Origin of the sequence: Aequorivita capsosiphonis DSM 23843, assembly GCF_000429125.1 — a bacterium.
Taxonomy (GTDB): domain Bacteria; phylum Bacteroidota; class Bacteroidia; order Flavobacteriales; family Flavobacteriaceae; genus Aequorivita; species Aequorivita capsosiphonis.
The window spans coordinates 115,187-172,857 of the sequence record NZ_AUBG01000001.1 but is presented as its reverse complement, the minus strand read 5'-3'; the positions used below and the strand labels follow the sequence as shown (position 1 = coordinate 172,857).

At 35.5% G+C, this 57,671-nt stretch carries 52 protein-coding genes, 2 pseudogenes and 2 riboswitches (2 of these 56 running past the window's edge); of the genes and pseudogenes, 12 read left to right on the top strand and 42 right to left on the bottom strand.

The features are described 5' to 3' along the window. Both G440_RS0100965 and G440_RS0100960 read right to left on the bottom strand, forming a co-directional pair. Positions 1-122, bottom strand: the beginning of a protein-coding gene (locus tag G440_RS0100965) for a hypothetical protein (protein ID WP_026449580.1). The gene continues 163 nt to the left of window position 1, outside the view; the window shows 122 of its 285 coding nt (coding positions 1-122); the start codon lies at positions 120-122; its stop codon lies off the left edge, out of view. 426 nt (positions 123-548) lie between these two features. Further along, positions 549-646, bottom strand: a riboswitch (SAM-I-IV-variant riboswitch). Positions 647-1,114: 468 nt separating this feature from the next. Beyond that, entirely contained in the window at positions 1,115-1,741 is a 627-nt protein-coding gene (locus G440_RS0100960) for a DUF4403 family protein (protein ID WP_026449579.1), read from the bottom strand. 269 nt (positions 1,742-2,010) lie between these two features. Next, positions 2,011-2,106, top strand: a riboswitch (SAM-I-IV-variant riboswitch). A 47-nt stretch (positions 2,107-2,153) separates the two neighbouring features. Between G440_RS0100960 and G440_RS0100955 the strand changes: the two genes are divergently transcribed. Further along, positions 2,154-2,777, top strand: coding sequence for a hypothetical protein (locus G440_RS0100955; RefSeq protein WP_026449578.1), 624 nt, complete (start codon positions 2,154-2,156; stop codon positions 2,775-2,777). 731 nt (positions 2,778-3,508) lie between these two features. Further along, positions 3,509-3,685 carry a histone H1 gene (locus G440_RS0100950; protein WP_026449577.1) on the top strand — a complete coding sequence of 59 codons (177 nt, stop codon included), beginning with the start codon at positions 3,509-3,511 and terminating at the stop codon, positions 3,683-3,685. A gap of 688 nt (positions 3,686-4,373) precedes the next feature. Here the strand turns inward: G440_RS0100950 and G440_RS0100940 are convergent. From G440_RS0100940 to G440_RS19200, 9 genes and pseudogenes are all read right to left on the bottom strand, one after another. Continuing rightward, positions 4,374-4,850, bottom strand: a complete 477-nt coding sequence (locus G440_RS0100940) for a DIP1984 family protein (RefSeq protein WP_026449575.1) — start codon at positions 4,848-4,850, stop codon at positions 4,374-4,376. 256 nt (positions 4,851-5,106) lie between these two features. Then, positions 5,107-6,351 carry a threonine ammonia-lyase IlvA gene (ilvA, locus tag G440_RS0100935; RefSeq protein ID WP_026449574.1) on the bottom strand — a complete coding sequence of 415 codons (1,245 nt, stop codon included), beginning with the start codon at positions 6,349-6,351 and terminating at the stop codon, positions 5,107-5,109. Then, positions 6,351-7,394 carry a ketol-acid reductoisomerase gene (gene ilvC, locus G440_RS0100930; protein ID WP_026449573.1) on the bottom strand — a complete coding sequence of 348 codons (1,044 nt, stop codon included), beginning with the start codon at positions 7,392-7,394 and terminating at the stop codon, positions 6,351-6,353. The genes ilvA and ilvC overlap by 1 nt, the downstream gene beginning before the upstream one ends. 89 nt (positions 7,395-7,483) lie before the next feature. Continuing rightward, on the bottom strand, positions 7,484-8,011 hold the full coding sequence (ilvN, locus tag G440_RS0100925) for an acetolactate synthase small subunit (RefSeq protein ID WP_034258730.1): 528 nt from the start codon (positions 8,009-8,011) through the stop codon (positions 7,484-7,486). Between the two features lie 6 nt (positions 8,012-8,017). After that, complete coding sequence (gene ilvB, locus G440_RS0100920) at positions 8,018-9,712, bottom strand: biosynthetic-type acetolactate synthase large subunit (RefSeq protein ID WP_026449571.1); 1,695 nt, start codon at positions 9,710-9,712, stop codon at positions 8,018-8,020. A gap of 16 nt (positions 9,713-9,728) precedes the next feature. Beyond that, on the bottom strand, positions 9,729-11,405 hold the full coding sequence (gene ilvD / locus G440_RS0100915; protein ID WP_026449570.1) for a dihydroxy-acid dehydratase: 1,677 nt from the start codon (positions 11,403-11,405) through the stop codon (positions 9,729-9,731). Further along, on the bottom strand, positions 11,405-12,295 hold the full coding sequence (locus tag G440_RS0100910; protein WP_026449569.1) for a branched-chain amino acid transaminase: 891 nt from the start codon (positions 12,293-12,295) through the stop codon (positions 11,405-11,407). Before G440_RS0100910 ends, ilvD begins: the two co-directional genes overlap by 1 nt. A gap of 809 nt (positions 12,296-13,104) precedes the next feature. After that, positions 13,105-13,827: a pirin family protein gene (locus G440_RS0100900; RefSeq protein ID WP_026449568.1), complete on the bottom strand. Its 723-nt coding sequence runs from the start codon at positions 13,825-13,827 to the stop codon at positions 13,105-13,107. Positions 13,828-13,916: 89 nt separating this feature from the next. Beyond that, positions 13,917-14,411 (bottom strand): annotated as a pseudogene (locus G440_RS19200) (YceI family protein); the annotation flags it as partial. A 721-nt stretch (positions 14,412-15,132) separates the two neighbouring features. Here G440_RS19200 and G440_RS0100890 point away from each other — a divergent pair. The 3 genes from G440_RS0100890 to G440_RS20505 all read left to right on the top strand — a co-directional run bounded on the left by G440_RS0100890 (position 15,133) and on the right by G440_RS20505 (position 19,415). After that, entirely contained in the window at positions 15,133-16,629 is a 1,497-nt protein-coding gene (locus tag G440_RS0100890) for an acyl-CoA dehydrogenase family protein (RefSeq protein WP_034258728.1), read from the top strand. A gap of 1,071 nt (positions 16,630-17,700) precedes the next feature. After that, positions 17,701-18,426, top strand: a complete 726-nt coding sequence (gene ric / locus G440_RS0100875; RefSeq protein WP_026449565.1) for an iron-sulfur cluster repair di-iron protein — start codon at positions 17,701-17,703, stop codon at positions 18,424-18,426. A gap of 677 nt (positions 18,427-19,103) precedes the next feature. Further along, a complete protein-coding gene (locus G440_RS20505; RefSeq protein ID WP_051285055.1) occupies positions 19,104-19,415 on the top strand; it encodes a ferredoxin reductase domain-containing protein in 312 nt (103 codons plus the stop codon). Positions 19,416-20,187: 772 nt separating this feature from the next. On the opposite strand, the gene G440_RS0100860 is transcribed toward G440_RS20505, so the two are convergent. The 3 genes from G440_RS0100860 to G440_RS0100850 are packed head-to-tail and all read right to left on the bottom strand — an operon-like array spanning position 20,188 to position 24,537. Further along, the gene (locus G440_RS0100860; RefSeq protein WP_026449564.1) at positions 20,188-21,540 is read right to left on the bottom strand and encodes a DUF5458 family protein; all 1,353 of its coding nucleotides are present in this window, start codon (positions 21,538-21,540) and stop codon (positions 20,188-20,190) included. A 2-nt stretch (positions 21,541-21,542) separates the two neighbouring features. Further along, positions 21,543-21,992, bottom strand: a complete 450-nt coding sequence (locus tag G440_RS0100855; protein ID WP_026449563.1) for a type VI secretion system contractile sheath small subunit — start codon at positions 21,990-21,992, stop codon at positions 21,543-21,545. Positions 21,993-22,047: 55 nt separating this feature from the next. Further along, positions 22,048-24,537 (bottom strand): ATP-dependent Clp protease ATP-binding subunit, encoded by a 2,490-nt coding sequence (locus tag G440_RS0100850; RefSeq protein WP_026449562.1) that lies wholly within the window; start codon positions 24,535-24,537, stop codon positions 22,048-22,050. Positions 24,538-24,813: 276 nt separating this feature from the next. On the opposite strand from G440_RS0100850, the gene G440_RS0100845 reads away from it, so the two are divergent. From G440_RS0100845 to G440_RS0100835, 3 genes are all read left to right on the top strand, one after another. Then, positions 24,814-25,116 (top strand): hypothetical protein, encoded by a 303-nt coding sequence (locus G440_RS0100845; protein WP_157417799.1) that lies wholly within the window; start codon positions 24,814-24,816, stop codon positions 25,114-25,116. 76 nt (positions 25,117-25,192) lie between these two features. Next, positions 25,193-26,311, top strand: a complete 1,119-nt coding sequence (locus tag G440_RS0100840) for a toxin-antitoxin system YwqK family antitoxin (RefSeq protein WP_026449560.1) — start codon at positions 25,193-25,195, stop codon at positions 26,309-26,311. Positions 26,312-26,338: 27 nt separating this feature from the next. Next, complete coding sequence (locus G440_RS0100835; RefSeq protein ID WP_026449559.1) at positions 26,339-26,857, top strand: hypothetical protein; 519 nt, start codon at positions 26,339-26,341, stop codon at positions 26,855-26,857. A gap of 288 nt (positions 26,858-27,145) precedes the next feature. Here the strand turns inward: G440_RS0100835 and G440_RS0100830 are convergent, their stop codons facing one another. Next, positions 27,146-28,543 carry a hypothetical protein gene (locus tag G440_RS0100830; protein ID WP_157417797.1) on the bottom strand — a complete coding sequence of 466 codons (1,398 nt, stop codon included), beginning with the start codon at positions 28,541-28,543 and terminating at the stop codon, positions 27,146-27,148. Positions 28,544-28,929: 386 nt separating this feature from the next. Between G440_RS0100830 and G440_RS0100825 the strand changes: the two genes are divergently transcribed. Continuing rightward, positions 28,930-29,973, top strand: a complete 1,044-nt coding sequence (locus G440_RS0100825) for a hypothetical protein (RefSeq protein WP_157417795.1) — start codon at positions 28,930-28,932, stop codon at positions 29,971-29,973. Between the two features lie 292 nt (positions 29,974-30,265). Further along, positions 30,266-30,631 (top strand): hypothetical protein, encoded by a 366-nt coding sequence (locus G440_RS0100820; RefSeq protein ID WP_026449556.1) that lies wholly within the window; start codon positions 30,266-30,268, stop codon positions 30,629-30,631. 180 nt (positions 30,632-30,811) lie between these two features. Here G440_RS0100820 and G440_RS0100810 read toward each other — a convergent pair whose 3' ends face one another. The 22 genes and pseudogenes from G440_RS0100810 to tssD (G440_RS0100700) all read right to left on the bottom strand — a co-directional run bounded on the left by G440_RS0100810 (position 30,812) and on the right by tssD (G440_RS0100700) (position 50,893). Further along, entirely contained in the window at positions 30,812-31,225 is a 414-nt protein-coding gene (locus G440_RS0100810; RefSeq protein ID WP_157417793.1) for a hypothetical protein, read from the bottom strand. A gap of 199 nt (positions 31,226-31,424) precedes the next feature. Continuing rightward, the gene (locus G440_RS0100805) at positions 31,425-31,667 is read right to left on the bottom strand and encodes a hypothetical protein (RefSeq protein ID WP_026449554.1); all 243 of its coding nucleotides are present in this window, start codon (positions 31,665-31,667) and stop codon (positions 31,425-31,427) included. A 239-nt stretch (positions 31,668-31,906) separates the two neighbouring features. Then, positions 31,907-32,458, bottom strand: a complete 552-nt coding sequence (locus G440_RS0100795) for a hypothetical protein (RefSeq protein ID WP_157417791.1) — start codon at positions 32,456-32,458, stop codon at positions 31,907-31,909. A gap of 9 nt (positions 32,459-32,467) precedes the next feature. Further along, entirely contained in the window at positions 32,468-33,892 is a 1,425-nt protein-coding gene (locus G440_RS19190; RefSeq protein ID WP_051285053.1) for a hypothetical protein, read from the bottom strand. A 3-nt stretch (positions 33,893-33,895) separates the two neighbouring features. Next, positions 33,896-34,552, bottom strand: a pseudogene (locus G440_RS20500) (PAAR-like protein); the annotation flags it as partial. A gap of 19 nt (positions 34,553-34,571) precedes the next feature. Further along, entirely contained in the window at positions 34,572-35,459 is an 888-nt protein-coding gene (locus G440_RS0100780) for a hypothetical protein (protein ID WP_026449552.1), read from the bottom strand. Between the two features lie 11 nt (positions 35,460-35,470). Then, on the bottom strand, positions 35,471-36,592 hold the full coding sequence (locus G440_RS0100775; protein ID WP_157417789.1) for a hypothetical protein: 1,122 nt from the start codon (positions 36,590-36,592) through the stop codon (positions 35,471-35,473). Between the two features lies 1 nt (position 36,593). After that, on the bottom strand, positions 36,594-37,634 hold the full coding sequence (locus G440_RS0100770) for a DUF2931 family protein (protein WP_026449550.1): 1,041 nt from the start codon (positions 37,632-37,634) through the stop codon (positions 36,594-36,596). Next, a complete protein-coding gene (locus G440_RS19180; protein WP_483756928.1) occupies positions 37,631-38,770 on the bottom strand; it encodes a T6SS phospholipase effector Tle1-like catalytic domain-containing protein in 1,140 nt (379 codons plus the stop codon). Before G440_RS19180 ends, G440_RS0100770 begins: the two co-directional genes overlap by 4 nt. 254 nt (positions 38,771-39,024) lie before the next feature. Next, the gene (locus G440_RS0100760) at positions 39,025-39,291 is read right to left on the bottom strand and encodes a hypothetical protein (RefSeq protein ID WP_026449548.1); all 267 of its coding nucleotides are present in this window, start codon (positions 39,289-39,291) and stop codon (positions 39,025-39,027) included. A gap of 76 nt (positions 39,292-39,367) precedes the next feature. Further along, complete coding sequence (locus tag G440_RS0100755; RefSeq protein ID WP_026449547.1) at positions 39,368-40,390, bottom strand: hypothetical protein; 1,023 nt, start codon at positions 40,388-40,390, stop codon at positions 39,368-39,370. 61 nt (positions 40,391-40,451) lie between these two features. Further along, entirely contained in the window at positions 40,452-41,054 is a 603-nt protein-coding gene (locus tag G440_RS0100750; protein WP_026449546.1) for a hypothetical protein, read from the bottom strand. A gap of 64 nt (positions 41,055-41,118) precedes the next feature. After that, on the bottom strand, positions 41,119-42,183 hold the full coding sequence (locus G440_RS0100745) for a hypothetical protein (protein ID WP_157417787.1): 1,065 nt from the start codon (positions 42,181-42,183) through the stop codon (positions 41,119-41,121). A gap of 4 nt (positions 42,184-42,187) precedes the next feature. After that, positions 42,188-42,853 (bottom strand): hypothetical protein, encoded by a 666-nt coding sequence (locus G440_RS0100740; RefSeq protein ID WP_026449544.1) that lies wholly within the window; start codon positions 42,851-42,853, stop codon positions 42,188-42,190. Between the two features lie 4 nt (positions 42,854-42,857). Further along, positions 42,858-43,058 carry a hypothetical protein gene (locus G440_RS0100735; RefSeq protein WP_026449543.1) on the bottom strand — a complete coding sequence of 67 codons (201 nt, stop codon included), beginning with the start codon at positions 43,056-43,058 and terminating at the stop codon, positions 42,858-42,860. 33 nt (positions 43,059-43,091) lie between these two features. After that, entirely contained in the window at positions 43,092-43,958 is an 867-nt protein-coding gene (locus tag G440_RS0100730) for a hypothetical protein (RefSeq protein ID WP_169718933.1), read from the bottom strand. A 4-nt stretch (positions 43,959-43,962) separates the two neighbouring features. Then, positions 43,963-44,565 (bottom strand): hypothetical protein, encoded by a 603-nt coding sequence (locus tag G440_RS0100725; RefSeq protein ID WP_026449541.1) that lies wholly within the window; start codon positions 44,563-44,565, stop codon positions 43,963-43,965. A gap of 64 nt (positions 44,566-44,629) precedes the next feature. Beyond that, the gene (locus G440_RS0100720) at positions 44,630-45,637 is read right to left on the bottom strand and encodes a hypothetical protein (RefSeq protein ID WP_026449540.1); all 1,008 of its coding nucleotides are present in this window, start codon (positions 45,635-45,637) and stop codon (positions 44,630-44,632) included. 57 nt (positions 45,638-45,694) lie between these two features. Beyond that, a complete protein-coding gene (locus tag G440_RS20495; protein ID WP_051285049.1) occupies positions 45,695-48,091 on the bottom strand; it encodes a DUF4280 domain-containing protein in 2,397 nt (798 codons plus the stop codon). Positions 48,092-48,102: 11 nt separating this feature from the next. Next, positions 48,103-49,890: a type VI secretion system Vgr family protein gene (locus G440_RS0100710; protein WP_026449539.1), complete on the bottom strand. Its 1,788-nt coding sequence runs from the start codon at positions 49,888-49,890 to the stop codon at positions 48,103-48,105. A 92-nt stretch (positions 49,891-49,982) separates the two neighbouring features. After that, complete coding sequence (gene tssD / locus G440_RS0100705) at positions 49,983-50,378, bottom strand: type VI secretion system tube protein TssD (RefSeq protein ID WP_026449538.1); 396 nt, start codon at positions 50,376-50,378, stop codon at positions 49,983-49,985. Between the two features lie 125 nt (positions 50,379-50,503). Beyond that, complete coding sequence (tssD, locus tag G440_RS0100700) at positions 50,504-50,893, bottom strand: type VI secretion system tube protein TssD (RefSeq protein ID WP_026449537.1); 390 nt, start codon at positions 50,891-50,893, stop codon at positions 50,504-50,506. A 468-nt stretch (positions 50,894-51,361) separates the two neighbouring features. Here tssD (G440_RS0100700) and G440_RS19170 point away from each other — a divergent pair, with 468 nt between their 5' ends. Both G440_RS19170 and G440_RS19165 read left to right on the top strand, forming a co-directional pair. Next, complete coding sequence (locus G440_RS19170; protein WP_051285047.1) at positions 51,362-51,763, top strand: M48 family metalloprotease; 402 nt, start codon at positions 51,362-51,364, stop codon at positions 51,761-51,763. Positions 51,764-52,024: 261 nt separating this feature from the next. Continuing rightward, positions 52,025-52,591 (top strand): carboxypeptidase-like regulatory domain-containing protein, encoded by a 567-nt coding sequence (locus tag G440_RS19165; protein WP_034258716.1) that lies wholly within the window; start codon positions 52,025-52,027, stop codon positions 52,589-52,591. Between the two features lie 14 nt (positions 52,592-52,605). On the opposite strand, the gene G440_RS0100685 is transcribed toward G440_RS19165, so the two are convergent. The 5 genes from G440_RS0100685 to G440_RS0100665 form a co-directional block, all read right to left on the bottom strand. Next, complete coding sequence (locus G440_RS0100685) at positions 52,606-52,917, bottom strand: hypothetical protein (protein ID WP_026449536.1); 312 nt, start codon at positions 52,915-52,917, stop codon at positions 52,606-52,608. After that, complete coding sequence (locus tag G440_RS0100680) at positions 52,880-53,644, bottom strand: hypothetical protein (protein WP_026449535.1); 765 nt, start codon at positions 53,642-53,644, stop codon at positions 52,880-52,882. The genes G440_RS0100685 and G440_RS0100680 overlap by 38 nt, the downstream gene beginning before the upstream one ends. An 86-nt stretch (positions 53,645-53,730) precedes the next feature. Beyond that, positions 53,731-55,032 (bottom strand): RHS repeat domain-containing protein, encoded by a 1,302-nt coding sequence (locus tag G440_RS0100675; protein ID WP_026449534.1) that lies wholly within the window; start codon positions 55,030-55,032, stop codon positions 53,731-53,733. Positions 55,033-55,139: 107 nt separating this feature from the next. After that, positions 55,140-56,066, bottom strand: coding sequence for a hypothetical protein (locus G440_RS0100670; RefSeq protein WP_026449533.1), 927 nt, complete (start codon positions 56,064-56,066; stop codon positions 55,140-55,142). After that, positions 56,063-57,671 carry the 3' portion of a hypothetical protein gene (locus G440_RS0100665; protein WP_026449532.1) on the bottom strand. The gene runs 1,421 nt beyond the window's last position, so only the last 1,609 of its 3,030 coding nucleotides appear in the window; its start codon lies beyond the right edge, outside the window — the gene reads right to left on this strand; the stop codon is at positions 56,063-56,065. The genes G440_RS0100670 and G440_RS0100665 overlap by 4 nt, the downstream gene beginning before the upstream one ends.

Here is a 57,671-nt window from a genome sequence, read left to right as displayed (position 1 = left end):
GCATAAATGCCATCCCAGTTCCACTTTTGATAGATTACATCATAGGTGTCAATCTTGACCTCAAGGCTTGCGATAATTTGCGTGTCATCTTCTACCGGTACATTTTTAAATTTTTCGTTCATAATTTTAGTTTAAGGTTTATAGTTAATTTTTAATTTATTTCTCAGATAGCGTTAAAACGATACCTCGATTTTCCGAATCACTTGCGGCTTACAATTTTGCCGCAAATACCACGAATCCTACTGTTCTCCTACGGGTAAACTGGGCGTGCAGATTTACACGAATTCTTCAGTTTATGAAAATACAGGAGCCGTCAGCATTATTTTGATTCTTACGAATGCAACAGACTTTTAGTATTTTGTAAAAACCGAAGGCTCCAGATATCAATCAGGATTAGCCGATTCTAGTTTCGTTGGTTTTCACGAAAACAAGCTTTTGAGCTACGTGTTTTTTCGCGTTCCTTTTCAAGAATCGCGGAATTTGGGCAATCGATTGCAGCGTTTTTAGTTTTAAAAACACATCGTCGTTTCAATATTTTAATAAAAAGGAATGAGACATATTTTTCCTAAAAGTAGGCTCATTGTTTTAGCACCTTCGCCTGTTTAGGCAGGTTGCTATCACCTAGTAGTGATTCGTAATGATATTTCAAATATAGGACTAATTTTTAAATTTTCCTTTAAGAATATTTAAATATTTTGGATTTTAGTAACATATTCTTCATTTTTAAGGTTTTACCTTGCTTAGGCAAATGAAGGTTTTCAGAAAGTTAGTATTGCCATCCTCTTGACTTTAAGTACCATGCGAAGTTGATTTAGTAGGAACTATATTTCGCGCCCAAATAATAAGGTTCTGGCAGATTTTTTTGGAATTTTAAAACGAAGATTTCAGAGCTATTAATAAGTGAAATGGTTATATTCTGGGCTTCTATAACACTACTAAAAAAGTTGAGTTAAGCGATAAAACAAGTTTTATAGAGCTATCCATAGTAAAAAACCCTGCCTTTCTTAACCAGTTGTTTAGCATAAAGCACTAGCGCTGGTGAAGATAAAAATGAAGATGAAGAGGAAATTTGAAATGAACACTACCCCACCAACTATTCCACAACCAAAATAACTTAAAACTCCAAATCCTCAATAGCAATAACACACCATCCTTCCGTATGGACTAGCACCCAGACCTCATCTTTTTTGATCTTAAAATGCTTAAGGGTAAAATCTTCTACATTCCCCATAATTGAAATGTTTTTAGTGGCTTCCATTTTTGAAGTGAGCTTGGCGTTAACAAGATCTAACTTTTCCTTTATTATCGGCATTAAATCGAGGTGAAGGCTTTTGATGAATTTTTTATAAATAAAGGTGTTAAGTACCGAGTTTAGGATGGTATTTGCAAACCAACTTTCTCCGCTACTGTTAATTTTATAGGCTTCAACATATAGTTTTTGAGCCTCTACGTCCAACCTTAAATCCGCTTGAACCATCACTTCTATCACTTTCTTGTTGAATATGCGCGTAAGGGTTTCTAGCTGGAGCCTAAGTTCCACATTATAGGTTTCGACATCGCTTTCGGCAAGATTTAGATCCAGTATCTTAAAATAGTTGGATGCCTTACCCTTAGCGTCGGTTTTACTGATTGTGGTGCCATTAAATTTTTTCTTCAGAAAAGGTTCAATGGTTCCTAGGCCTATTCGCACGGGCAGTGTTAAAGAAATATCTTGATCAGGTTTTGATGGATTGGAGTTCATATAAAGTGAGTTGTAAGCATACTCGTAATTTAAGATAAATTTCAAAAGAAAAACACCTTATTGCGGCTTTTTAATTGGTGCTAAAAAAACTAGGCAGCCATTATTCGGCATTTCAAGGAAAAAGTAGTATTACGGGAAAAGCGATTTGATAAAGAAGTCTTGAGCACAAATTCAAAAGTTTAGTGAAGTAGGAAATAGGTGGACCAAGCAGCCTAAATTTGAAAGGTTTAAATCCCATTAGGGGATTCCTTAGATTAATACTATCTTTGCACCAGTATCAGGAACGCAATACATGCGTACCAACCGAGCACAAAAGCCACGGTGGTTTAGAATACGGGCAGGTCTGTCAAAATTAATGAACCTCCATTTTTTCTATTATTATCCTGATGCATAAACTTTAAAACTATGCATTATGAAGACTATTTATTCGAAGCAAGAAGGTGTCAAAATGAACTCCGATCTGGATTTCGGGGGCACCAAAGATATCCAAAATCAATTTCAATATCTGATGGATACGCTCGAAACCCCACTTAATGAAGAATTCAAATACTTTTATAGAGTTACGGATGATAATTTCATCCAGTTAGCATATTCCTATAATGAAAGTGAATTGACAATTATTGCCCAATATAGATTACGATTCCAAAATCTTAAAGAAAACATCAATTTTATTGTAAATAATAACATTGAAGCAAAATGTCCTTATAATGGATATCCCACATTTGAAAATAGCAGCGTTTTTACGAAGCAGGAATTTGAGGCTATTATTACGACGCTTAAAAATTCAAACAAAGCTATTACCGATAAAGCATTCGAGCATACAACCCCATTTATCAACTTCTTAAAAGAAAATAACCTCCATCCATTTCCATCCGGAGATTTCTATACCAATTGGAATGCGCGATGTCCTTCAGGAAGAAGTCATTTTATAACGATTAGCACTGAGAAGGATGAGTGGGGTTGTGGATATTGCCGACGAGAAGGAAAACAGGCAGAACTGGAAAAATGGCTGCTCGAAATAAAAGAGGCTTCCTAATAAGTAAATACATTGAAAGTGGTGTCTTAGATCTTAAAGGTTAATCGTTACAACGAATAAGCCACATTTGCATTCCAATTTCTGCCTATCGTTTGAGGTATTCTTTATTTATAAAATTTACTTAGTCTCAGAAATCAATAGCAACATTGCTATTTCTCAATGTATTCGATTTCTCTTTCAATTAAATACTTTGGAATTCCGTTCAAGCTGTTTAAGATATTAATTTTCGTCTTTAAAATAGAATAACTCCGGATTTTAAACTTTTAAACAGCCTCGTTCGAGTCAAGTTGGTATATTAGATCATGTGTTGTGCTATATCCGCTTTTTTAGACGAAATTACGTTGTGAAAGTAATGTTGCACAAATGGCTCGATGACAGTTTTTGCCGTTTGTGACATAGAATTTTCTAAGGGAAATTGAGTCCGCTTTATTTTCGCTCTTGAAGTATCTTGGGCATGAGACGTTTCAGGATATCCTTGATATAATACACTAATTCTCAAAATTTATGTTAACAAGATAAGTTTTGCTTCATTTGTTCTCTGAGCGGTGGAGCTATAAGATTCCCGTTGGTAAGCGCTTGATAAATAGGGGATGCCTGTTTACAAAGGAGAAGTAAGAAGGAAGAAAACCTTGCTGTAGGGGCTTGACGTCGTAATTTTCCGGAACAATGGCAGGTATTTAGATAGAATAACTATATTTTCGCCTTTATTAATAAAATAAAATACAAATCTTATGAAAGAACTTATTGAGAACATGCAAAACACTTTCGAATCATTTGAAAGTGACGCTAAAGTACAATTAGAAAACGGAAATAAATCAGCAGGAACAAGAGCGAGAAAATCATCTTTGGCCTTAGAAAAATTATTGAAAGAATTCCGTAAGGTTTCGATTGCTGAGTCGAAAAAATAAATTTAAAGAACCCTCTAGAAATAGGGGGTTTTTTGTTTTCTCTTTGTTGTGTCTGACAAAGACGTAATGTTTTCACTTCACTAGATCTTGCCTAAAGTACTGCCACGAATGACACGAATTTTCTGATTTATTGAAAACAGCTGCACATTCACCGAGGCTTTGAATTTCACGAATCTGACTGTCCTCCTCCGGGAGTTGTAACAGACTTCCCAGTCTGTTCTGAATTCTTTGTTGCATTAATACAGAATGGTTTAGTTCTATCTTTATCTGATCTTAAGATTTCTGTAAGAGCAGTTAAATGTTGGGCTTGCCTGACATCACGAGCTTGATCTAACTTAGGTAATCTAAGCTTCACTTTATTAAAACACCTTTTTTATTTACGCCCTTTGCGTCTCGCTGCGGTGAGTTTTTACCTCTTCCAGATGGATCCCGAGCCCACCTCAGTCTGGATTCTTGATCGGAAAACTATGACTTTCAATTTATAAGCCTGATTAAAAAAATGATCGGTCAGTACCTGGTAGTAATTTTTACACTATACAATTGTAACAGGTAAGCAGTAATGGGTCCTAAACATTAAATTTTTGCCACAACCCAAGCGGCTCCATGTTGGTAGCGTTTTCAATTTGCCCCGAAAACCAATACCGTGAAAAAGGGGCTGGCACTCGCCCCGACCATTCCGCCTTTCGGCTTAATCTTTTAATTCAGTGAGCCAATTGATTTCTTGGATCTTACTGTCAAGCTCTCGAAAAGCCCTTCCTGTTTGATCCATTTCAATTTGCAGCTTTTTGATATTAATCGTTGTTTTAAGATTGGTATCGCCACTATTATTTACTTGGGCTGCATACCTTATATTTCTTAATTTTTCAGAAAGCATTTTTAATGAATCCCTTTTAGCAAGAGCTTCCATAAGAGATCCTTCCCCTTCAACCAGGGTTTCATTATTTGTTTTGTTTATTCTTATAATTACCGTTTCTAAATCCTGTATCGTTTGCCGCAGCTGAGCGAGCAATTTGTCTGGGTCTTCTTGTGGAAGTTTATCATCAGACACGATTAATACGGGTCTGATTCTATTTTGAAGATGTTCTATTTTCTTCATAAGATCTGCTCTTAACAATAGCCCTTCAGCAAGTTTAGTCTTTCTAGTGTTTAATGGTTGTTCTGTCATTTTATAATTCTTCTAAATACCAGGTTTTAATTCAAGCATTGGAATAGGCGAGTGGTACTCTAGTTCCCAGCCTATGCTTTTGAAATTATTCTCCTGAAAAAAAATGCGTTTTGCAAATATTAATAAAAATTGCTGTCACAGTTATCGAAACAATCCTTGATTCTCAAAAGTAAGTTCAAATTTAATGAGACTTTTGGCAGGCACCTTTTAAAAGCATTGCTGACAATTTTCGGTAAGTTAAGAGTTTTAATTTAAGTTATGAAATAAGGTGCGTAAACAAATCTTTATTCCCATTTAGGTATTGATAGGTGAATTTTTTGGCGTTTAGTTTTTCTTCAATCTGAAATAAATCATCCTTGTTTTGCAATTCTATTCCTACAACCACTGGCCCAGTTTCTCTGTTGTTTTTCTTTGAATATTGGAAATAGGCAATATCATCCCGCGGACCTAAAATATCGTTCATAAATTCCTTTAATGCACCTGGTCGCTGCGGAAATTGTATTAGAAAATAATGCTTCAGTCCTTCGTATAATAAAGATCGTTCTTTTATTTCTTCGGTTCGGGTAATATCGTTATTGCTTCCGCTAACAATACACACTACATTTTTTCCTTTTATCTTTTCCTTGTAAAAATTTAGGGCAGCAATCGTTAATCCTCCCGCAGGCTCTACGATGATGGCTTCTTCATTATACAAACGCAAGATTGTGGTGCAGATTTTACCTTCTGGAACAAGGACAATATCCTCTAAGTAGTCTTTACAGATCTGGAATGTTTTTTCGCCCACACGTTTTACGGAAGCGCCATCTACAAATTTGTCAATATTTTCTAAGCTTGTATTTACTCCTTTTTCGATCGAATTTTTCATCGATGGAGCGCCAGCTGGTTCCACCCCAATGATTTTTGTATTCGGACTCAATTTCTTAAAAACCGTACTTAAACCTGCTGCTAACCCGCCGCCGCCAATAGGGACAAATAAATAGTCAATAGGAACGTGGCTGTCTTCCAAAAGTTCCAAGGCAATCGTTCCTTGCCCAGCCATTACTTTTTCATCATCGAAGGGATGAATAAATATGGCTTTAACTTGATTGCAAAAATGCTTGGCTTCTTCGGAGGCTTCATCAAATGTATCACCTTTTAAGACTATCTCTACTTTATCTTTTCCAAAGAGTTTTACCTGTTTTATTTTTTGTAGAGGAGTAGTAACTGGCATAAAGATCGTTGCCTTAATATTTAATTTATAGCAGGCATAAGCCACACCTTGCGCGTGATTTCCAGCACTCGCGCAAACAGCTCCTTTTGCTTTTTCTTCTTCTGAAAGTGATACAATTTTGTTGTAGGCACCTCTCAATTTGTAGGAGCGTACAGGTTGTAAATCTTCTCGTTTTAAGAAAACTTGAGCGGAAAATTCCTCGCTCAAGTTTTCGTTTTTCATTAATGGCGTTTGAAGGGCAACGTTTTTTATACGCTCCCTCGCTTCATATACTTTCTCTAATAATTCCATTATTTGGTGGGTCTTAATTTTCGTACTTCTAATCCGGTTTGCCACAATTCGCTGTTTTTCATCACGTTTAATTCCTCTTCCAGTTTCACGCGGTAATCAGGTTTGCTATTGGCTTCAATAACTATTTCGGCTTCCTTGCCAGAAACTACGCTGTCATACAATTCATTTAAAACAGGTTCGGTAGCTTCACGAAATTTCCCTTTCCAATCTAGTGCGCCGCGCTGTGCGGTGGTGGAACAATTTGCAAACATCCAGTCCATTCCGTTTTCTGCGATAAGTGGCATTAAACTTTGGGTGAATTCTTCCACAGTTTCATTAAAAGCTTCACTTGGGGAATGCCCGCGCTGACGAAGGACATTGAATTGCGCTTCAAAAATTCCTGCAACTGCTCCCATTAAAACGCCGCGTTCGCCAGTAAGGTCGCTATATACTTCTTTCTGAAAAGTAGTTTCAAACAGATATCCCGAACCAATAGCGATCCCTAATGCCAAGGCTCGTTCCTTTGCTTTTCCGGTTGCATCCTGAAAAACCGCATAACTGGAATTCAGCCCTTCTCCGTTTAAGAATAGACTTCTTAGCGATGTTCCCGAGCCTTTTGGTGCAACTAATAATACATCTACATCTTTAGGCGGAACGATGCCGGTTTTTTCGTGAAAAGTAACCCCAAATCCGTGTGAGAAATAAAGCGCTTTTCCTCTGGTTAGATGTTTTTTCATTCCTTCCCAAGCTTGTATTTGTCCGGCATCGGAAAGTAAATTCATCACTACTGTTGCTTTTTCACAAGCTTCTTCCACTTCAAAAAGTGTTTTTCCTTCTTCCCAGCCATCAGCCAAGGCTTTTTTCCAACTTCCCGTTCCTTTGCGTTGCCCCACAATAACGTTAACGCCGTTGTCTTTTAAATTGAGCGCTTGCCCTGGACCCTGAACTCCATAACCAATCACGGCTACCGTTTCGTTTTTTAATACTTCTTGTGCTTTCTTAAGTGGAAATTCATCGCGTTTTACTACGTTTTCCTGTACTCCTCCAAAATTTATTGTTGCCATTTTTATTATTGTTTATTACTATTGATTATTGTTATTATTTATTTCTATTGAACATTGAACATTGAACATTGAGAATTGAACATTTCCTCCTAGTCATTCGATTCCTCCAATTCCTTTAGATAAGTACTAAACTCTTTCATAGGTTTGGTTACCGCCACTCTTCCGGAGCGTGCAAATTCAAGCACTCCGTAAGGTTTTAAGCTTTCGAATAATAATTGGGTTTCTGCTACGTGTCCTGTTTTTTCGATGACCATAAATAATGGATCTACCGTCAGGATTCTGGCGTGATGTTCCCGAATCACTTTTTCAACATCGCCATTGGTTAGGCTTGCGGTCTTAATTTTGTAGAGTGCGATTTCTTGGTGAACTACTTCGGAATCTTCGTGAACAAAGGCTTTAAAAACATCTATTAGTTTTTCAAGTTGCCCGATAACTTTATCTACTTGCTCTCTAGTTGTTCTTAAAACAATGGTATATCGAAAAACTCCTTTCACTTCCGATTCTGATGCGGTAATGCTATCGATATTCAAATGTCTGCGCGTAAAAATGATGGTAACGCGATTCATCATCCCGATGCTGTTTTCTGTAAAGACTGATACTGTATATGTTTTTTTCATTTTTATTTATTTTAAACGAACTTCTGATACTGAGGCGCCGGTGGTCATCATGGGGAAAACATTTTCTTCCTTGGCAACCATCACTTCCAATAAGTATGATCCGTTGTGATTCAGCATTTCTAATAAGGTTTCTTTTAAATCTGTCCGTGCTTCAACTTTTGTTGCTTCAATGCTATAGGCTTTCGCAAGTGCTACAAAATCTGGGCTTACCATATTTGTAAAGGAATAGCGTTTCTCAAAAAACATTTGTTGCCACTGCCGCACCATTCCAAGAAATCGATTGTTTAAAACGATGATTTTTACAGCTACTTCACTTTGTAAAATAGTTCCCAATTCTTGCAGTGTCATTTGAAATCCTCCGTCTCCGATGATGGCTATTACAGGTTTTTCTGGAGCGCCAAACTTTGCGCCGATGGCTGCGGGAAGTGCAAATCCCATTGTACCCAAGCCTCCTGAAGTAACATTGCTTTTCGTTTTGTTGTATTGATAATAGCGCGCCGTCATCATCTGGTGTTGCCCTACATCTGTTACTACGATCGCCTCTCCCTTGGTTAATTCTGAAAGCATTTTGATTACTTCGTCCATTTTTATTTCTTCGGAATGCAAAGCTTTGGCACTTTCTTGAAGCGTTTCCACTTCGGTGGTTTTAGCGTCTTTAAATTCTTGTAACCAAGCAGTACGTTGCTTTTTATGTACCAATTCGGTTAATACTTTTAAGGCTTCTTTCGCATCGGCATGAACAGCGACATCAGCTTTGATAATTTTATTCAATTCGGAAGCATCGATGTCCACGTGAACCACTTTTGCTTGTTTGGCATATCTAGAGATATCGCCGGTAACTCTGTCATCGAAACGCATTCCGATGGCAAGGAGCACATCACATTCATTGGTTTTTATATTAGGTGCATAATCTCCGTGCATTCCTAAATATCCAACATACTGCGGATGATGATTCGGAAATGCACCTAATCCCAAAAGTGTGGACGCCACTGGAATTCCTGATTTTTCAACAAATTCCAGCAATTCCTTTTCCGCATTGGATAACATAATTCCCTGCCCAATTAACAAATACGGTTTTTTGGCTTCATTAATTAATTTTGCTGCTTCTTCCGCCACCGATTTTTTCAACTTTGGTCTCGGGTAATAGCTTCTAATGTTGGTGCATTTTTCATATTCAAAATCCATTTCCCCAAATTGCGCATCCTTTGTTATATCGATCAGTACGGGTCCCGGGCGGCCAGATTGTGCGATATAAAAAGCTTTGGCAATAGCAGCAGGAATATTTTCTGCTTTGGTAACTTGACAATTCCACTTGGTGATTGGCATGGAGATTCCTACCACATCCGTTTCCTGAAAAGCATCGGTGCCTAAAAGGTGCGAGGCCACTTGCCCCGTGATGCAAACCAACGGCGTTGAATCAATTAAGGCATCTGCCAGGCCAGTTATTAAATTGGTAGCTCCAGGCCCTGAAGTGGCGAACACTACCCCTGTTTTGCTTGAGGTTCGTGCATAACCCTGAGCTGCGTGAATGGCACCTTGTTCGTGACGTACCAAGATGTGATTTACCGAATTTTCATAATCATATAAAGCGTCGTAGATCGGCATGATGGCTCCGCCGGGATATCCGAATATTGTATCCACATGCTCAGCTACTAAGGATTTCATTACCGCTTGTGCCCCTGTTATTTTTGTTGAGTTCATTTCCTGTTTTTTAAAATTAATTATCGGTTACACAGCCGGTTGAAGCACATGAAACACATTTGGCATATTTGTATAAAACTCCTTTCGTCGCTTTGAGTTTGGGCTGTTTCCATTCGAATTTTCGTTTAGCTAGTTCGTCTTCGCTAACTTTTAATTGGAGCGTGTTATTTTTTGTATCGATGGTAATGTTATCTCCGTCTTCTACAAGTGCAATGGTTCCTCCATCGTAAGCTTCAGGAGTAATATGCCCAACCACAAAGCCGTGAGTACCTCCTGAAAATCTTCCATCGGTAATTAAAGCAACGTCTTTTCCTAATCCCGCGCCCATTATTGCGGAAGTTGGTTTTAGCATTTCGGGCATTCCGGGGCCACCTTTTGGGCCGCAAAAACGAATTACCACCACATTCCCTGATTTTACTTCTCCGTTTTTTATACCTGCAATTACAGCGTATTCATCATCGTAAACTTTTGCCGTTCCTTCAAAATAGTCGCCTTCTTTCCCGCTTATTTTTGCCACACTTCCTCCAGATGCTAGGTTTCCGAAGAGAATTTGTAAATGTCCTGTAGGCTTTAAAGGCGATTTTAACGGAAGAAATACATCCTGACCTTCTGTTAAACTCGGCACATCAGCTAAATTTTCGGCTACTGTTTTTCCGGTAACTGTTAAGCAATCTCCGTGTAACAACTTGTTTTCCAATAGATATTTCATTACCGCCGGAACGCCGCCCACAGCGTGTAAATCTTCCATCAAGTATTTTCCGGATGGTTTTAAATCGGCCAAGACAGGGGTTTTATCACTTACTTTTTGAAAATCTTCCAAAGTCAATTTTATATCAACCGAATGTGCCATGGCTATCAAATGCATCACGGCATTGGTAGAGCCTCCAAGAACTGTAACCATCGTCATCGCATTTTCGAAAGTCTTTTTTGTCATGATGTCTTTCGGCTTGATGTCTTTTTCCAGTAAAACCTTAATTGCTTTTCCGGCGTTTAAACACTCTTGATTCTTTTCGGCACTCAAAGCAGGATTTGAGGAACTGTAAGGCAAGCTCATTCCCAAAGCTTCAATTGCGGAAGCCATTGTATTTGCGGTGTACATTCCGCCGCAAGCGCCAGCGCCGGGACACGCATTTTTTATGACTCCTTTAAAATCCTCGGGAGTTATGGTATTGCTGAATTTCTTTCCTAAAGCTTCAAATGCCGAAACGATGTTTAAGGATTCGCCTTTCCATTTCCCAGAATGAATGCTTCCACCGTAAATCATTATTGAAGGACGGTTCAATCTTCCCATCGCCATCACGGAACCCGGCATATTTTTGTCGCAACCCACTACGGCTAAAACTGCATCGTACCATTGCGCGCTGACTACTGTTTCAATAGAATCTGCAATAACATCTCGAGAAACCAATGAAAATCGCATCCCGTCTGTGCCGTTGGAGATTCCATCACTTACGCCAATGGTGTTAAAAATTAAGCCGACAAGGTTTTCAGATTTCACTCCAAATTTCACTGATTTCGCCAAATCGTTTAGATGCATATTGCAGGTATTGCCTTCATAACCGGTACTTACAATGCCTACTTGGGCTTTTTGTAAATCTTCTTCCGTTAACCCGATGCCGTAAAGCATGGCTTGTGCGGCTGGTTGGGTTTCGTCTTGGGTTATTGTTTTGCTGTATTTGTTTAATGTGCTCATTAGTATGTTGTGCTTAGTGTTTTTTCTGATGCTCTAACCAATTGCGAATAGGCTTCCTGTAATTTATTTCCTAGGCTATCGCTCCATTCTTTAGGAAATTTTCTTTCGTCTACGGATTCAATCCCAATGACTTCAGCCGCCGTTCCGCAATAAAAAGCGCTATCGGCCAAGGCTAATATTTTAGGTTTGTAAAGACCTTGTTTCACTTCAACCCCCATTTCTTCAGCTAATTCCAAAACTGTAGCGCGTGTAATTCCTGGAAGAATGTTTCCTAATTGAGGTGTGTATAAAACGCCATCTTTTTCAAAAAACAGGTTGGCGCCGGGACCTTCAGCTAAATAACCATCGCTATCTAAAAGCAAAGCTTCGTCAAAACCTTTGTCTTTTGCCTCGTTGGTGGCTAGGATGGAATTCACATAATGACCACAAACTTTAGCCTCAATTTTTATGGAACGCGGGTGCGGTCGGCAGTAGGAGGAAAGCGTTAATCGCAATTGTTTATCGCCTAAATAGGCGCCCCATTCCCAAGCGCAGATCATTATGGAAACCTTGTTGGGTCTGGAAAGTGACATATTTGGATCGCAGAAAACTAACGGACGAACATAAGCATCGGTAAAGTTGTTTTTTTCCAAAAGCTCATAAGTGGCGTCCACTAATTCCTGCACATCGTAATCGAACGGAATTTTGATGAGTTCTGCTGAATTTTTTAATCGGTCATAATGTTCTTTTACCTTAAAGACACGAGTGCCATTATCGCTAGCATAGGCTCGGATTCCTTCAAATACGCCATAACCATAGTGAAGGGTTTGGCTGTAAAGATCTGTTGAAGCTTCGTTGGCTTTGACAAACTTGCCATCGAGATAGATTAGCGTGTTGTTGTTGTAATACATATTGGTTTGATTTTAATTTTTGGGTTTATTAAATAAAAAAAGCCTTTCTCAAATGAATGAGAAAGGCTTAAAGTTTGGACAATACCAGCCTGACTCACCCGGGTGGGCAAATAATAATAATGCTGATAATTATGATGGTACTTGTTTTCATGTTTCGAACTTGTGTAAAATAAAAAAGCCTTTCTCAAATGAATGAGAAAGGCTAAAAATTGGATATACCAGCCTGACTCACTCTGTGGAGCGAATAATAATGCTGATAATAATTATGTTTTTATATGTTGTCATTTCTAGATTTTGAAGCAATAAAAAAAGCCTCCTGATTTCTCGGGAGGCTTTTTAAATATTTCGAATATATTTTATAGCATTCCCTCAGCAGCTGTGATAATCACATTTGCTATAATAATTGAAGGAATAATATTTAGATTGTTCATTGTTGTTTCTAATTGTGCGACAAATGTATGTAAAAAAATAAACGAACAACTATTTTAAATAAAAAAAGTTGATTTATTTGAAGTGCCGCTGCACTATGATTTTTTTCTTCTGACAAACTCAAATGTTTAGATCAAAAATCCATTGAATAGATTCTAATAATTAAAAAACTAAACAATGTGCCGTCCAAAAGCATTACAAATGAAATTTTAAAAATCGCCATTCGGGAACATTAATAATTTTGAGAGAATGAATTTAAGTGCTTTGTTAAAGGCTATTCTGAAGCCTTACTCGTTTGAATTAATCTATTTTTTCAAATTTTCGAGAACTTGCCTTTAATAGATACTTAGTTCAACATTCTCAACTTCAATTTTCATAGTTTACTCAGGTAGCGCCATTGGCACGTCCATTAAAAGTATTTCGAAATCTTCAAGGGCTTCCAGTTTGAAAGCATCCGTCTCGCTAATTCCCAAACCATCTCTTCTTTCCAAAATTTGGTCGCCGATTTTAGCCTTGCCGTCAAGGATAAAAACATACACGCCATTGCCCTCTTTTTTAATGGTATATTCCTTGACGGTTCCCTGATCGAATTTCGCTAAATAAAACCACGCATCTTGATGGATCCATACGCCTTCATCTTCTTTGTCAGGTGAAACGATCAGCTGAAAATCATTGGGTTTTTCGTTTTCAGCAAGCCTTATTTGATCATACCGAGGAGCGACGTTTTGTTCCTTTGGAATGACCCAAATTTGAAGGAACTTCACGTCTTTGTCGCTATTGGCATTTTTTTCGGAATGCACAACTCCGGTTCCCGCGCTCATTACCTGTACTTCTCCTATTTTTATGATTCCGTTACTTCCCATACTGTCACCGTGTCGTAGGTCGCCTTCTAAGGGAATGCTGATAATTTCCATATCTCGATGCGGATGTTTTCCAAATCCCATTCCTCCCGAAACGGTATCATCGTTTAATACCCTAAGGACGCCAAAATTCATCCGTTCAGGATTGTGGTAATTTGCAAAACTAAAGCTGTGGTAGGAATTCAACCAACCGTGATTGGCGTGTCCTCTTGTATCTGCTTTGTGATATATCGTTTTACTCATTGCTGAAAAATTTGTTTTGGTATTCGTGAATCTTGGATTGCATTTTTTGTAATTTTAGTAGCTCGTGAGCCCTGCCCTGAGGTATTTTATTATTGCTTGATAAATTCAAGATTGGCTATCAGCCTCACTTTATCACTCACTACAACATTACCAGCTTCGGTTACTGCGTTCCAGTTTAATTGGAAGTCCTTACGGTTAAGAGTTCCCGTAGTTTCAAAACCTGCTTTGGTCTGTCCATATTGGTCATCGGCTATTCCGTTGAAATCAACTTGAAGGGAGATTTCCTTGGTTACATCTCTAATCGTCAAATCGCCGACCACCGTTTCTCCATCAAATGATTTTGACTTGAAAATTAGATTAGGGAACTTTTCAGCATTGAAAAAGTCATCCGACTTTAAATGCGTGTCTCTGTCCTGATTTTTTGTGCTGATGGAATTGATTTTTGCACTGAAACTGAATTTTGCATCTTTAAAAGTGTCATCAGCTGCTTCTACAGTTGCCTCAAACTCACCAAAACTCCCTGAAACTGTAGAAATCATCATATGTTTTACTTTGAATTCTATTTCAGAATGTGTTGGATCTAATTTTCAAATTGTTTTTCATGTTGTATCCATTTTTTTCGGTTTTTGAGTTAGACGTTTTATTTTACTACAAAACTACGAAGCGATATAATGCTGTGCATTGATGTATGGTAAGAAGATGAAGTTGAAGATGAAGGTGAAGTTGAAGTTGAAGTTGAAGGTGAAAATGAAGATGAAAAATGATTTGTTATAGCTTTGAAAACAAACGGTATTGCTGGGTGTTTTAGTAAAATTAATTAAGAAAAAACGAAAATAACTGAATTTCAACTTGGCTGAAATGAAGTAGGATAATAAATTATTTCTTTAAGTTTTTTAGCGCCAATTCCTTACGGACGCGGCTTAAACTTTTTGGGGGGAATTCCTAAATAAGAAGCAATCATTGTTTGAGGAATGCCCAAATGGGTGTCGGGTGGATAACAATATACTTTAGATAGCCATCATGGATTTCAGATAAACAAGGCTGCATCCTAGATCAGTTAATAAAGCCATTTTTTCGTTTTCTTCCGCAATTGATTTTACAAATTAGACAATTGTTTAAACTCATTCTAAATAATATTTATTATTTTTGAAACTGGAAAATCGATTGACAAATTTGCACTTACAAACCCATTTCAAATGATTTGAAGCTGATGATAGAACAACTTCAAACTAATTGCAATAGTAACGATGGATTTCCTTGAATAATCTAAAATAACGGCAAATAAAGCCTAGAATCATTATCCCCATGGAAGCACAAACTAAATTCTCGGTATTCATCAAAGATTTTGAAGCCACTCTAAAGCAATCATTTCATGTGAAAGATGATATTGATCAGTTAAGCCTAGAACGCGGCTTACCTCCCGAAATTTTAGCAAAGATTATGTCAAAAAACCCCTTATCTGTCGCGATTCCTGCAGAATACGGAGGTCGTGGGAGCCACGTAAAAGAATGTTTGGAATTGCTGTCGGTTGCATCATACGAATCGCTCTCCCTTTCGCTTATCTTTGGGATAAATATCGCCTTGTTTTTAGAACCTATTTCAAAATACGCTGATCCATCGGTAAAGGCTGACATTTTTAATCGCTTTCTCAAGAATCAGAATATGGGGGGGCTTATGATTACTGAACCTGATTTTGGCAGCGATGCTTTAAACATGGAAACTTTCAGTACTGAATCTAAAGATAGCTACAAGGTTAAAGGTTCAAAGCATTGGCAAGGGCTTACGGGAATGGCAGACTATTGGTTGATTGCCGCCAGAAAGAAAATGGACAATGGCAATCTATCGCGGGACATGGATTTCTATATTGCCGATAATACAAAAGAAAAACAGCAGATAAAGGTTGAAGAAATCTATGACAATGCCGGTCTTTTTATGATTCCGTACGGTTTAAATAATCTGGATATTGAAATTCCAAAATCGCAGAGATTGATTCCTGAGACCACAGGGATAAAAATGATGCTTGATATCCTCCATAGAAGTAGGTTACAGTTTGCAGGGATGGGCGCTGGTTTTATAAGACGGATGCTAGATGAAGCCACTGAATACTGTAAAAGCCGAATTGTAGGAACCAGTAATCTATTGGCGTTGGATCAGATTCAATACCAATTATCCAGAATCCAAGCAGCTTTTACCATAAGTTCAGCAATGTGCGTAAGAAGTGTTGAGATAAGCGGTTTGGAAAATAACCTTGCTACCAATGGACTGGAAGCGAATAGCATGAAAACCGTAGTGACCGATTTAATGCATGAATCCGCCCAAATTTTAACCCAAGTTTCGGGTGCAAATGGGTATAGGATAAGCCATATTGGAGGCCGAGGAATTATGGACAGCAGACCTTTTCAAATATTTGAGGGGTCTAACGAAATGCTGTATTCCCAAATTTCCGACATGATAATCCGTTCCATGAAAAAGAAAAAGGTCTCAAATATATTCGAATTTTTAAAATCGCAGGATCTTACTGCCGAAGCGAGTGATTATTTCAAGAAAAACCTCAATTTTGATATTTCCAGTAATCTTTCCCAACGGAAAATGGTGAATTTAGGGAGGATAATCGCTCGGGTAATTAGCGTGGGCTATGTACTGAATATGCAGGGTAAAGGATTTAGAAAAGATCTGGTTGATAATTGCATCGTGATGGTACAACAGGAAATAGCCGGTCTATTCAGTGCTTTTCATTTCGATAATTCGGTAAAAGTAATTGAAGATTATTCTTCTAACAGCTCTTGGTTAAAATTTGTATAGGCCTTGTTAAGACTATTCAACTCGTTCCCTAGAAACGCAGTAAATTGATAAACACACAATAGGAAACTTGGAAAAGTGGACCTAGCATTGACCTTTGTAAAATTGTTTTAATCCTATTGGAGAATCACCAAGTTTATAAAATAAAGCTAAAAGCACGGCAGTAACGAACTGTCTTGAGGTACCCGCTTTTTCAAATCTGCGGCCAGAGCTTATTACTGAAATTTTTATTTTTTTAAAAGGCTTATAGAGCTTAACTAGAAATTGAATCTTGCTTGGTTTTTACTAGAACCCAACGAGGTTTATAAAAAATTAGATGGAGAAAAGGTGCAGAAAACTCACTGTGTGAATATGGATTTCAAAGGGTAGATTGCCGAAATTGTATCGAACTACGTAGACAAAGGAAAGAAAGTTGCAACAGAAACCTATCTGGAAAAATTATAAAACTAGTCTTTGATCTTTGTTGATTTCCTATTCATCAATTACTTGCCGCGGTCTGCTCTAATTGTTATTTTTTTATAATGGCAACGCTTTCAGCAGTTTTACCCTGTCGCTCAAAAATTAATGCCAGTAAATAGCGATATTCAGCATTTTGAGGTTCGATTTTTAAAGCTACTTTAATCGTTTTTTTTGGCTTTATTCCATTCCTTTTTTTGATAATAATAAGTGGCTAAATTGTAACTGGCCGGCGTATTTGTAGGATCTACTGCTATTGATTTATTTAAATCAGAAATGGCAGCAGCGTCTTTATTTGCTTCAAAATTGAATAAACCCCGGAGATAATACGCTCTCCTGGAACTCGAATCTTTTTCTTTAAGTGTGTTTAGCGTTTCCAACTTCTTTGACGAAACCACCTGTATGTAAGAAAACTTTACAGGTTGTTTAATTCGGATAAATTTGTACTAAATAAAAAAAATGTCTACTTTTGTATTTAGAATGATTCAAAATAAACTAGTAAAAATAATCTTGAACTAAAAAGAAAATATATTCCTTGATAATGACACTTGAGTCTAAAATCAATTTCAGGATAAAGCACAATAGAACTTAATCTAAATTCTTAATAAATTATAACTTATGGAAACTACAATAGAAAAAAATATAGGAGACCTCGTGGCCAAGGATTACCGTGCCGCCCAAGTGTTCAAAAATCATAATATCGATTTTTGCTGTAATGGGGAACGACCACTTTCACAAGTTTGCCTGGAACACGAACTAGATGTGCAGCAATTGCTGAATGAATTGGAAGAGGCTACCAAGGAGGCGGGCAACGATAATACAAATTATGAAAATTGGCCTTTGGACCTATTGGCTGACTATATTCAAAAAACTCACCATAAGTATGTTACAAGACAAAGTGAAATTCTCTTACCGTATTTAGAAAAGATTTGTCAGGTACATGGTGAAGAACATCCTGAACTCCTAGAAATCAACACACTTTTCAACCAAACTGCTGCTGCGATGGCAACGCACATGAAGGAGGAAGAATCGATTTTGTTTCCTTTTATAAAACAACTCGTTAATTCCGAGGAAGAAGGGAATGTCTTAATTCCACCCTCGTTTAAAACCGTAGAAAATCCAGTGGCAATGATGAAAGATGACCACGATGCTGAAGGCGAACGTTTCCGGGAAATAGTGAGACTGAGTGGCAATTACACTCCGCCAAGCGATGCCTGCAATACCTATAAAGTAACCTTTGGACTTTTGCAGGAATTTGAAAATGATTTGCACAAGCACATTCACTTAGAAAATAATATTTTGTTTCCGAAGGCAATAAAACTTGAAAAAGTCTTACTGAATTAACGAGGTTTAATGGAAACCTTCTTTCCAAAATAAAGGGACCCTACGCGACAGCGATACAAAAATATTTGGAGGACGTATAAAATTGAAATCGATGGAAAACAATCCATTGATTGTCCAGAAAAGTAATTCAAATTCAGGGTAGCGTCTACTATGAAAATGGAATTACTGTCTTTATTATTAATTAACGGGGTGGACTGGGTTATAACTACTAGGTTATATCGCTTTTGTTTACCCCTTTTCTTTTTCAGTTTTTTGCTTCTTGCCTCTGGTTGTAATCGTTGTAATCCATTGAAATCGTGAAGAAAGAGGATTGTAGAAAATATGAATCTCTAAATGGAAATCTTCTTTAAGAATAAGGTTCATGTCTCAAGGAAAAAGGCGACGCTGGTTTTATAGCTATTTCTACCGCAACAAGCCGAAAAAGCTTGGCAAGGTGACATTCAATGATCTCGCCAAATTAAAGACTACTAACAACATAAATTTGTAATTTTCTCTTAGGCTATAACATTCTCGATATTAAGTTAAAACATTAAAAAATAATACGAAATGAACGGAACATGGCGAGACGAACACCCTAAAAAAATCTTGGAAACGAAATATTTAAGTTCGAATGTTAAACGTTTCCGGACAACAAAACCAAAAGACTATCAATTTATACCGGGGAGGCAACGGATATTGTGATTAACCAACCCGAATGGCTAGATAAAGGGAGAGCTTTTACCTTTACTGGCTTAAATGAATGGTATTTCTTGGAATTTACAATTAAGATTTATAAATATCAGCATAACGTTACAAATCAACTAGATAGTTTAAAAGAGGGAGACGAACTGATAATCCACGATTACTTCGGTGATATTTTATACGAGAACGCTGGAACCTTTATTGCTGGAGGAGCTGGAGTGACTTCTTTTATTGCTAATTTCAGGCAGCTTGAAAAGGATAATCGACTAGGGGGTAGCCGGTTGATTTGCTCTAACCAGACCGAGTAAGATATTATTCTTCAGGGAGAGTTTGAGCGTTTATTAGGTGATAATTTTATAAATACACTCACTTGTAGCCGTTCTGATAATTATCATTTTGGTCGAATTAATAAAGAGTATTTAAAGGAGGTGATAAGTGAATTTTTACAATATTTTTATATCTGTGGCAGTGTCAAAATGATGGAGGCGATTAAAGAAATTCTCATAGACTTAGGTGCCGATGAAGAAAAGATAGTGATAGAATTAGACTTTAATACGGAGGTGCTAGATTAACAAAGGGGATATATCGTATCATTCTCAAAAGTTTTGTATGAATTGAAATAGAATTCTTCCTTTACAGATTAGCCACAATTTTTGGATAAACACGACAATGGGGCTTGATCCCTCACAACACCTAATTAAACACCTGTAAAAATAAAGCCCCGTAAACACTAGTGTTTCGGGGCTTTTAAGCGGAGAAAGAGGAACTAACCAGAATTTTTTAAAGATAGCATTTATAGTAGGTGAGGAGCGGATAATATTTTATACGCACCGAATTGCGCACCTTTCTTGAAATTTTAATATTATATAAAGTTTCTATCATAAATATTACAAAAGCATTTTAAAACATAGTAAAGTTCTTCTGTGGCAATTGTGATATTTTGAAAAGTTGATTAATTTTTCAAAATTGATTTGACTTTCATTCATTAGACTTTTCAATTTATAAAAAGTAGTATAGATTTTAGTGAAAATAAAAAGGCTCCTAGTTTAAAAGGAGCCTTCTTAAAAATAACATTAAGTTTTACTGCTGTTCATACTCAGCATCCCAATCGTTGCCGTCGTCACCTTTTTGACCATCCATTTTAATTAGGAAATTTTTTGCTGGAAAATAAGGCGTCATATGGATGTCTAGATAAATCCTATCTTTTTGGTTTGGATCTTGCTCAAAACGTTTGATTGAGAAGTTTTCTATCAACTTATCCGGTCCAGAAACATTGTCCAAAAATTTTACAATTTGACCCATAAGCTCTTTTCTAGTACGTGCATTAAAGTTTTCAAAGGCTCTTCGGTTCAAGAAATCCATTAATACTTTAGTTACATAGTCAAAAACTCGCACTACGGAATAGGTTTGCAACCCAAGATTATCACCATTAAATAATGTTTTGGCAGAGAAGGCCATAACTTTTCCATATTCATTTACCATTGGCACCAAGCCCATTTTTTCCAGACTAGCTATTTCGCTCTTCTTAAGATCAAAGCGAACTCCGCTAATCTCATTAATACCACCGTGCTTTTTACCTGCGGTTACTTGTGACATTAGGGTCTTGTATATTTTTCCAGCCAATGCGCCAGCAGGAGGAATAAATAAGTCGTCTTCTTCGCCAACTTCATCTTCTTTGCCACGACCTACAAGCCAGTTACAGGTCATAATTACGTTGGAACGATGATTCTCGCCACCTGTAAGGTTTGCTGCTTCAAACATTTCCATTACATCATCCGGCTCGTCTAAGTGTTCGAAATCGGTCACAAGCATTACCTTGTTTTCGTATGCAATTTTGGCCCATTTTTCAACTACTGCATTATTGCCTAAGTAACCTGGAATAACCATAAGACCGTAATTATCGCGAAGATCCAATCTATCATAGCTATCTCTTAATTCTTCCGAAATGGCATCAATAAATCGCGTATTGTCTAAATCTTTTAACTGTTCAAGATCGGCATTAACGATGGTTATATTTTTAATTTTGTCTTCTTCCGTATTTTTATAGAAGAGTGCCATAGAGCGATAAGAACGTTCTAAATCATGGGTTTCCTTAATAGCACTTCCCACATTTTTTTTGAGCGTCTTTTCGGCCGATTGAGAACGTTTTTCTGCTGTTTCAACCATTTCTGAAATATCATCAGTTCCGGAGAGGATTGAAGACCAGATTTCCAAGGTCTTGTTCACTTTTTTGCGTTCCTTACTTTTTGCGCTTTCGTTTAAGAATATTTTTTTCCGCGCCTTTCTTTCAGGATTCATATTTTGAACCCCGTCTATAGTCGCTTCCAAGAGGTCAAACCCACCATATTTTGCTAGGACTTCACTGCTTTTCTCTAGTTGTTTTGATGGACTTTGACTACCCGATTGCTGTTGTGCTTTTTCTGCTTTGGCCATAATTATTTACTTTGGTCAAGTTCTGACATTAATGATTGAAGAGAATCCAAGAGCGCTTTTTTCGCTTCAGGATCTGTTAAAGCGGCGCGTAGAATTTTATTTGTTTTTAGCTGCTTTACAATTTTTATATACTGCTCTTTTTCTGTGTCTAGATCCTTAAGGAAATCACTCTGATTAATAATCCCATTTTTTCCAAAATCACCGAGGTTACTAAAATTCAACTTTTCTTTTGAAGTAACGCCATCCTCGTTGCTGAATTCCATATCAACATTTGGTTTGTAATGCGCAAAAACGTCATCAATCGTTTTAAGACCTTTTACCATTTCTGCTTTAACAGGTTGATTTTGGGTCAATTTCTCAACAAGTAAGGTTCTGTTTTGAGGTATTTCCTGAAGGGCTTCGTTGGCATCCTGCTTAACCTCCGTACCACCTATGCCGTATGATTTGTCCATCATAATTTCTTTGTTTTATAGTTTAAAAAATAAATATAGGAATTTTATTATAAAGTTAATCGTTTATCTCCCAATTTAAAGCGCTATCCTGCAAAGTTACCAGCACTTTATTGCCTTTTGCAATCTTTCCAGTTATTAACATTCGGGATAGTGGGCCTCTTAATTCAGTTCGTATTACGCCGCGTAAAGGTCGTGCACCATATTGAGGAGTAAAGCCTTTATTGGCAAGATATTCATATACTTCATCTGTAAGCATAAGCTTTATTTCTTGTTTATCAAGGGCTTTCAGTAAGTCTTTTAACTGAATCTTAAATATTTTTACAATGTTTTCTTTGGTAATAGGAGCAAAGGGAACAATTTCGGTAAGCCTTCCCAAAAATTCTGGTCTAAAATGACCTCCCATTATTTCCATCAAATCTGTTGATTTAGGTATTATCCCTTCCTCAAAAGATTTTACAACGTGTTGACTACCCACATTAGATGTGAACAGAACTACAGCATGTGAGAAATCACCGGTCTTTCCCAATCGATCGTGAAGTTTTCCTTCATCGAGAATTTGAAGAAAAATATCAAATACCGAAGGATGCGCTTTTTCTATTTCATCAAAAAGGACGATGGAATAAGGTTTCTGACGTATTTTGTTTACTAATAGGCCTCCTTCTTCATAACCTACATATCCAGGAGGTGCTCCATATAATAGTGCTGCGGAATGCTCTTCCTTAAATTCCGACATATCAAAACGGATAATGGAATCTTCGGTTTGAAAAAGAAATTCAGCCAAAGCTTTTGCAAGTTCTGTTTTTCCTGTTCCTGTTGGCCCCGTAAAAAAGAAGGAACCAATAGGAAGTCCTGGTTTACTTAAGCCTGAACGAGATTCTAAAATAGCAGCGGTAATTGTTTTTACCGCGTGATCCTGCCCAACTAGCCGCTTCTTTAATTCGTCCTCCATAGAGAGGAGACGCTCTTTTTCATCTGCCAAAAGATCACCTACAGGAATTCCAGTCTTATTACTAATGGTTGCAGTAACATCTTGAGTGCTAATCTGATTCTTTTCGGTTTCAGCCTCTTTTAATAGAAGGTCTAAAATATTTTCAAGCTTTTCTGAAGTATCTTTTGAAACGGAATTGATATCAAATACAGGATGGTCTTCTTCCTTTAAAGCTGCAAAGAGTAAATAACTCACCCTATTGGCCAAACTGTTATAAAACCATTGTAGTTCTTCCAGTTTTCGCTCTTCGGAAAAATTCTCTTCTTCTTGAATAATTTTTAGCTCTTCGCGAAGACTGACAATAACAGGTGCAGAAGTTTCCAGCATATATCTACCGGCAGACATCGTTCTATCTATAAGGTCAATGGCGGCATCTGGAAGGCTTCGTTCTTTATTAAATCTTTTTGAAAGCTTTATTGCTTCCCGTATGGTTGAAGTTTCAATAGTAAGCTGATGGTGATCGCTATAATTTTCAATAATATATGAAATCATGCGCTCCGTTGTTTGTTCACTGGGCTCGTCAAGATTTATAACTTCAAATCTTCTTGAAAGGGTATCATCGCTTTCCACGTTCTTTCGAAAAGCATCACTGGTCATACAAGCTATGATAGTTATGTCGCCTTTTGCCAATTCAGACTTTAAAATATTGACTAAACCCTTGTGCTGACTGTTTTTGTCCAGCAAGTTGTCCAGTTCATCTATTAATAGTACAGGTTTATTAAACTCTTTTATGGCGTTAACAATCTTTTTAAAGCGATCTTCTATTTCGCCATTATAGCTGGCGCTTGAAACCAGTTCTATAAAATCCAACTCGTATATCTGCGCTTCCTTTAATGAGTCTTGAACGCTTCCATTGGTTACCGCATTGGTAAAACCATCAAGTAGTGCCGATTTGCCTACTCCGGGTTCTCCAGTAATAAGCACGTTGGGTTTGGAATGTCTTCCAAGAATTTCGATAATCATTTTTATTTCGGCATCACGCCCATAAACCTTTGAAAGCTCTTGATTGCGTGCCTGTAGCGTTTTATCGATACAATATTTTGAAAGTACATCTTTACCAGCAGTTTTGTTGGCTGTGACCGCACTTCCGTTTTTCCCGCTTGCAAAGTTTGATTTGGGTGTATCAGTTGCAAATTGTGATAAAATGTCCTCTCTTTTTAATGGGAGTGTTTTTAGTTGTTCATAACTAAAACCTACTCCAGGAGTACAAATGGCAATCAATAGACATTCAGGCGTGATTTCCTCTTGACCGATTTTTAACTTCACCATATCGGCTTCGTTAAAAATCGCTTCAATGGTGTCATCACCTTGTAATTGGTCTGGCACCTTTCCTGAACGTGGCAGACCTTCCATCCGAACATCTGCCCATTCTTCAATATAATAAATATCACCGCTTACATCCTCTACTAAAGTACGAAGGCCTATATCCTTATGTAAAAGTGCCCGCAAGAGATGGGCAGCACTATAGGTATCATTGTGATAGCCTTTAGCATTTGCTTCAGCAATATGAAGTAATTCTTGGGTGGAAGAGGATAGGGGGTATGTGAGGTTTTGCATATTGAGGCTAGTTGGTTGGAATAATTTTTAAAACTAAGCTATTTTATAAAAACTACGACTTCAAGAGCACAAATATTTTGTTAAAAGGTGCTTTTAAGCGAATTAATTGTCCTTTTTTCAGATTTATAGCGTTTATTTTAAGTTCAGCTTTTTCAGAAATTTAAATTTTTAAGGTTTTATTTTTCTTACAGCTATTTGGAGACTAATTTATAATAATTTTCCTACATTTTGGTCTGAAAATGTTATATTGGTATCGAAACTAAAACCAAACCGAATATGAAAAAATCAGTATTACTAATACCTTGCATTATTTTTATGGTGTCCTGTGGCCAAGACAACTATTGGAACGAGAAAAATAAAACTGATTTTAAAACCGCTTGTGAGCTTTCATTAAATAGGAGCCTCGAGCAATCTGAGGTAAATGTTATGGATCAATTGGGTACAACGGTAGATGCGTTATGTGACTGCCAATTAGAAAAAACGATGGCAAGATATCCAGATGCCGCACCTAATGCGGATGAAATAAAACAAACGACCAACGAAATGGCTACAGAGTGCATTTCAGAATTAAGACAATAATCATTGATTTCAGTTTTTAAAACTTGAAGGAATTATAAATTTCGAATAAAAATTTACACTTGAAATAATTAGACTTATGAAAAATACAAAGCAAAAATTAATTATCCTTTTCCTTTTGGTTAGCTGTTATATGGTAGAAGCTCAAACCTATATTACCTGGAATGAAGTAGAGCAAGCCCGTTTTGGGAAGGAAGTAATTTACAAGAAAGTAAAAGATAAGACACTTTTAAGTGGTAAATATAAAATTGCATCAACATCTGGCAGTTATTCCGATATCAGTTTTGTAGATGGGAAAATTGATGGTGTCCGAACAGATTATGATAGTTCAGATCGCAAGGAAGCGGAGGCAATATTTAAAAATGGCGTTGTTGATGGTAAGGTGGTCAATTTTCATCAAAACGGAAAAGTGAGTACTGAAGAATTTTATAAAAATGGAATAGAAGATGGCGCTTGGAAACGGTATAATTATGAGGGTCGCTTAATTGAAAGCTCAAATTATATTGATGGTAAAAGAGAAGGGAAATGGATGCAAGAGGTTATTGTTCCTCAGGAAGGTGTTACGAGGGTTGAAATATTGAATTACAAAAATGATCTTCCTACAGGTCATTGGGAAGCCAAAACTACGGATGATGTATTGGTTTGGCATGAAGATTATAAAGCTGCCAAAGATTATACACGGAAAGAGTACTACGCAAATGGGAAGATGGAAAAGCTGGAAACCTATGCTGACGGTAAATTGGATGGGCCTTTCAAATATTATGGAAAAGAGGGTAATTTAAAAATTGAAGCTACCTATAAAAACGGATATAGAGTTTTTAGAAAAGGCTATCACGATACTGGAAAACTTGCAGAAGTGATGTCTTTTGAAAATGATAAACCCAATGGTAACTATGAAAAATACACATCAAAAGGTATAAAAGTTTCGGAAGGTAATTTTAAGGACGGCCGAAAAGATGGGGTTTGGAAAGAATTTGATACAAAAAAAGGAAATTTGGAATCTGAAGTTGGTTATAAAAATCACAGAAGAAGCGGGGAGGGGAAGTATTATAACGAAGCCAAAAAACTCGCCGAAACCGGAAATTTTGTAAATGATGAAAAGGATGGTCTTTGGAAATATTATGATCTGGCTGGCGATTTAGAAAAAGAGGTTGAATATGATCGAGGGAGTATTGTTTCAGAAAAAAAGTATAAGTAAGTGGTAGCATGATTTAAAGATATTAAAATGAAAAACCTCAGTCTATTGCTTATTCTGATAGTTTCTTTCAACTTAATAGTTGCGCAGGAAGAGTCAATTCGAGTCGAGAAAGACAATGCAACAGACAATTGGAGCGGAAGATACAGACTTGAAATTAGAAATGGAGATACGTATGAAGATGAACCATTAATTTTTGTAAATATCCGAAAGGCTCAAGATATCAATCCAGAAGAAGTAACTCCCAAATATAGTTTCGATTTAGCAAGATGGATTATTTCGACGGAAGGAACAGATGATGAAGAGATAATGCACAGATTTTTATATAATCTGGAAGAAGGAGAAAATGAATATGAACAATTTGGCTGGACAGATTTATATAATGATGGCAAAATGGAATGTATTAATGCTGGACATTTTTTTATCTGTAAAACCACTCCCAATACAACGGTAAACTTTGGCGATGACGAGGCCGCCTTTACTGAAAGTGGCATTTTTGGAATTAGATTGCATCTTGGCTTGTTTGAATTATATCCGGTTGAAGAATAGTGTCACTCGTTGATTTCATTCTAAATGATATTCTTGTTCTTGAACAGGTACCATAAGCATTAATCATTTTTGCCTTTTGATAAGTCTTTTTTTTTCGCAGCTTATTAGGTGAAACTATGAAGGTATATTGAATTGGTTTTTTTGAATTCTAAAAGCTCTAAAAAACTTATTTAAAAAATCATGACTCAAATCAGGGTTAAAAGTCAAAATCGATAGTTAGTTCTTCAATATCCTTTGAAACAAGAGTCAACGTAATCAAAACCAGGTTAATGTTTTGAAAATAGGTGATTAGTCATAAAAAGTATAATCTAGGCTAATTACATTTTTATTATTTCCGCGAATCATGGTATATGACTCTAATAAATCTTGATCATTGAATTGGTAGATTGCACTTAAATCATACACATCATTTTCGTCTGCATTTTCTGCCTGCGAATAGTGTTTTTCAAAAGTTCGATCGTTTTTCTTAGTTATTTGTAGTTTTTTATATTGCATTACTTCTCCGTCTTGATAAGAAGTATAAGTGTGAATATAGGGGAAAGATGTAGCATCGCTATTACAAACCTTCTTCCATAATTCATTTTGTATATACTGAATCTTACATCCATTTTCATATTTAACTTCGGTAAAAGAATTTTCTGTTTCATAAATTTCATTCTTCATTATGGTGTACTTTTTAAAAACTAATTCACCCTGGTCTAAGGAATAAATTAAAGTTTCATTAGCATCTCCAACATCATTTAAAAAAATGATTTTATCGTCATTATAATTGACTAATACATCTTGTTTCCAATCTGAAAGTATTTTACGCAAGACTCCCTTATCATATACAAATTTCACTTGGCTTTGGGGTTGTTCCATATCGTCGTACATGTCCAGTTGCACGGGTTGGCCTTGTTCGTTTAAGGTAAGTGCCTGGAATTTGAGCTTTGAATTATTTCCTTGGCTGATAGAAGCAACAATAGTTTTGACTTTCGCTGGAGGCAGTTTTAACAGATTCGCATTTTCGCCATCTTCATCTGGAAAAGGGACTGTAAAAACAGTTGATAGGAATTCATGCAGCAACTTTTTTGAATTTTCAGTGAAATTATCCTTAGTCAGAGGTATGTTGTCCAGGTCTTGTTTAAATTTTCTACCATTAACAACATAGGACGATTCCTTATGAAGCCCTAATTGCGTAGAAATAAATTCGGTAGCATTTGTGGTGCCATCCATAACCTGAGGGTCATCTTGAAGCTTACCACTCCAAAAAACAAAAGATTGAAAAGAATCAGTCTTTTCGCTCATCTCCAGGTGCTTATTGTTTTCAAAAAGAACAAAGATATGGGCATTGAGTTTTATTAATTCAAAATGATGTTCCGGAAAATTACGTCGTAATTCCTTTTCCTCTGTATCTTGAAATCCGCCCCTCACTTGTGCGCCATTGTCGTAGTCTTCATGTACATCAATTAAAAAAACATACATTTTTCCTGAAGGTATATACAAAGTGTCTTGTTTTACCGAATATGTTTCCTCGAAATAATCGATAACTTGGGCATCTTTTGTGTATTCAACTCCTGCCGCTTCTTCCGCAGTATCTTCTATTTCAACGATGATTTCATCTTCCGATGATTCCACAGGATCTATCTGGCCTGTCATTAGAAAAGGATATAAGATAATTAGAATCAAGAAGTAAATTGGTTTCATAAGCTTGAAATTTTTAAAATCTTTACTGAACAAAAGCAAACTTACCAAAATCTAAATTCAATTCTATTTTAAAAAAAAATATGTTTATTGAGTTTTTTTAATTCCGCAAGAACAAAAAATTAAAAATTTTATTCTTTCCAATAATTTTGAAGTTTAAAATTTTTGACTCATTTGTAGAGAAACTAATGTTATTTTCGAGTTTTATATAATTTGCATCATATTAAATATATAGCACAGGGATAAACAGTTTAGTACTGATAAAAAGGCATTCAAAGAATAGAAAAGTATTATAGAGTTGGAAAAATAGAATTGTTAACAGTACAACGTAAGCCTTGATAACCCTAATGATTAAGAGGTTTAAAATTTAAATAAAAAAAATTATGATTATGGCATTCCTAACGCTGATTTTTGTGCTAGCTTTTTTATTTGGTATTGGTTATTTACTTAGAAAATTAAAGTTTTTTAGAAATAAATGGAATTGGATGTGGTTGCTTTTTGTGTCTTTGATAATTTATTTTCTTGGAAATTTAACTCCTATATATAGAACTATTGAATTGCGTTTTGAGAAATTGCCAGAAGAATTTAGTAACTATGCTACTATAGGTGATTTAGACAGCGTTTTTTTAAATTCAAATTTCAAAGCAATCAAATTAGAAAGTATCTATAGAGAAGAAGCTGTTAGGATTAACGATAGTATTATTATCTTAAAAACACATGAGGACGGCGAGGGAGAGCATAAAACAAACGTTTCTTGGTACAAAATTAACCCGAACGGAGAACTTATAGATTCTTTAACTTTTAAGAATGAATATCTGGTTAACATAGATTCTTATTTAGTTAATATAGATAAGAGTTATTATGTTACTTGGCTCAGGGATGGCGATACTTTAAAGAAACCATTTGATTTAATGGAAGAAGGGAAACTTATAGATGAAGCACAATCCAAAGAATTTTTAAAAGATGCGGCCTATTCCAATTACGATTATTTTTATGAGAACAAGAACGATTATGACCGTGAAAAAAGGTTTAAGAAAATGATTGTTTATAAAGACAATGAATGGTTTCAGTTCAATACCAGCGATGATTTATATTTATCAGTAAATGAGTATTTTGCTAACGATGATCTCAACTTTGAGGATAGAGGTAAACTTGTTCATTTTCAAAAGGAAGCGTGGTATGGAGACCGTTTTCCAGATTTCAACTTGTATATTAACGGAAAAGATCCCAATCTTTGGAAGGGCACGGCCTATTTAAATTTAGAGTTAGAAAATGAATTGATTAAAATACAGCATTATTCTAAAATGTATGAAGATGGCGATGCACGCCCTATGCCTTTGGATATTTATGAAAATCCGAATAAAAGCTTTTATATTCTGAGAATTGAAAGTGGAAAAGCACATACTTTTTATGTTCTTAAAAATAAGTTGTAGACCAAATCTGCAATCTGACCACAATGGTTTTTAAAAGAAGCGAAAAAAATAACTAATCATGAAAACAATTAAAATTTCAATTCACATTTTAATAATGGCAATCTTTTTAACGTGTTTACATTCTGTGAAGTTATATACTAAAGAAGTTACAAAATAAGCCGATTATAGCGAAGAATTATCACAAGATGATGCCGCTTGGAGTACAGTTAATGGAATTTTAATACTAATGATAGTTTAACAATTCGACTTCTTATATGAGCCAAATAAGTTTGAACTAGTTTTACAATAATTGATGATAGAATTATTATTAGATATATACGGGAAACTGTTGCAGCATTTTAATGAAAACACACAAGAAGGAGGTGTTATACTGTTTTTTACATTTGTTTTAGGTAATTTTTTAATCGCTTCTGTTGCAGCTGCTATGTGCTTCTTAACAAAAAAAATAAAAATCATTTATGATTTTTTTGGGTTCATATTAGCAAGTTCGCTTATAGCTATTTTCGCAAATATGGTACTTTTAATGCCATTCGTTTTTTTACAACTAAAAGCAAGAAATATGTTTTATTTAGGATGCCTCGTAACAGCGGGTTGTTGTTTTGTTATAGCTTATCATTTTCACTCTTTAAATAGTATGGGCCAGGCCTACAAAAAGTAGAAAAGATGGGGGAGAACATTACAAAAAATAGGATGGGCTCATAGAAATAAAGGAATTGAAAAAAACTATGCTTTTATATATTGGCAATTTGCTTGTTGATTGGAGCAGTGGCGAAATTTATGCTGCTGATGCCGTTTTTGGAAAAGAAAAAGAAGTATGAGAAAAATTAAAAGTTGAAATCTATGATGCAATTTGTTCGTTATTATTGGTTGTTACTTCAATTTCACCACCGTCATAATCATCGCCTAATTGACCGAATGTTTTATTATTTAATGAGTTTTCTTTCAAAATTAGATTAAAAAATTCTGCATTATCTTCTTTATTTGGCTTGGCTTTTAATATTTCTGTTTTATTCCATACTCCTTTTTTATACGTGTGTTTCTTTGAAAAAATACTATCACTCCCAGCATCAATACTTTCGAAAACATGTAGCTCAAAATTTGCTGGAACAGAAGCATTGTATTCTGAAAAGCTTATATATTGTATTGAAGACAGCTGTTTACTATCAAAGTTAATTTTCGAAATCTCAGTGTTGCTCAACTTTTGCTTACAACAACATATAGAGAGTAATATTAGTAAAACGAGTTTATTCATCAAGATAAGATTTTACTGATTATTTTAGAATGAAAAAATCAAACTTCTTTGACTTCGAATGATTTTCTATTCTCATTAACGGTGAGAAAGCATAGTCTCGTTATATTGCTTATGATAAGAGTTATAAACACAACTATCTAGTACAGAATTATCTACTTTTCAGATATTCAACTAACTATACTACTGTAATAATTTATTGCTACTTTTTATCATCCGATTTTGCAATAATATCCCAAGCCATATTTTCATAGGATTTCATAAATTCTGGCAGATCTCCTGAAGAAATTAAAATAGTATCTTGAGTCTTTAAATAAATAATGATTTCCCAATCTGGTATATCAATCATTACGGTTGGATGTCCTAAGTTTTTTTTATTATCCAAAACGTTATCAGGAAGACTGTCAATAAGTTTTTTTGAAAGCAAATAATCACTTCTGCTCATTTCTGCCAATTTATAGTTTTCATCGTAAAAGAATAATTGGTTCTCTACAAGTCTATAATTTCTTGAAAAGAATTAATCCATTGCAGAGTTTCGCTTAAGCTCAATGAAGATTATTTGATCAAACCCTTTTGATTCTTGAAATTTTGATGTTATGTTTTTGGTTTCAATTGTTTGATTTTGCTCATTTTTTGAAACACACGACACGCATAATAATAGTAAAATATAAATTGTTTTCATTCTTAATCTGAGTGTAATTCTAAAGAAACAGCTTGATACTTTTCAAGAACAAATCTTATATCTTCTGGTAAATCATCATTTGCAGAGTTTACTTTCCAAAAAATAGAAGTGTCATTTTCAAAATTTATTTTTACTTCTATAAAACCATCATCAACTTGATCAGTTATTTCTCCAAATTTTTGATCTTTTATTATATATTTTTCAGGGATTTTAGAAAAAAAGTCATGAATGTTTTCTTTTGGAGGATAGCATTGTATGGTATCTGTCTTTGTGTATTCAGCTTTTTCATATACTCTATCCAACAAACAAATATTATCATTTGCTATTTCTATAACTTGAAATTTCTGTAATTTATAATTTGCAGGAATCGAAGCGTTGAAATATTGAAAACTTAAACTTTTAATTTTTAATTTTGTTTGAGTTTTTAATACTTTAGCAGAAACCTCATTATTGTTATTCTTATTGTTTTTGCAGGATAAAGTCAAGAGTATTATTAAGAAAACTATAAAATGACAATTACGAAGATTGCGAGATTTAGAACTTTTTGATTTCATGTTTTTGTTTTAATATTTTTCTATTATGCTTCTATCTTTTCTAATTACATCCCATTGCCATTTAAAAAGAGAAAACATCTTTCCTTTGTATTTATTATTGCCAGAACTATAAAAGCCTTTGCTTAAATCTTTGGAATCAATAGGTCGTCCTAATTGCCATGTATAATCCATATAATTATCAGTATATCCATGATAAAATGTATGTTTTCCAGCATAGCTTCCTCCTTGAAAAACATGTGGTAGTCCAAATGAATGTCCAGCTTCGTGAACAATGGTATGACCATCTTCTAAGCCAGCTTTATAGATAATATAACTGTTGCCCCAATTTTTGTTTGCATCTAAAGAACAAGAGCCCAGAACATTGCCAGCAGTAAAATCAGTATAAAATAAATAAGTTCTAGTTGTGCCCTTAGTACCTATGTAATTTATATGACTTCCTTTTGGAGGACTGTGCTCTCCAAATTTTTCATAGAAATCTACCAAATCTTTTTTAATGTCTTTAGATTTCATTGTTTTGACATTTTTCAAAAAATGACCAATTGATGGATTTGTTTTTTCTAACTCAACCAAATTAAATTCAGTATCTACCTTTACTTCAGCTCTTACCAATGCCTGATTGAAAGATTGGTTTTTAAATAGAAATTGATAATCGTCCTTAATAATTGTTTTATTATTTGTGGTGATTACATTAACAGCGACAATTTCAGCCTTAGGGATTTCATTGGTTTTATATATTATTAATTTTCCAACTTCTTCCTTTGTTCCATTAAGCTCCGCAAAAACTTTAACTTCCTCATCAATACCAGATGTACCTCCTTTAAACTTAATGTTTATTTTGTTTTCAGCTAAATGATATTTTCGTTTATTCCCTAGTCCAAGATCTTTAATTTTAGCAGTGCCAATAAGATCTTTTAAATTTAATTTCTCTGGAGTAATTTTAACAAGACTATTACCACATAAAAAAGACAATGTAGTTCTATCAATAACCAAATCTTCTAACTCTTCAATCTCCAAATTTAGATCAACCCCTTTTTCGTGCATGTCAGAACCGTGTTCAAATTCTTTAGTTGTTGTATGTGGAAAAATTGAAATCCAAGCTGGATAGTAATCACTACCATGAGGTTTGATCGATGTATCTAAGTATTCCGTTTTTAAAGCTGTTGGATCTAAACACAATGGCTTTTTTGCTTTTATTGCAACTCCATTATTATCGTGAGTCACTTCAACTATAGGGTATATATATTCATCTCTTAACCAATCAAATCCATATTGTCCTGCATATGTCGTTGTATATTTTTTTTTATTTGTAAAAGTTTTACCTCGCCTAAAATGTATCATAAATTTTTTTAGAATAGGATTTATGACTAGCTCCTTTCCCGAGCTAAAACTCCGTCCCGCCGCTTCAATTGTATCTATTACTAAAGTGCGTGCCATAATTTATTGTTCTTTTTCGGTTTCTATCCAGTTTTCGTCTATGCTTACCAGTTTCATTGCTGCAGTGCCATCTGCTTTTACGGTACCCTTATATTTCAACTTTTTTTCGCCTTTTGCAAAATCTTGTTTTTCTTTGTCACTTATATTGACTGTTACAGTTTCTCCCGGATCCATATTGTCAGTTAAAACAAATAACTGGGCCTTTTCGCCATAGTCTGTACTATCAATCCGCTCCTTTCCAGCTTCATCCATCCAATAGCTTTCCACTACTTTGGGAGCTTTGTCGTTGCCTAGCATTGCCCCGGGAATCATCATGGCAATATTCTTAAAAGTTTCTTTTACGCTACCAGCACTGTTTATTTGGGCGTGCTGGATGATGGTTACTTTTCCGCTGGTGGCACACATGCATTCACTGTCTTCAAAAAGGAATTTTTTACTACCTCCTAAAGTAGATTTTTCGGCAGTTTTTGTCCAGGGTTGCAGCGCTGGAACGCAGGGTAGGTAAGTGTTGCCAGAAGGTTTTAGTTTACAAAGTCCAAAAGTTTCTGGTACTTGATTTTCTTTGTCCGTTGCCTGAAACTTGCCTTGTATTTTTACCTTTTGGTTCTGTGTTACCAAAAGTTTTGCTGGTTTCATACCTTGATCGCACTGTAGCATTGCGCCATCTAATACATACTTTTTACCCTTGGTCTTCCAGTTTAAAGGTTATCGTTGTTTCTTTTTTATATAGGTCTGTAATGCTCATTTTGTAAGTTAATTTAGCTTCAATGATTAAACCTATTTCGGGACTCAACTCGTAACTTCCTTTATAATTGAAGTCTAAGGTATGTTGTGAGCCAGTTTCTATTGGAAAGCTGCCTAAAAAAGCATTCATTTTTGCCAATGGAAAATTTTCTGCTTCGGTGTCTAATTCTCCGGTAATTTCAAGTTTTGCTTCAGTAAAAGTGATATCCTGCTTGGTTATTTTCTTTTCTTCTTTAATTGGAACATTTATACTTCCCAAAGCATTCGCCAATATTTTCTGATCTTGTATGGGTGAATCTCCTTCAAAATCTCTATAAAAGATGTTGGCAAACATAAAGTTATAGAAATTATCGTTCAAAAACACGTTTTGTATTTCAGCTTCCTGTAATTGCCAGTCAAAATCGGCTGCCATTTCTTTTAAATCTGAATATGTGTGTAGGAGATCCATTTTAACATCTTCCCATTTATCTCTAATTTGTTTTGTATTTATAACTTTTAATAGTTTGTAGTTTTTATGTACACTTAGCTTTAGTACATCATTTATACTAGCAGCTTGGAGTGCAATCGTCTGAGCTTTGTTTAGCTTTTTTATGATTGTATTTCTTTCATTCAAAAAAAAGCGACGTTGGGTAGTCAGGGTGTATTGTAAGTTTCCTTCTTCGTCCATTCCGAAAAACTCTAGACTAAATTCCCAACCCATTTTTGTTGCAAGAGTTTTTTTGGCTTTGGTTTCGGTATTGCTAATTATAGCCGTATAGTTACGGGAAATACGTTGGCCGTTGAGCTTTAGTTTGCGGGTAATATGAAAGGTTTTCGTGTTCAATTTTTTTGAATCTAATAATTTTGTTTAAAGTAATCCTCTAAGGTGTTCTGAAAATCTAAAAGATTATTTTCTGCTTCTTTTATTATTTTTCCATCCTTATAAATTTTATAACTGCCATTGTTGTTTGTTGCTTCTTCCCAATAAATTCCTTCTTTTATTATTCCGTTTTTATCTGTATCTAAGAATGCTATCTCCAGCGATTCTTCCGTCATAATTTCTTCTTCTTCTTCGGAAGAAAGCTTTTCTAAAAATTGCTTTAAAAACTCATAAGGATCATTGCTATCTGAAGGAAATGTATAGTTGGAAAGAATAATGTTTTGAAGCATAGATAAATTGTCTTCATATATTTTCATGTCTAGATCATTTTTAAACATTAAACAATCAATGCGATCTTTGATTTTGAAAATACTAATATTACTATTGGGTTTTGGATTTTTAGGATTGCAATCGTTTAGATTGTTACTGGCTATAATAGTGTTGTTGGCTAAAACTTCAACCAACAGCCTGCCATTGTTCAATGAAAATTGAACCATAGAAGCCCTGTCTTTAAGATGTGAAAAAAGGATGTAATTTTCAGTCACTTTAAAAGTTAACCTATTGGCGTAATGAATTGCAAATACGTCAATCTTTACTTCTACAATTTTTCCGTTGTTATATTTTTTGGCGAAATACCCATGTTTTAATCTACCTAGTATTGCTCCATCAACTATTTCGCCGTTTTTAAATGTTGACTTTATATCCAATACTGTTTTCCCACTTTCAACGTACTCATAGTTTATTTCTTCCCTTTCTTTCTGTTCCTCTCCTTCTATATTCTTAAAAATATCAAATGAATACTGATTGGTTTTTATACCATCTTTATAAAAATCTACCCAAAATATTTCTCTTTCACTAATTTTGAAATACCCGTTAAAAGGATTGTTTTCCTTGTAAAAGCCTTGGTAAAATTCTTGTGGGTTATCTGGAATTATAAATGTACTGTCAGCCACTTCTGTTTTGACTTCAGAATTTAAGCTAGGTGTTACAGAAATTTTCGAAGCTTTTTTTATTGAATCGTTTTTGCTATTAGGAAGCTGTTGCGCAGAACAGAAAAGCGTCATAAGTAATGATATGAGGATAATGCTATTAGACATTTTAATCAGTTTTTGAATAGATTTTTATTTTGGCCTTTATTAGTTCAATTTCATTTTCATTATTGCTCAAAATCATTTTTATGGTATCATTAAAGCGACCGATCTGAGCTGTTAATGTTATGTTTTGATTGACGCCAGTAAAAAGTGTTTCGAAAGCTTTTATCGTTTCCTTCTCTTCAAAAAGAATTTTCGCAGCAATTAGATTATCGTCTTTATCCCTCCATTGGATTCGAGTAGATGAAGGAACCGCCCAATTATCTAATAGTCTTTTTATATTTTTCGTGAAGAATTGAACATCCTGTTCTCCATTGAGCATATTTACACGTGCCTGCTCAGGTTTAAAATCTTCTTGATGAGTTAATGCTATTTTCCAATTGTATTTTTTTCGATATTCATGCCATCTTTGATAAGGGATATTTCCTGCCTTGATTTCTTGTAATACTGAATCTTCTACTTGTTCTTTAAGTATCATCTCTGTAAAATCCTGTTGGTTTAGAGATGTAGTGGGTATCATTTCTTTGAAATCTATTTCTACAACTTGACCTTGTCCTGAGTAAACTTCTATTCTATTTGAGGTTCCTACTAACCAAATTACAATAAAACCTCCTGGAGCAATTCCATAACTTATTGTATTAAAAGTTTCTTTATTATAGGTTCGAGGGTTTACGTAACCTTTATCAAATAAAGAGTCTATTTTTTGAATTGGTAAATCAATTTCTATTTTATAATATTTTTTTTCCGACAAAGAAAACCAAGATGATGATAATTTTTGAGGTAAGGATTTTATGTCCTCACCTGAAATATATACAGAACCAATATTTTCCCAACCATAATATATTGTTCGCTTATCAGGTGTTTTGATTAATGAGCCATCTGCACCAGTAAAATAACTTTTATAAATATATACGGGATAATTTTCGGGGGCAGTGTTAGTGGGTGTCCATTCGTACATTTTCATAGTCGTATTATTTTTTTGCTGACATGATCCTTGGAAAAAGGAACATGTAATTATCAAAACTATTATTTTCAATTTATTTTTCATCCAGGAATTATTTTTCTATAACGTTCTCTACTCCAAAATTTTCGTCGTGGTCCCATAGTGATGCTTTGGAATTGTGCTGAGAAATGTAAAAAATCTTTACGTATAGGAAGCAACAAAAGCCTATCTTCTTCATCATTAAAATCCAATGGTTTACCTTTATTAAAAACATAATCTTCTATCCTCTTTTTTATAGCACTGAGATTAGATGGAATTGAATAGACACTTTTTAATGACTCTGCTTTGACGGGAAGTCCTTTCTTGATTGTAAAATCTGCCATAATAGAAAGCGGAATATGTGTGTAAGCATTCGATAAATTTCGAGTTCCTTGAATAATAGTTGGGTTCATCCCATGCCTGTCCCATTGAACTGTTTTCAATTGTTCTGGAGAATACCAACCTTGTTCAATTACAAAATCACGCTCATAATACGCAAATTTTCGTTTCTCTTCCTCACCATCATTATAACTGCCTCCTAAATCACCATGGACACCTGGTAATGTAAACTCCTTACCTCTCCCTGATTGTATTGCACTTCTAATATCAGTAAGAGAAAAGTTCTTCCTGTGTTCGTCTGCAGCCGTAAGATGTAAAGTGAATTTTGCTTTCCTTATAGCGTCCAATCCCAGGGCTTTAGTATCATTATCATAACTGAAAATAACTCCTGCTCCATGTGATGAAACGGTATCATAAACCCCCACGAAACGCACAACTAACATCCTTATAGGAATACCGCTCTTTTTAAGTTCTTTACCCAAATGGCCATATCTTGGCTTTTCAGGTATCGTCGTTGGTATTGCGGTACCGCCTCGGGTAAAGGTGTAAACTACTTTTTCAGCTTCATATGCTTTGCTCACCTCGAACACCAAATTTCTTGCAGCTGCAGCACCCCTACTAAAACCAAAAACGTCAATAGTTAAAGTACTTATTTCTTCTATTCCTTCATTACTCGCCTTATTTACTAAAGAAATACATGCTTTTTTTACTTTTGCTTCAATTCCAGTTTTGCCTGTTCCAAAGCCTCCACCGCGTGTATCGTCCTTTTTAAAATCTTCGGATCCAATACCTTCTATATAAATTGAGAAAGTAAGTAAACTTTGATTGTTTTGACCCTCGTAAAAAGGTTCCATAGAAGCAATATTACTATAATAGTTTTCAAAGCTCGCAACATCATCATTTATATATCTTGCGGCTAAAGATGCATCGTGCGCCCTTCCTGCATTTGTCTTCTTAGTCCACTCTGCGGGAATTAGATTTTCCCTCCAAGATTCATTTTTATCCAGGTCGGTAATATCCTTATATTTCAGTCTTCGGTTTAGATGATAGCCGGGAATGGTCAGGATGCCGCCATAACCGCCGCTTTTTTAAAACATTCAAAAGTTTCAACAAATTTCTACTTGGGGTCAAAAATTCTAAACATTAGCCAAGGTGTAAAAAAACCAAAAGCAAATCCGAGTATAAATCCAATAATAGATCCAATAATTAGTATTAAGTAATTACCGATCGGCCCTGCAAGATTTCCCGGATTCCCATCTGGCTCAATCCAAGATAAATTGGCAAAAATCATAGCAAAGCCAAATGCAAAAATAATTGCTGTTAACGTTTGAATAAAGACTCTAAAAAGATAACTAGTTTTTCGTTGTTTTGGATAATCATTCATTTTTTACGTTTTGTTTATTTTTTAAAGTCATAGCTACATTTAATATATAGTATTAAAAAATTGAGTTTTGGCTAAATTATTTCTCATCCGGCAAAAAGCTCCGTCTTTTCCTTACCGCTTCTTGGCTCTCCTTTTGTTTCTGCATTTTTTCCTTTTCTAGCTCTTTAGCTTCCTGTTCTTTGTATTGCGGTGTTTCCTTATAGTTTTTTGGACGGATCACGTACATTCCACCAACCTGCTCGGGGTGGATTTCGTTTGGCTCTTGGATGATAAAAAGCACATCTTCCCTACCACCGAGTTCCTTGGGGATTTTATAAAGTTTCATTTCGGGATCGCGGAAGGAGGCAAAGCGTTTTATCTTTAGGGTATCGCCGCCCGGCATATAAATATCGAAATACCACCAACCCGCCGAATAGTTAAAGGCATCACCGCGATCGGACTTCTCAAAAAAGGTGGAGGTGTATTTTATTTGTTTTATCAAGCTGGTGTCACGCTCTACCGGTGGAACATATAGATCAGGAAATTGGTCTTTGAGCTCTACCATACGGACGTCTTGATCTTCTTTGGGCGGGTATTGTTTCTTTATATCTAATCCCAATTCTTTCGATTTTTTAAAAGCCTCAACTACATACCATTTATCTTCTATTTTAAAATAATAATCAGTCATATATATATAGACATATTGAGCATTGGCATATAGTTCTTTGAATTTTTTATACCATTCTGCCGAATCATTTTCTTCATTATTGGTTAGTGGTTTTAAGTATTCATATTTAGTGGTATCTCCATTAATGATCCAGTTTACGGAATACTTCCAGTCCCATATAGTACCATCTTTTAAGATTCTGGCGGTCATTTTTAATTTTTCTGATTGGTTGCCCAATAAATCTATTTTCAAGGTTTCGAAAGTGTTTTCAGCTTTATCGTTTGATTTATAGTAGGACTTTATTACAATTTTTTTGGAAATTGAATCGTATTGTTCATATTTTGCCGTGTTTTTTTTAGAAATTATTTCTATAATTTCATAATTTTTATTGCCAGAATATTCCGAAATAACTTTATATTCTTTTTGATCAAATTGGGTTTCCTGGGGTTTCATTTTGCAGTTTATAAAGAGTAAAAAGGTGCATATTATTAAAAATTGTTGCTTTTTCATAAACTTATTGTTTAGGTGGTATAGCTGGTTTAGCGACACGGGTATTGTCCCGCTTTATTTCCATGTCTTTTAACAATTGTTTATTAATTTCATTTTTCGCATCGCTACCAAGCAATTTTTGAATTCGTTGCATTTCCTTATCGCTTTTAGAAGGTTCGTGATATAATTTTTTCTCAGCTTCTTTATTTCCATCGACATATGCTTCCAAAACGTTAGTAACATAAGCATTTTCAGAAATATTTGTGTCGATTAGCAATTCTCTTCCGTCTTCTTCAACATATTTTTTTTCTTTAATACGAATATCTTCTGAGGACATTGAAACAATGTCCTCCGGGTCACCATACTCCACTCTATAAAACCGATCATTTCCCAATTTCTTAAGTCGGCCCCAAATATTTTCATCGCCAAGGGCGTCTTTAAAGTCTTTTGTCTTTAGGAGCTTATCGTCCAGAATAAACTCTACTGGGCTAAAGTGGGCGTAGAGATCTGCTTCTTGGATGCGGCCGTAAGAGTAAAGTGCGTGCCTGTGGAGTCTTTTGGCTTTTATTTTATCACTGCGATATTCAAGATATTTTTTAACGGGGAAAAGATAATCCAGAAAGGTCATGTTTTTTGATACTACAAATTGGTTAAAATTGCTATAGGCATTGCCCCAGTCTGTGGCGACGCTTTTATTCCTCCGGCAAAAAGTTCCGTCTTTTCCTTACCGCTTCTTGACTTTCTTTTTGTTTCTGCTTTTTTTCTTTTTCCAATTCCTTCGCTTCCTGTTCTTTATATTGTGGGGTTTCCTTATAGTTTTTTGGACGGATTACGTACATTCCACCAACCTGCTCAGGGTGGATTTCATTGGGCTCTTGGATGATAAAAAGTACATCTTCCCTGCCACCGAGTTCCTTGGGGATTTTATAGAGTTTCATTTCGGGATCGCGGAAGGAGGCAAAGCGTTTTATCTTTAGGGTATCGCCGCCCGGCATATAAATGTCGAAATACCACCAACCTGCGGAATAGTTAAAAGCATCGCCACGGTCCGACTTCTCAAAAAATGTAGAGGTGTATTTTATTTGTTTTATTAGGCTTGTGTCACGGTCTGCAGGAGAAACATATAGATCAGGAAATTGGTCTTTTAGCTTGACCATACGGACGTCCTGGTCTTCTTTGGCAGGATATTGTTTGCGAAAATCCATAGGGCTTTCCTTTAAAGTATCGGCCACTATGAACCATTCATTATTTATTTTAAAAAAATAATCGCTACTGAACAAATAGACATAAGACGCTTCTTCATAGAGTGATTTAAACTTCTTTATCCATTTGTTAAAATCCGTTTTTTCAGCGGAGTTTAATGGATCTTTATACTTGTATGATGCAGTATCACCATTAATTATCCAATTGTTATATTCGTTTGTATACCATAGAGTTCCGTCTTTTAAAATAGTGTAAACAGGTCCTTGGTCATATAGTTCTCCGAAAAGAGAGATTTTATATCGGTGATTTATGCTTTCATCATTTTCTGAAGCATAGGATTTTCCAAAAATATTTATCTTTTTCTCATTCTTATCTAATAAAAGTTCTGAGATAATAAAATTATTTTGTAAGATTATCCCAACTTCATACAGCTCTGATTTAAGATTTTTATCTAATTCTAAATACTCTTTTACGTTTATTTCTTTTTCTTGTGGTTTCATATTGCAACTTAAGAGAATTAAAAAAATACTTAATATCATTAAATGATTTTTCATAAATTTAATTTTTTAATGGCACTGATGGGGGCGCGACCCGTGTATTATCTCTTTTTACTTCCATATTCTTTAGTAACTGGTTGTTAATTTCATTTTTAGCATCGCTACCAAGTATTTTTTGAATACGTTGCATTTCCTTATCACTTTTTGTGGGTTCGTGATATAGTTCTTTTTCCGCATTTTTGTCAGCGTCAACATATGTCTTTATGACATTTTTTACATAGTTATTATCTGCAATTGAGGTATCAATATATTTTTTAATATTTTTGGTGTCTTCGACGTATTTTTTGTCTTCTATACGACGATCCTCATAAGCCATTTCTTTACCATCTTTATTCTTCGGATACTCCACTCTATAAAACCGATCCCCGCCCAATTTCTTAAGTCGGTCCCAAATATTTTCATCGCCAAGGGCATCGTTGAAATCTTCGGTCTTAAGGAGTTTGTCGTCTAGAATAAACTCTACTGGGCTAAAGTGGGCGTAGAGATCTGCTTCCTGTATTCGGCCGTAAGAGTAAAGTGCGTGCCTGTGGAGTCTTTTGGCTTTTATTTTATCACTGCGATATTCAAGATATTTTTTAACAGGGAAAAGATAATCCAGAAAGGTCATGTTTTTTGATACTACAAATTGGTTAAAATTGCTATAGGCATTGCCCCAGTCTGTGGCCACACTTTTATTCCTCCGGCAAAAAGCTCCGTCTTTTCTTTACCGCTTCTTGGCTTTCTTTTTGTTTACGTTCTTTGTCCTTTTCCTGTTCCTTCGCTTCCTGTGCTTTGTACTGTGGAGTTTCCTTGTAGTTTTTTGGACGGATCACGTACATTCCACCAACCTGCTCAGGGTGGATTTCATTGGGCTCTTGGATTATAAAAAGCACATCTTCCCTACCACCGAGTTCCTTGGGGATTTTCTAGAGTTTCATTTCGGGATCGCGGAAGGAGGCAAAGCGTTTTATCTTTAGCGTATCTCCGCCCGGCATATAAAGATCAAAATACCACCAACCGGCAGAGTAGTTAAAGGCATCGCCACGATCAGACTTTTCAAAGAACTTGGAAATGTATTTAACCTGTTTTATAAGGATGGTGTCGCGCTCTGCCGGTGGAAGATATAGATCAGGAAATTGGTCTTTTAGCTCGAGCATTCGAACGTCTTGGTCTTCTTTTGCAGGATATTGTTTGGGAAAATCTTCTGGTTTTTCTGCAAATTTTGCTTTCATAAAAAACCACTCATTGTTCTCCCCTTTTAAATAATAGAAACTACCATCCCTATAGACATAACTTGCTTTTTGGTACAATTCTTCGAATTTTTTCTTCCATTTCTCGAAATTTGTTTCGCTGTTTTTGTATTCATATGGATCATTCACTTTATTATTTGTAAATGCATCTGTATATTTATACTTGGTAGTATCACCATTAATGATCCAATTAGAATAAAAATCGAAACCTTTCAATGTACCATCACTGAGAGCACCTGCATTGGTAAGACCATGCTCCATTATAACTCCGAAAGCAGAAACCTTCAATCGTTTTGATTGGCTATTTTGTTTATCAGCAGGATTCGTTTTTCCAGGAACTATTATCTCATTATTCTCTTTGTTTAAATATAATTTTAATGTTTCAAATTCTTTTGAGAATATTGTAGAAATTCCATAGTTTTCACTTCCGTGATGGTTGTAGGGTTCATGATATTCTTTAGTGTCAATTTGATTTTCCTGTGGTTTCATTTTGCAGCTTATAAAGAGTAAAAAAATGCCTAATATTAATAGATGATTTTTCATAACTCTATTTTATGTGATATATAAGAGGTTTAACTACTGTTGTGTTATCGCGTTTAACTTCCATATCTTTTAATATTTGCTTGTTAATTTCATTTTTCGCGTCGCTACCAAATAGTTTTTGGATGCGCTCCATTTCCTTATCACTTTTAGTGGGTTCGTGATATAATTGTGCTTCTGCATTTTTGTCTCCGTCAACATAGGCCTTTATAACATTGGCAACGTAAGCATTTTCTGCGATGCTCGTCACAATCATCCTTTCTAAACCCTTGCCTTCAACATAATCTTTTTCTTTGATTCTTTTTTGTTCCGGAGATGGTTCATCATCGGTTTCATTCCTTTTATATTGCACCCTATAAAACCGATCCCCGCCCAATTTCTTAAGTCGGTCCCAAATATTTTCATCGCCGAGGGCATCTTTGAAATCTTTTGTCTTAAGGAGTTTGTCGTCTAGAATAAACTCTACTGGGCTAAAGTGGGCGTAGAGGTCGGCTTCCTGGATACGGCCGTAAGAGTAAAGTGCGTGCCTGTGGAGTCTTTTGGCTTTTGTTTTATCACTGCGATACTCAAGATATTTTTTAACGGGGAAAAGATAATCCAGAAAGGTCATGTTTTTTGATACTACAAATTGGTTAAAATTGCTATAGGCATTGCCCCAGTCTGTGGCGACGCTTTTATTGCTCCGGTAAAAAGCTTCGTCTTTTCCTTACCGCTTCTTGGCTCTTCTTTTGCTTCTGCTTTTTTTCCTTTTCTAGCTCTTTAGCTTCCTGTTCTTTGTATTGCGGGGTTTCCTTGTAATTTTTGGGACGGATCACGTACATTCCGCCTGTCTGCTCTGGATGGATCTCGTTCGGCTCTTGGATAATAAAAAGAACGTCGTCTCGGCCGCCAAGTTCTTTTGGAATTTTGTAGAGCTTCATCTCCGGATCGCGGAAGGAGGCAAAGCGTTTTATTTTTAACGTATCGCCGCCCGGCATATAAATATCGAAATACCACCATCCCGCGGAATAGTTAAAAGCATCGCCGCGGTCAGACTTTTCAAAGAACTTGGAAATGTATTTAACCTGTTTTATAAGGATGGTGTCGCGCTCTGCAGGTGGAAGATATAGGTCAGGAAATTGGTCTTTTAGCTCGAGCATACGGACATCTGAAAATTTTTCAGGATACTTTTTGTTGAATTCACTGTTAGCTATTTTATTGTAGCCTAATTTGTGCCATTTGTCTTCAATCTTAAAATAATACTCCCCTAAACCCGAATATATATATATGTCGCTAGCTCTATTATATAGTTTTAAAAATGTTTCGAGCCACTTATCAGAATCTTTTTCCTCCTTTTTGGTTATCGGTTTTACATAAACATATTGAGTTGTGTCTCCATTAATTACCCAATTGGAGAATTTATCACTTGTCCAGTCTGTGCCATCTTTTAAGATTCGATTTGTATTGAACTTATCAACTTTATCTCCTAAAACATTTAACTTTAAAGCATAAGCAATATAATCTGCATCCAAAGGATCATAAAATGCTTTCACGATTAAATTCTTATTTATTGATTCATAAAGAAAATATTTTATTCCGTGGTCTTTATCAACTAACTCTCTAATCTCATAATTGATGCTTGCAGAATTATTAGATAATTCCTTATATTCTTTTTCGTTCATTTGTTTTTCTTGTGGTTTCATTACACAGTTTACAAAAGTTAAAAATATGCTTAGAATTAATAGTCGATTTTTCATTGATTATTTTATTGGAGGTATAGGAGGTGTGACCACACGAGTATTATCGCGTTTAACTTCCATATCTTTTAACAATTGTTTATTAATTTCATTTTTCGCATCGCTACCAAAAAGCTTTTGGATACGCTCCATTTCTTTATCACTTCTAATTGGTTCGTGATATAATTGTTCCTCTGCACTTTTGTCGCCATCGACATAAGCTTTTAAGACGTTTGTAACGTATTCATTTTCAGAAATACTCGTCATAATCATTCTTTCTAAACCCTTGCCTTCTACATACGTTTTTTCATTCATTCGCTTTTCTTCCTCCGACATTTCATTTGGATCTTTATCATACTCCACCCTATAAAACCGATCTCCGCCCAATTTTTTAAGTCGATCCCAAATATTTTCATCGCCAAGGGCATCTTTGAAATCGTCGGTCTTTAGGAGTTTGTCGTCCAGAATAAACTCCACTGGGCTAAAGTGGGCGTAGAGGTCGGCTTCCTGGATACGGCCGTAAGAGTAAAGTGCGTGCCTGTGGAGTCTTTTGGCTTTTATTTTATCACTGCGATATTCAAGATATTTTTTAACTGGGAAAAGGTAATCCAGAAAGGTCATGTTTTTTGATACTACAAATTGGTTAAAATTGCTATAGGCATTGCCCCAGTCTGTGGCCACACTGCGGTAATCTTCCCAAGGATCGATACGCACGCCATCATCCTCGGTGGGGTCTTCAACCGCTTCTAAACGAGGAATCGCGGCATAGGGCGGAATAACCAGCGACCCGCCAGCTTCTAAGTTGATTATCTCCTTGCCTTGTACTGTGGGATAATCTTCTGGAATAGCTTTGGCAAAAAATTCGACACTATAAAGCGTATTATCTGGTATTGGATTACAAGCACTACTTATATAAGGTATATCCCCATCCACGGAAACGAGATCGCCTCGGTCATTGGTAAAGGTAAATTGTACGGCACGTTCAGCAAGCGCCTGGAAATCTGTAATTTCCCACAGATGTTCATAAATGCCACGTTTATGTCGCAGCTTGTGATATTTGGGATCAAAAAGTTCTGATAACCCATTGAGGAATCCCTCAACTTTTTTATCTTCTTTTAAGAAGGGAGAGTTAATATAACCGTCCCAAAAGTTTTTATTCACGCCGTAATATTTAACTTTCGCATTTATGTAAGCTTCATATTCCTCTTCCCATAAATTTTTTGGTTGGTGTACGCCCAAATAAATTAAGTTTAAAGGTATCTGTTCCCATTCCTTCTCCTTCGCATATTTTAAAATACCTAAAGCGATCCCAACGCCAGGTGCGTTTCCTTGACTGTGCATTACAATAGTGATGGGTCTATAATTTGGGGAATCACTTTCAATATAGGGTTGTTCTTCCTTTCCATCATCCACTTCTGTTTTGGTCTTAATATGCCAATTGTGTTTAGCCCAATGGTATCCCAAGGCTATTCCGTGATCTATACGGTGGGCAGCATTTGACCCTAGCCCGTGGGAGCCGTTTACAAAATGCTCATTATGCGCTGCATTAAAATATTCGGCATAATTTTCTGTAGCCTTCATTTTATTACCTAGTTTGTTCCAATAGCCCCAATAAAGATCTTTTATTTCTTTTTGTGTTAACTGGGGAATTGGCTTCAAGTCAGAAGACTTATCAATATATTTAGGTCCCCATTTAACGTATGGTATTTTTATGTGCAATGGTGGCATCGGTATAGACGGAAAACCTGTTATGGGAAATGGTACAGTAGTTTCCATATATTCGATTCCTTTTGGAACCTTGAATGGCAGCTTATAGGCTTTATTTTTTCTATCGGCTTCTATTTCGGCCTCAGTCATGTTATTTATTTCGTCTAGCTGAACATCGGTTAAATAGTCTTTTTCATCAATTCTATTCGCTTCATTTGTATTGTGTGAGCGAAACCATTCTGGTTTATCCTTGTCTGGATGGATATCAAAAATGGCATTGAGTCTTCCGCCCCATGCCGGACTAAAATACCCATTAACAAAAATTATCTCTCCCTGCAGTTTTGCGTATTTTTTATCAAGTTCGGTTTCTTCCTTACCTGTTCCCGCCAATTTCTGGCCTGAATTTTCTACCGTTATTAAACCTCCCTTATTACATTGTATCTGGGAGTCGTCCATTATAAAAGACTTTTGTCCCCTAGCACTTTTTTTGCTTGTGAATTGCCATTCCTGCAAAGCGGGCTGGCAAGGTGGGTTTTGCGAATTGCAACTACAGGTACCAAAAAAGGGAGGCTCAAAGAGTTTATCGTCCTTTGTAGCTTGTAACTTGTTTTTTATAGTCAGTTTGCTTTGGGAAGTGACTTTAATTTTTCCAGGTGCTGATCCTAAGGTACATTTTAGCTGTCCTGCTTCCGTTAAATAATATCTTCTTGCCATAATCTTTCTTTTTAATCTCCGTAATCTACTTGTTCTCCACTTTGCAAGGTCAGTTTTCCTTTGCTGTCCAATAGCATTTTTCCGCTGTTGGTCTTTATGAGTACATCATTGGCGATGTGTTCCATCTTTTTGGATTGCACAGATTTCTTTTCATTTATTTCCTCCGTACTCTGGTTAGCAGAAATTTTATGATGTTCATGAATAGTTTCTGTTTTGTTCTTACCAACGTCAATTTCCATATCCTCCTGCACATTAAATTTCATATTCTTTGCGTTGAATTCCATAGTTTCAGGAGCAGAAATAGTAATGTTCTTTGTGGCGGTATTAAAGTGGATGATATTTCCCCCTTTATCGCTTATAGTGATGGATTCTCCACCGTTACTGTCATTTAGTTCAATGGTATGTCCACTACGGGTACGAATGGCCTTAATATCGTTCATGTCTGTTTTCCAACTTGCAGGTCTATGACTGCCGTGATATAGCGAACCCATAACATAAGGTCGCTCCGCATTTCCACCCTCAAAACCTATTAGCACCTCTTCGCCGTTTTCAGGGATAAAGTGAAAACCTTTATCGCCACCTGAATGTGGGGTAACAATTCGCAACCAAGGAGAGATACCGCCAAAGCGTTTTTGCCAAGCAAATTGTACTTTTATTCGTCCCATTCCTTCGGGATCTGCATTTTCCATAACTACTGCGGTCTGAGTTTCGCTTCTGGGAATGGCGTGAAAATTTGTGTGCGGATATACATCCATCTCTGCACTTACGGCCTGAAAACTGTTTTGGTAACGCCCGTTTTCATTACCGGTGTGGGTTACTTGTGTGATTCTATAGCTGCCGTAATGTTCGTCTTCGCCTATAATTTTAATCACTTTTCCAATGGCAACTCCAGGATTGTCACTGCTTCCTTTTAAGATTACCTGTCTTTGATCGGCAGCTTTTTTCTGTTGTTCCACTTGTTTGTCCAATCGGCTTTTGGATTGTGGATCGTTATAGCCGTTTATAAATACATTGGTTTCTTTAGCGTACATCTTTGCGGCCCGCTCGCTGGCAAAACCGTTAAATCCACTGGCGTTGGCAATTTCAGAGGTTTTCTTTTGGTGCTGGTCGTTTACCAGATAATCATTGGTGAAATAATTAAAGTTGTTGGGCTGCGGATTCAGTTCCATGGAAAACTCCTGTAGATCGTGACCGTAGGTTAGGGGAGTGGCTTCGCCATCTTCTGGCTTTCCGAAGATTAGTTTTTTACCATCATAGTAAAACCATTCGCTGTATTGCGCCGCCAATCGGGCAGCATATTGCCACGAGCTTTCGTTGTTCTGGACGGAGTAGTGGAGGGGAGCATTGTTTTTGGGAGCAATGACTGTTTCCATTTTGGATTGATCGTAACCTGCAAAAGTATGGTTGATGATTTCCTGTAGGCTAACATCATTGTGAGAGGCGTAGTGAGGACCGTCGTCTGCGATTATTGTACCACTATGACCACCGATCACAACCATGTCGCCCCCTTTATGATTAAAAGCCTTGAGGCTGTTTACAGATGTTACCACCCCTTTAAATTGGAGTTCCTTATAACCGGAAAAAGCCCCAACGGACATTACCTGGGCAGAAAAGGATTCGCCCAAAAAGTTTTTTGTTTCTTGTGCAAAGCCGCCCCCCGTTATTTTTTCCAACACATCCATACGGCATACCAATTCAAATCTGTGGTGGGTGCCAAGGTATTGATGCAAGGTAAATTCCTGAAAAGCTTGTATGGGATTGCCCGCTATGTATATTTGAATGTCGCTCTGTAGTGCCATAACTTATTTTTTTATTTATTTATTCTAAGTAGCTTTTGAATAAAATTGTTTTCTATTAAAGAGATTCTATATTCTAAACTAAAATGATTTTTCTAAATTTTATTTGGCCAATTATTCTTAAAAGAAGTCCCCTTCACTTTTATTTCTTCCGCAGAAATAAGTAAAAATATCTTTAAAGGTTTATTATCCACAGCGTTAAAGCTTTCGGTATATTCAATACAGTGCGCGCCGTTGAACTCAATTTTCTTGAGGCCACTCATAGTATCCCGTCGATAAAAAGTTATGGTTCCTTTTTTGGTAAGGTTGGGTTGGATCATCCATTCCAGAAAGTCAGTTTTTGCGGTACCTTCTATAAGCAAGCGCATTTGTCCGCCGCGAGGCTTTTCGCTTGGACGACCAGTATAATCAATACCTTGAGTGAATGTGAAGGAGCAATCTAGTAGGTTTAGCTCCTCACCATCTAAAATGAGAGTTGAGAGAAAAGACATAGTGATATGTATTTAAATAGGTTTGTTAACTAAGCTTGGGATAAAAAAAGGGGAGCGCAATTTGCGCTCCCCTTTTAATATTAGGAACATTGCGTTTAGTTGCAATGCATTAAGTATCGAATGGTTTATTTTGGCCAATCGTTCACATGCTCGCCAGTACCCATAGAAATTGAACGTGCCGAGATAACCAATGACTCATTCATTGGATTACCATCTGCGTGGTCAAAAGTTTCTACATACTTAACCATATAGCCTTCGGTAAATTTAAGTTCCTTAGCTGTGGCCTCGTTGTCTCGTTTTAGGAATTTTACCGATCCATCACGGCGTTCGAAGTTGTTAAACATCCATTCAGCAAGACTCGTATCTTCTGTAGATTCTACTCTTAACTTTAGACGTCCACCGCGTGTTACGGAAGATGGTCTTCCGGTTGCATCAGTTTCTTGAAAGAGATCGTAACTACAATCTAGTACGTTGTACTCTTTTCCGTTTAAGTGTAATTTTGCTTTAAATGACATAATAATTCGTTTAAGTTAATTAATGGCAATATCGCCTTATAAATATTAAATATGTTTTAAAGATATCAAACTAAATGAGACTAAGAGCTTCTGCAAATTAAAATTTGCTCTGCACGCGCAGCCAAATGTTTGGAATGTATTGTCATTAAAGGGATTAGGTAGGTGTGTTAAATTTTCGTTATATTATCTCTGTTCAACGATAAAAACGGTATTTCAGCGTTTTTTAGGTAGAAATTGGATTGTTGTTTTCTACAAAAATCTATGGTTCTCTGTCTTGAGTTAACTCGCTTTTGTAATTATAGCCCCTTTCCCCATTGTTAAACTGACATATTCTATATAAATCGACATTTTCGTCTTCAACGCTCAGTAATATGAAGAGGAATGCATTCAGTTTCGAATAAAATAGTCCTAAATCAATCCTGCACATCCTTATCTTTAGAGATGGATTCAATACTGTAGGTATATCCTATGCATTCTGTTTTTGCTATCTTGGAGATAATTGGCTATGTAAGATTAGGACATTCGAAAGAGCGTTACCGAGCTGCGTATTCAATTTCTGCAGCTAAAGATGCCGCTTCTGCAAACAGCGGTGCTGGAAGAATAATTGCCGATGGCGAAATGGGCGATTTTATGGAAAATCTGTTAAACGTTCAATTTTCTCAAAGCAACGAATCGACAGCAGATAGCTACGGATTTGATTTTATGGTAAAACACGGTTATGATTATCATGCAATGGAAGGCGCTTTCCAAAAACTGGCAGATTTAAGCGGAGACGGTGGAAAAGGTTCTATGATGTCTTCACACCCAGGTTCAGCAAAAAGAGCAGAAAATGCAAAGTTAAAAGCTGAAAAACAGGATAAGAAAGGATAGATTTATTCTTACTCATATTTTAATCTTTTCCGTGCTAATTCCCCGAGACTCTGCCTCGCATTGTTTTTTTTTGGAATTTGGAGTTTTATTTTTTTGGTTCCGATAGCTATCGGAATTAATACCTCGTGGCCTCTGCCTCGAGGTATTTTATTTGAAAGCTCCTTTCATTGGTATTGAAAGGAGCTTTATTGTGAAAAGAAAGGCGTAAATTGATGGAGATTAATTGAAAGTGTGCTTTTTAATGACTTAATTAAGGTAGTTATGAAATTAAATCGAACAAAATATTTCGTTTTTATTCTTTTGGTTTTTGTTATGCTTACCGGCAACGCCCAATCAAAATCTATAACCGGATATGTTAGAGATTCCCGAACTTGGGAAACGCTTGCAGATGTGAGCGTGGAATTGGCTGCTAAAAACCCGTTTAGTACCGAAGGATTTTCCAATGTTCCTAGGGAGCTTAAAACGGATAACACTGGCTGTTTCACGTTTGAAGGATTGCCCGAGGCAGATTTTGAACTTACAGTTTATTATAGGTTTGCAGATATCGGTACCCGAGAGATAATTACAGCGGTTTCTACCTTTGACGAAAAAGTAACACAACTAGAAATGTATTTGCCTAAAAAATGTGAATTCCATACCTCGGCAAATAGTACAGGTATCTGCCCCATTTGCAATAAGAAGGATGCAGTCTTAAAAATTCTTTACAGAATGCCGAATCAAGAATTGTTTGAGAAAGCCGAAAGGGGAGAAGTGGCTTTGGGCGGCTGTGAGATTGATGATTATTGTCAGGCTAAGTGGCGTTGTATGCGGGATTCTTTTGATTTTTAATGAATAAGATTAATTTATTGATCTAGCGTAGAACGAATAATCAACGATTGATCTATATGTACTTTGGTGTTCTTATCATCATCATCAATAAAATTATTTTTTTCAATAAATATTTGGGCATAGTCTGAGCTCCATTCATCAGTGCAATCAAACTGGCAAAGAGGTTGCAAGGAAACTGGTTGATAATTGTCGTCCAGATATTTTATAACTTTTTGGGTTAGGGGAGTGTTGTTGTTTACAAAAGTTACGTAGGGTTTTTTTAAAACTGGAATTTTTCTTCCTGTATTTTTATTCTTCGACAGAAGTTTTTTGAATAATGATATCATCATCAGGATTTCCATCACCTTCTATGACAATAATTTCAAGCTCATCAGGATCAGTTGGTTTTTTTTCCTCTTCTTTTTCTTTTTCGACCTCGTCTTGGGCGTTAATTTTGTAAGAACGAACTATTTCACGCTCCATATCTTCGATTGTATAATTTCGAAGATAATGGTTTAATATAAAAATGGAACTTAGTCTAACATCGCTGTTTTCAAAAAAATCTTCAGATAGTTCTTTTCTATATAAATCTGGTATCGTTTCAATATCTTGCCATTTTTCGGGAATATTTCTAGAGGCCATTTTTTGTTGGATTTCGCTATATAAAGACATGAATTCCTTTACTTTGGTCTTCTCAAATTTTTCTTTTGTAGTTGCCTCACGCATACAATTGTCTGTCGCCGTTAAGGCATCATCAGATCCTTTAAAATTGTTTTGGAATATTTCTGCAAGCTTTTGTTTACTTCTATAATATGGTTCGGCTGCGTTATTATATTCGGGTTGATACATACAAAATAGCTCTTTGTAACTGCTAGCACTGCTATCTTTCAAAAGATTTGAAGCTATTAGCTCATTCTCCATCGCATCATAAGCATTCGGATTTTTATAAAAACTTGTCTCAAAACAAGATTCAATTACAGAATTTTCAGTTTCTGACTTTTGACCACAGGCGGTTATGCTTACTGTTATGAGAATAAACCAAAGACTGGTTTTGATTTTATTAAATGATAGCATGGTTTTGGTTTTTTAATTATTTTGGCAGCTGTTTTTTTACAAAAGACTTCTTAAGGTATGGTGTCAATTATAAACTTTCATTTTACTTAATAATATTCAATTTTACGTTTAATTAGTGTATTCCATTTGCTTTCAATAATGCCGCCAAATTCATCATAAACATATTTGTAATCGTTAAAAACTTGATTGTTAGCTTCTTTTGATCTTTTGTAATTCAAAAGTCTTCCCAGGTTGTCATAAACATAAGTTTCAATCCATTTACCATCTTGGGTATGTATAGATTCTATTAAATGATTTTTTGCATCATATTTCATCTCAGTAACACTATATAGTTGTTTTTCACCAAACGACGGTATTTTATAGATTGTTTTTTTAATAATATTATCTTTATTATCATACTGAAAGATAGTTTCAAAAATATCCGAGAAATAATAATCATCTGTTCTATGGCTTATTAATAGCCCTCTATCATCATATACCCAATTTGCTTTTTTTATTTTGTTGATTTCTCTATTTGTAAATATTTCTTCTGTCAACAGATTTGATTTAGTATACTTATAATCAATTGAAAATTCATTTGTTGTAAAATTTTCAAGTTGATTGTTTTTTCCATATCTAAATGTATGGCGAAAAATAGTGTCTGAATCAGTCATATCTATTTTTTCTTCCAATATTCTATTTCCAAATATGTCATAATTAAAAGTATACAATAACAAAAATTTACTTCCTAGATTTTCTATATATACTGTTTGAATCGTCGGGTCTACTACATTATTTTGTTCATTAATTAAAGAAGAGTCATAGCTATATTTTTCAATTTTAATAATCTTGTCATTATTGTTATATGTGTAATGTTTATTGTAATCATCTACTTTTTCTTCAGATTCCAACTTATTGTTCTGGTTATATTTAAATATATATTTTACATCTAACTCATATTCATTGTTGGTGTATGAACTTAAATCATATTTCTGATATTCTATTATGTTTTTATTTTCGTCGTATTCTACAAGTTCTTTAGTGTTACTGCCATTAACTAGATCATAATAGTGGACCTTTTCTACAACATCTCCATTAGTGTTGAATTTGTAAATATTTTTATATTCTAATTCATTGTTTCTATCATAAATGCTCTCTTCAATTTTCTTCGGAACTTTTTTTAATTGTAACCAATGTAATTTTTGATATTTCCCTGTATTTAATCTTGTATCAAGTTTATCTCTCCAATATTGATTGTTAGATAGTGTAACGTCATTAAAATCTAACTCTCTTTTCATTTCAACAGATGACCAATAATTGTAGTCAAACTTATTTGGAAGGTCAACCTTTAAATTTTGCCCAAATATTGGTATTGAAATTAAAAATAATATTAGTTTTATTTTTTTCATAATTACAATAATTTATTAAAATTACCCGAATACTTGATTTATCAATTGATTTTCAAGCTTTTAATATGGAAATTGACTGTTGCGCATATTGGTTGAGTTTAGATTAGTTAGAACTTAGCGATTCCGTAATCGACTATAAGACGTATAGGTTTTAATGTGTGAGAGCCTTTTGGCATAAATAAATAAACTCTGTTGGTATATAAAGTATTTTCTTCTTTATCAACAGCCAACAAAGCACTTTCCCCACGAAATTCTTTATCTATTCTTTCTAAACTTACCAATTTGCCATTGCCAGAGATTCGCATTTGATAATGTTCCAACGGAAGTAAGTTACCTCTTTGATCAGCAAACCCTTCTCTAATATTTTCATCATATTCAGCCCATTTTTTTTGATAATAATTAGAAATTACAAACTCCTCATAACCCTTTGCATTTTCTTCTATAAACTCATCGACCTTTCCAGTATTTAGAAGCTGACGCAGTTGTTCAAATTTGGCAACCGTCAATTTCATTAATTCCTTTTCATCCATTTTGGTCAAATCTTCACCATTGGACCAACCTTCTAACGTGTAAGGTACTTCAGCTTCAAACTCCCAAGTGTTCTCATAATAATAGGGTTTAGGAACGGAGGTTTTTGGGAATTCAAGCGCTTTGAGCATCGCTTGATTTTCCTCATTTTCATCTGTCGTAAATATCTCCATTTTCATTCGTTGAAACGAATCGTCGGGGATATTTGGATTTTCTCTATAAGTGCGATCAATTAAACGTATGGTCTGTTTTCCTGAGCTTAATATATACTCATTTAAATATTCCAAGCCAGAAACAGGGCCAGACTCAATATTGTTTGTGATCTTGACATCATTGATATAGATCTCGTAAGACATAAATAAATTGTAATTCAAATAGTATTGTGTTTTGGAAATTTTACTTTTGTAATTCATAGTATCATTTAAATTAAAAGTCTTGTCTTTTTCTGGGCCTTTGCAACTTATCATAATAATAGTTAGCACAATCAATACTGTTTTTTTTATCATTCGTATGTTCCTTTGTTTTTTAATACATCAAAAGTTTTATCTAAAGCTGGTACAATATCGTAAGTAGATGGTTTTTTATTTTTCTTACGACCAAATGTAAATTTAATCCAAACCGTAACCCCAGAAAAGTAAAAATCTGTTGTAAAGTCATTAGATTTTCCGAAGTTTTTACTCAAAGTTAGAGAGACCTCGGATGTTGCTCCAGCTGCAATACCAGCACCGGCTATTTCCTTCATTTCTTTGTCTTTTTCTTCGGGAACAATACCTTTTGCAGCTTTTACGATACCTTTTAATTTAATCCCAAACTCAAAGGTAATATCTAGTCTTAGTCGTCCTGTAAGTCCAATATCAACAGACTCAAACTTCTTACTCGCAAAATTATATTTAATGTTAGCAGGGGCGTATGAATTTTCAGCTTTTTTTTCACCCACCAATATAATTTCTGCGGTTAGCTTGACTTCAATTTTATATTCTGCTTCAACTTTTCCTCCTGAACAAAATTCCAATAAAAAAGCAGCAATATCTAAGGCATCGATGATTGCTCCCCAAGGTTTAAATTTACTTCCCAAAGCAAGGACATCAAGAGTCACATCTGCTGCAATGATTGGATTTGCAATAATTTTTCCTTCTAGTTCGTAACCTACTTTGTAACCTTGAGTTGCCCCATAACCAATGCCAACTCCAAAACCAACTGCAGGTGCATGAAGGGTAAAAGACATGGGCAGTTCATTGAGTCTTTTTAACAGCCCAGGTTTTGCAACCTTCTTCAATCTTTCACTTTCTATTGCGGCGTCCGTAACGCCTAATACACTGTCCATTTTATCCTTAACCCAAACAATAGGGGATAGCATTCCTCTAAATTTCTCTGCAAAGGTATCGCCAATAATTTCTTTTTTACCGCCGCTGTATTCGCATTCTACAAATAATTTAAAGTCTGTTAAGTTTAAATTAAGTTCTCCGCTTAGTTCTGCCGAAATCTTTTTCTTAATTGCTGCATCTCTTTTTTTCTTTATATTACCAGACGGATCATCTGAAAGAATTGGAAATTGCTCTCCTTTGGATTGAGACTTATTATAATAATCCAACATACCGTTCGTATTCTCATAATATAATGGATCTTTAATGTTGTAGTTAAAGTTTATGGCCCATTTCATATCTGGATATACTCTTATCTTTGCAAGCTGATTGGGATATCTACACGTACCAATAGGAATATAATAGGATTGAAATACATTTTCATTTTTCACCACTTTTAAAAGATATTTGATAAGCCACGCTTTTTCAATGATACTCATCGCTCCTCCTTTCAAAAAAGTAGCATCTTGCGCCAAGAAATTTAATATTCGATTATCATAATTTTTATTATAGAGGTATTCAATTTCTAATTCTATCCCATTTTTCAATGGCTTGTAATCGATTCCTTGACTTGAAATATCTATTGTTTTATCACCAGCATCAATATTTGTATCACCTGTGGTTACCATTCGATTCTCCGGGAAGAGTATATATGCTTGTTGCATATTAAAAACATCCTCAATGGTATTGTGTAGGAACTCTTCTTCTTTTTTATGCTTGACCTTTTTTGTTTTTACTTTTCCGTTCCTA

Coding starts and splice junctions, on each gene's coding strand:
- G440_RS0100960 (WP_026449579.1), bottom strand. CDS start 1,741: ATGAACTCCAATCCATCAAAACCTGATCAAGATATTTCTTTAACACTG.
- G440_RS0100955 (WP_026449578.1), top strand. CDS start 2,154: ATGAAGACTATTTATTCGAAGCAAGAAGGTGTCAAAATGAACTCCGAT.
- G440_RS0100950 (WP_026449577.1), top strand. CDS start 3,509: ATGAAAGAACTTATTGAGAACATGCAAAACACTTTCGAATCATTTGAA.
- G440_RS0100940 (WP_026449575.1), bottom strand. CDS start 4,850: ATGACAGAACAACCATTAAACACTAGAAAGACTAAACTTGCTGAAGGG.
- ilvA (WP_026449574.1), bottom strand. CDS start 6,351: ATGGAATTATTAGAGAAAGTATATGAAGCGAGGGAGCGTATAAAAAAC.
- ilvC (WP_026449573.1), bottom strand. CDS start 7,394: ATGGCAACAATAAATTTTGGAGGAGTACAGGAAAACGTAGTAAAACGC.
- ilvN (WP_034258730.1), bottom strand. CDS start 8,011: ATGAAAAAAACATATACAGTATCAGTCTTTACAGAAAACAGCATCGGG.
- ilvB (WP_026449571.1), bottom strand. CDS start 9,712: ATGAACTCAACAAAAATAACAGGGGCACAAGCGGTAATGAAATCCTTA.
- ilvD (WP_026449570.1), bottom strand. CDS start 11,405: ATGAGCACATTAAACAAATACAGCAAAACAATAACCCAAGACGAAACC.
- G440_RS0100910 (WP_026449569.1), bottom strand. CDS start 12,295: ATGTATTACAACAACAACACGCTAATCTATCTCGATGGCAAGTTTGTC.
- G440_RS0100900 (WP_026449568.1), bottom strand. CDS start 13,827: ATGAGTAAAACGATATATCACAAAGCAGATACAAGAGGACACGCCAAT.
- G440_RS0100890 (WP_034258728.1), top strand. CDS start 15,133: ATGGAAGCACAAACTAAATTCTCGGTATTCATCAAAGATTTTGAAGCC.
- ric (WP_026449565.1), top strand. CDS start 17,701: ATGGAAACTACAATAGAAAAAAATATAGGAGACCTCGTGGCCAAGGAT.
- G440_RS0100860 (WP_026449564.1), bottom strand. CDS start 21,540: ATGGCCAAAGCAGAAAAAGCACAACAGCAATCGGGTAGTCAAAGTCCA.
- G440_RS0100855 (WP_026449563.1), bottom strand. CDS start 21,992: ATGGACAAATCATACGGCATAGGTGGTACGGAGGTTAAGCAGGATGCC.
- G440_RS0100850 (WP_026449562.1), bottom strand. CDS start 24,537: ATGCAAAACCTCACATACCCCCTATCCTCTTCCACCCAAGAATTACTT.
- G440_RS0100845 (WP_157417799.1), top strand. CDS start 24,814: ATGAAAAAATCAGTATTACTAATACCTTGCATTATTTTTATGGTGTCC.
- G440_RS0100840 (WP_026449560.1), top strand. CDS start 25,193: ATGAAAAATACAAAGCAAAAATTAATTATCCTTTTCCTTTTGGTTAGC.
- G440_RS0100835 (WP_026449559.1), top strand. CDS start 26,339: ATGAAAAACCTCAGTCTATTGCTTATTCTGATAGTTTCTTTCAACTTA.
- G440_RS0100830 (WP_157417797.1), bottom strand. CDS start 28,543: ATGAAACCAATTTACTTCTTGATTCTAATTATCTTATATCCTTTTCTA.
- G440_RS0100825 (WP_157417795.1), top strand. CDS start 28,930: ATGGCATTCCTAACGCTGATTTTTGTGCTAGCTTTTTTATTTGGTATT.
- G440_RS0100820 (WP_026449556.1), top strand. CDS start 30,266: ATGATAGAATTATTATTAGATATATACGGGAAACTGTTGCAGCATTTT.
- G440_RS0100810 (WP_157417793.1), bottom strand. CDS start 31,225: ATGAATAAACTCGTTTTACTAATATTACTCTCTATATGTTGTTGTAAG.
- G440_RS0100805 (WP_026449554.1), bottom strand. CDS start 31,667: ATGAGCAGAAGTGATTATTTGCTTTCAAAAAAACTTATTGACAGTCTT.
- G440_RS0100795 (WP_157417791.1), bottom strand. CDS start 32,458: ATGAAATCAAAAAGTTCTAAATCTCGCAATCTTCGTAATTGTCATTTT.
- G440_RS19190 (WP_051285053.1), bottom strand. CDS start 33,892: ATGGCACGCACTTTAGTAATAGATACAATTGAAGCGGCGGGACGGAGT.
- G440_RS0100775 (WP_157417789.1), bottom strand. CDS start 36,592: ATGTCTAATAGCATTATCCTCATATCATTACTTATGACGCTTTTCTGT.
- G440_RS0100770 (WP_026449550.1), bottom strand. CDS start 37,634: ATGAAAAATAAATTGAAAATAATAGTTTTGATAATTACATGTTCCTTT.
- G440_RS0100760 (WP_026449548.1), bottom strand. CDS start 39,291: ATGAATGATTATCCAAAACAACGAAAAACTAGTTATCTTTTTAGAGTC.
- G440_RS0100755 (WP_026449547.1), bottom strand. CDS start 40,390: ATGAAACCCCAGGAAACCCAATTTGATCAAAAAGAATATAAAGTTATT.
- G440_RS0100750 (WP_026449546.1), bottom strand. CDS start 41,054: ATGACCTTTCTGGATTATCTTTTCCCCGTTAAAAAATATCTTGAATAT.
- G440_RS0100745 (WP_157417787.1), bottom strand. CDS start 42,183: ATGAAAAATCATTTAATGATATTAAGTATTTTTTTAATTCTCTTAAGT.
- G440_RS0100730 (WP_169718933.1), bottom strand. CDS start 43,958: ATGAAAAATCATCTATTAATATTAGGCATTTTTTTACTCTTTATAAGC.
- G440_RS0100725 (WP_026449541.1), bottom strand. CDS start 44,565: ATGACCTTTCTGGATTATCTTTTCCCCGTTAAAAAATATCTTGAGTAT.
- G440_RS0100720 (WP_026449540.1), bottom strand. CDS start 45,637: ATGAAACCACAAGAAAAACAAATGAACGAAAAAGAATATAAGGAATTA.
- G440_RS20495 (WP_051285049.1), bottom strand. CDS start 48,091: ATGGCAAGAAGATATTATTTAACGGAAGCAGGACAGCTAAAATGTACC.
- G440_RS0100710 (WP_026449539.1), bottom strand. CDS start 49,890: ATGGCACTACAGAGCGACATTCAAATATACATAGCGGGCAATCCCATA.
- tssD (WP_026449538.1), bottom strand. CDS start 50,378: ATGTCTTTTCTCTCAACTCTCATTTTAGATGGTGAGGAGCTAAACCTA.
- tssD (WP_026449537.1), bottom strand. CDS start 50,893: ATGTCATTTAAAGCAAAATTACACTTAAACGGAAAAGAGTACAACGTA.
- G440_RS19170 (WP_051285047.1), top strand. CDS start 51,362: ATGCATTCTGTTTTTGCTATCTTGGAGATAATTGGCTATGTAAGATTA.
- G440_RS19165 (WP_034258716.1), top strand. CDS start 52,025: ATGAAATTAAATCGAACAAAATATTTCGTTTTTATTCTTTTGGTTTTT.
- G440_RS0100685 (WP_026449536.1), bottom strand. CDS start 52,917: ATGATATCATTATTCAAAAAACTTCTGTCGAAGAATAAAAATACAGGA.
- G440_RS0100680 (WP_026449535.1), bottom strand. CDS start 53,644: ATGCTATCATTTAATAAAATCAAAACCAGTCTTTGGTTTATTCTCATA.
- G440_RS0100675 (WP_026449534.1), bottom strand. CDS start 55,032: ATGAAAAAAATAAAACTAATATTATTTTTAATTTCAATACCAATATTT.
- G440_RS0100670 (WP_026449533.1), bottom strand. CDS start 56,066: ATGATAAAAAAAACAGTATTGATTGTGCTAACTATTATTATGATAAGT.